Below are 57671 nucleotides of genomic sequence, written 5' to 3'. Positions count from 1 at the left end.
CGCCGGGTCGAGCAGTGCGACAGGGGTGGCCGCGCAGAAGAACGACGGCACCAGCAGCAGCCCTCGGCCGTCCAGGTGCAGCTCCCGGCTGTGCGGGTAGCTGCGGACCTCCAGCACCCCGCTCTCCCAGCGCATCGCTGGCCGGAGGCTGGTGAGCAGGCCCTCGACGCCGCCGTCGAGCAGCGCCCGCGCCCGCCGCGTGCGGTCCGCCGCGACCGCGGCCTGGATCCGGCTCCAGTACGGGCTGATCGCCAGCGACCGGTACTGCTCCATCGACTCGGCCAGGTGCTGCAGTGCCGACACCTCACCCCGAGCGAGCGCGGCCGCCGAGGAGGGCAGCTGATTCTCGGCGGCCAGCACGCTCAGGTCCCGGTGCAGCAACTCGGTCGGGGTACGGCGGAGCGCGTCCAGCCCGGCCTCGAAGCCCTCGACGCTGGCGTACGGGGTGAGGAAGTCGGGGAAGTAGCCACGCGGCGGGTTCAACGCGAAAAGCAGGCGGAGCTGCTCGGAGGCGGAGTCCTGGCGCAGATCCCGGGCCACGCTGCGCCGCCAGTTGGCCGTCAGCGGATCGCGGGTGCGGCCGCGCAGCACGTGCAGGCTGAGGACCAGCTCCCAGACCGGGTCCGCCGCCGGCGCCACCCGGGTCCGGAGGATGTCCTCCCCAGAAAAGTGGATCTTCAGCATGGAGCGCTCCTGTGTCGCCGGCAGGGGGATGCCGGATGACCGTTCGACTCTACCTGGCCGGCAGTAATCTCCATCTTTAAGCCTGGACTGAAAAACCTCGACGCCTCCGGGGCCGGTTCGGCATGCTTCCCATGCCCGAACACGGCGCCGCGCGTCAGTGACGCCCGTGCTGCCGGGGCACCGGGACCGGGGAGGCCCCGGTGATCGGACGGCACCACGAGGGTCTGCGGCCCTTGCTCCGCAGAGGTGCCGTCCGGTCATCCCGCTCCCGCGCCGGCTCAGCCGACCCAGAGCGCGACCCGATGGTCCTCGTCCGTGACGTAGAACGACAGTCCGTCCAGCTCCGCCACCCCCTCGACGTGGTGGAACGGGGCCAGGTCCGCCACGTGCTCCCCCACCAGCCGCCGCCCGTCGCCCTCCCCGCCACCGGCAAGCCGGAAGCGGACGTGCCGGGAGGTGACCTCACCCCCACCGGGATGCTCGTCGAGCAGGACCGACCCCTTGCCCAGCGCGTCGATCGAGCCGATCACGGCCGCGTACCCGCCGTCCACAGTCGGGGTGATCGCGCGGAAGCCGGTCAGCTGCCCCGGCGGGGTGACCCCGGTCAACACGTACGCGCCCAACGCCCGCGGCCACGCCCGCTCGGCGCTGAACATGCCCGGCACACCGGCCACCTCGACCAGGATCGGCTCACCGGCGTCGGTGACCGGAAAACGCAGCCCGAGCAGCACCGTCCCAGCCGGGGTGAACGCCGCCGCCTCCACGTTCAACGGCAGGTCGTCCGGGGCCAACCGGCTCACCCAGCTCTTCTCCCGGATGGTCCCCCGGGCCAGCGTCTCCACGATGAACCGTTCCCGCACCCGTTCCCCCGCCGGCAGGAGGGTCAACGGCGACGCGGCGAGAGCATCGTTCACAGCCCGGTGCAGTCGAAACGAGTTGCGCACCACGTGCACCGGCACCGGCCCGGCCGCCGCGTCGTCCTCGCGGAAGCGGGCCACGAAGGCGCGCCGAGGTCGCAGCGGGCCGGTCTTCGAGCCGAAGTGGGAGCCGAAGACGTACACCCAGCCGTCGTGGTGGGCGAGCGCCTCACCGTCCTCGGTTCGCCCGTTCTCCACACCGGCATCCGCCAGCACGTGCACTGCCGTCCACTCCCCGTCGTCGCGCTCCAGCAGCAGCGCGAGGCAGCGCTCCACCGGCCCCTCGTCCAGCACCGTCCAGAAGCCTCGCCGGGCACCGTACGCGCGCAGCAGCGCCGCCGACCGCACCGGCAACAGATCGCTGGCCTCGTTACCGGCCACCACGAATTCGACGAGTCGCAGGGTCACTGAGCCAGCGTACGGAGCACACGCTCGTACAGTGGCGGGGTGCCCGACACCGTGATCACCGGCCCGACCGCCCAGACGACCGACCCCGAGACGTACAAGGCGCTGCACGCCGACGCCACCGCGTTGCTGGAGGGCTGGCAGCCCACCAGCCCGGACGCGGCCAGCGCGCGTGACCGGACACTCGCGCTGCTCGCCGCCGGCCCGGTCGCGATGAGCCGGCAGCACCGGCCCGGGCACGTCACCGCCAGCGCGTTGGTGCTGGACTCCACCGGCTCCCGGGTGCTGCTCTGCCTGCACGTCAAGTTCGGGCGTTGGGTGCAGCTCGGCGGGCACTGCGAGCCGGTCGACCAGACCCTGGTCGCCGCCGCGCTGCGCGAGGCCACCGAGGAGTCCGGGATCGCCGGCCTGCGCATCGACCCGGTGCCGATCGACGTGGACGTGCACCAGGTGCAGTGTCAGGGCGGCTCGGCGCACCACGATGTCCGGTTCGCGGTGATCGCCCCGCCCTCGGCGGTGGAGCAGGTCAGCGACGAGGCCGAGGAGCTGGGCTGGTTCCCACCGGACCAGCTGCCCGAGCCGCTGGCCGGCGGGACCGTCCAACTGGTCGCACCGGCCCTGGCCGCCCTCAGACGTAGCCCTCTTCGCCTCGCTCCTTGAGCTCGTCGACCAGGGTCTTGACGTCCTGCGCCCGGTCGCGCGGGCAGACCAGCACCGCGTCCGGGGTGTCCACCACGATCAGGTCGCGCAGGCCGAGGACGGCCACCAACCGACCCGACTGCGGCACGACCACGAGATTGCTGCTGTCCCGCAGCAGCACGCCCGGCTTGGCCTCCGTGCCGAGCACCACGTTGCCGGCGTCGTCGGTCGGCAGCACATCGCCCAGGGTGTGGAAGTCACCGACGTCGTTCCAGCCGAAGTCGCCCGGCACCGTCGCGACCCGACCCGCCGTGGCCGCGCCCTCCATCACCGCGTAGTCGACGGAGATCTTCGGCAGGGTCGGCCAGATCGCGCCCAGGACGTCGTCCTGCTCCGGGGTGCCCCAGGCGGCGGCGATCGCGGCGACGCCGGCGTGCAGCGCCGGCTGCTGGCGGGCCAGCTCGGCGAGGAAGACGTCCACCCGCCACACGAACATGCTCGCGTTCCACAGGTGCCGGCCCGAACGGACGTACGCCTCGGCGACCTCGGCGGCCGGCTTCTCCTTGAACTCGGCCACCTGCCGCCACGGCACACCCTCGGTCGGATCGCCGGTCTCCAGGTAGCCGTAGCCGGTCTCCGCACGGGTCGGAGTGATCCCGACGGTCATCAGCAGGCCCTGCTCGGCCCCGCGGACCGCCTCCTGGACCGTGCAGACCCAGCTGTCCGTGTCGCGGATCAGGTGGTCGGCCGCGAAGCTGCCCATCACCGCGTTCGGGTCACGCGTCGCGATCACCGCGGCGGCCAACGCGATCGCCGCGCAGGAATCCCGGGGGGAGGGCTCGACCAGGATGTTCTCCTCCGGCAGCACGGTCAGCTGCCGTGCCACCGCCGCGACGTGCGCGGCACCGGTGACCACAAGGGTCCGATCCGGTGTGGTCAGCGGCGCGAGCCGTTCCACGGTCGCCTGCAGCAGCGAGGCGCTGGTGCCGGTCAGCGGGTGGAGGAACTTGGGATGGCCAGCGCGGGACAACGGCCACAACCTCGTGCCACTGCCACCGGCCGGAATGACCGCATAGAGCATCCGCACATCATGCCCGACGTACCTGCCCAAAGTGGCACGGGTCACCCGCAGTGCGTGGAGGATCAGGAACGGGCGCGGCTCCACGCCGCGATGTGCACCTCGGCGCTGGACTCCCAGGTGAACTCCTTGGCCCGGTCGAACCCCGCCTTCGCCAGCGAGAGCCGCCGCTGCTCGTCGTCGAGCAGGGCGGCCAGGTCGGTGCCGATCTGCTCCGGGTCCTCGGAGGTGTACGCGACCGCGTCGCCGCCCACCTCGGGCAGCGAGAGCCGGGGCGTGGTCAGCACCGGGGCGGCGCACGCCATCGCCTCCAGGATCGGCAGACCGAACCCCTCGCCGTAGGACGGGTACGCGGCGACCAGGGCACCGCCGAGGAAACCCGGCAGGTCGGCGTAGCGCAGGTAGCCGGGGCGCAGCAGACGCAGGTGCGACGGCACCTCGGCCACCGCCCGGTCGATGTCTTCGTCGTGCCCCTGCCCACCGGCGATCACCAGGGCCGGCGGATCGACCCGGTCAGCCACGGCCCGCGCCCACCCACGGATCAGGTTGGGCACGTTCTTGCGGGGCTCCTTGGCACCGAGGAAGGCGACGTAGCTGCTGTTGCCCAGCCCCAGACGGGCGCGTACCCGGGCCTTCTCCTCCTCGGTGGGAGCGTGGAAGGCAGCCTGGTCGACGCCGTGGTAGGCCACGTCGATCCGCGTCGGGTCGGCGTCGAGCAGCCGGATCAGCTCGTCCCGGGTGGCCTTGCTCGGCACGATCACCCGGTCGGCGCGGCGCAACGAGGTCTTGATGGCGCTGCGGAAGAACGTGCGGCGCGACTTGTCGTAATGCTCCGGCTCGGTGAAGAACGTCGCATCGTGCACGGTGACCGTGACCGGACACCCGGCCCGCAGCGGGCAGGTGTAGAAGGGCGAGTGCAGCACCTCTGCGCCCACCTGCTGGGCGAGCAGCGGCAGGCCGGTCTGCTCCCAGGCGAGCCGGGCCGGGCGGTGCGCCACGGCGGCCGGGGCCGGGATGATCTCCGCGCCGGGCAGCATGCGGGTGTAACGCTCCAGATCGGTGCGGAGACTGACCACCGCCAGTTCCACCCCCGACCCGCACACCTTGCCGAGGGCACCGAGCAGACCGTCGACGTATCGACCGACACCACCACGGTCGGTGGGGACACTCGTGGCGTCGATGAGCACGCGGGGCGGGCGACCGGCGGTCACGGGGCGACTCCTTGTACTGGCGGGCTGTGGGGAACAACACTCCGGGGGTAAAGCCTACGCCGGGGCGCGGGGCCGACGCTGACTGCGACCCGACGGTACGCCGACTTGTCATCGTCATCGAGTACGGCCCGCACTGGCGTATCGTTCGCGCCGATGGCCGACAACATTGCCCGGGTGTTCGCCGACGCGATCGCGACCGACCCGACCCGACCGCTGCTCACCTGGTACGACGACGCCACCGGCGACCGCACCGAACTTTCCGGCGTCACCTTGGCGAACTGGGTGGCGAAGACCGCCAACCTCCTGGTCGACGAGGTCGGCCTCGCGCCGGGCACCCCGGCCGGCGTGCTGCTGCCGCCACACTGGCAGACCGCTGCGGTGCTGCTGGCCTGCTGGTCGGCCAAGCTGAGCGTCGTCGACACGCCGGGCGACGTGGGGGTGCTCTTCGCCGCCGTCGACCAGTTCGACGAGGCGCAGTCCTGGTCCGCCGACGAGCGGTACGCCCTCGGGCTGGCCCCGCTCGCCGCCCCGCTTCGGCAGGTGCCGCCCGGGTTCGCCGACTACGTCGTCGAGGTACGCGCACACGGTGACCACTTCACGCCGCAATCCGGCCCTGGCCCCACCGACGCGCACCTGCTGGGTCGCGCCGAGGCCCGCGCCACCGAGTTGGGCATCCTTCCCGGCGCTCGGGTCCTCATCGACGCCGCCCGGCACCCCGACCCGGTCGACTGGCTGCTGGCCCCGCTGACCCGGGCCGCCACCGTGGTCCTCTGCGCCAATCAGGACCCCGCCCGCCTGGCCGACAGGCTGGCCACCGAGAGAGTCACGCACTCCCTCCCCTAACCACCCGCCGTTCCACCCCGCCCCACCCCGGCGATCTTGCAGTTTCGGTTGTCGAAATGGGTGGGATGCCCCTCAAGTCGGGACAGAAAGTGCAAGATCGCCGGGGAAAGGGGTCAGGACGTCGTACGGGACTGGGCCAGGGCGGCGAAGGCGGTGAGGGACTCGGGGTTGACCAGGGCACCCTTGGCCGCCGCCTGGTCGACCGGGGTGCCGGTGAGGATCTTCTTGACCGGCACCTCCAGCTTCTTCGCCGAGAGGGTGCGGGGCACCGAACGCACCTGGTGGATCTCGTCGGGCACGTGCCGGGGTGAGAGCGCCGTGCGCAGTTCACGGCAGATCTTCGCGCGCATCGGGTCGTCCAGCTCCAGGCCCTCGGCCAGCACCACGAAGAGCAGCAGCTCACCTGCGCCGCCCTCGTCGTCCTCCAGGTGCACGACGACCGAGTCGAGCACCTCGTCGAGCCCTTCCACTACCGAGTAGAACTCGGCGGTGCCGAGGCGCACCCCACCGCGGTTGAGGGTGGCGTCGGAGCGGCCGGTGATCACACAGCCACCCCGCTCGTTGATGGTGATCCAGTCACCGTGCCGCCAGACGCCCGGGTAGACGTCGAAGTACGCCTCCGCGTAACGGGTGCCGTCCGGATCGTTCCAGAAGCCCACCGGCATGCTCGGCATCGGTTCGGTGATCACCAGCTCGCCGAGCTCGCCGATGACCGGCGTGCCGTCCGCGGAACGGGCCTCCACCTTGGCGCCCAACGCCCGGCAGGCGATCTCACCGGCGTACACCGGCAGCAGCGGCACCCCGCCGACGAAACCGGTGCACACGTCGGTGCCACCGGAGAGCGACTGGAGCTGGACGTGGTCGCCGACGGTCTCGTACACCCAGCGGAAGCCCTCGGCGGGCAGTGGCGCACCGGTGGAACCCACTCCGCGCAGCGCCGACAGGTCGGCGACCTCCCGGGGGACCAACCCGGCCTTACGGCAGGCCAGCAGATACGGCGCGGAGGTACCGAAGTACGTCGTACCGGTCTCCGCCGCCAGCCGCCACAGCCCGCCGAGGTCAGGCTCAGCCGGCCGGCCGGGCTCCGCCCGGACCCCGGGGTTGCCGTCGAAGAGGACGATGGCCGCCCCCACCGCCGGGCCGGAGACCAGGAAGTTCCACATCATCCAGCCGGTGGTGGTGAACCAGAAGAACCGGTCGGCCGGGCCCAGATCGTGGTGCAGGGCGAGCATCTTCAGGTGCTCCAGCAGGATGCCGCCGTGGCCGTGCACGATCGGCTTCGGCAGCCCGGTGGTGCCCGAGGAGTACAGCACGTAGAGCGGGTGGTCGAACGGCACCGGCGTGAACGTCAACGGCTCGACGGTGGGTGCGGCCAGCTCGGCCCAGCCCAGCGCGCCCTCGGGGGCGGGTCCCGTCGGGTCGAGGTAGCCGATGCTGACGGTGTGGCGCAGCGACGGCAGGGCGGCCCGGATCGCGGCGACCTCGGCACGCCGGTCCACCGGCTTGTCGCCGTACCGGTAGCCGTCCACGGCGACCAGCACCGTCGGTTCGATCTGCTGCCAACGGTCGGTGACGCTACGGGTGCCGAACTCGGGCGCGCAGGACGAGAAGATCGCGCCCAGGCTGGCGGTGGCCAGCAGCAGGACGTACGTCTCGGCGATGTTCGGGGCGTACGCCGCCACCCGGTCACCGGCGGTGACGCCGAGCCGGCGCAGCCCGGCCGACACCCGGCGGACCTGCTCGCGCAGCTCACCGGCGGTCAACGTGACAGGCGGGCGGGTCTGCCCGTGGGAGATCACCACCGGGTCGTCGTCGGCCCGCCCCGGCATCCGCAGCACGTTCTCCGCGTAGTTGAGCGTGGCGTCGGGGAACCAACGGGCGCCGGGCATTCCCCGCTCGGCCAGGGTGGCGGTCGGCGGGGTGTGCGCGATCACCTCGAAGTGGTCCCAGATCGAGCGCCAGAACCCGTCCAGATCGGTGGTGGACCAGCGCCACAGCGCGTCGTAGTCGGCGAAGTCCAACCCGCGGTGCTCCCGCAGCCAGCGCAGGTAGGCGCCGATCCGGGACCGCTCACGTACGTCCGCCGGCGGCGTCCACAGCATGTCACCCACTGCTCCACCCTCCCCCTGGCCCGACACGACACTGTGACTGGGCCGTGGCGCCATCTTGCCCTACCTCGAAGCGCCATTCTGCGCACCGGGTAGGCCAACCGACGCGTGCCCGTCCCACACTCCAACCCGCCACCTCATGTGGGTCAGCCGGCGCGGTGGGCCTGGATGGCGCGGCGGCGGGCCAATCGGTGCGCACGGCGGATCTCCGCCTCCTTGTACCGGCGCTCGTCCTCCGCCGTCTCCGGCAGCACCGGGCGGACCGCCCGCGGCGCCCCACCCACGTCCACGCCGACGAACACCAGGTACGCGGTGGCCACCCGGACCGGTGCGTCCTCGGCCGAGTCCCACCGTTCGGCGACCACCCGCACGCCCACCTCCATGGAGGTCTGGCCGGTCCAGTTCACCTGGGCGTGCGCGTGCACCAGATCGCCGACCCGGACCGCCTCGGAGAAGACGATCTCGTCGATCGCCGCGGTCACCGCGGTCCCGCCGCTGTGTCGGGCGGCAGCGGCCCCGGCCACGTCGTCGACGAACTTCATCAGAACCCCGCCGTGCACGGTGCCGTAGAGGTTGACGTCCACCGCGGTCATGATCTTGCTGAGAGTGACGCGCGAGTACGACGTCGGCTTGCCGGTTGGAGCGGCGGAGAGGTGCTCAGTCATGTCGAAAACGGTACGGTGCGCGGATGCGACATCTCTGGAGCTTCCTCGCCGGGCTGGTGGTGGCGCCCATCACCTGGGTGCTGGTGACACTGGGGCAGGACGGGTCGAGCCGGACGGTCGACCGCTGGGTGGAGATCGGCACGTTCAACACCGCCAACCTGATCGAGCCGGCCGTGTACCTCGGTGTCGGCGGTGTCCTGCTGGGCCTGCTCGGCACGCTGCGCTTCTCACCACTGGGCCCGTTGGTGGCCGGTGCGCTGCTGGTCACCCCGTACATCGGGATGTTCGTGGCGCCCTTCTCGGTGCGGGACGCGATCCCGCACGAGTGGAAGGTGTTCGGCGATCCTCTGCCGCTGCGACTGCCCGTGGAGAACGGCACGCTCTTCCTGCTCGGCCTGCTGCTGCTGATGGCGACCTTCAGCCAACAGCGTTGGCGGCAGTGGCCGAGCCCGGCGACCGAACCGGCCGCGGCACCCACCCCCGCGTCGGACGGAGGCCCCCGCAACGACGACTTCACGCTGACCGACTGGCCGGCCCCCGCGCCCGCGGAGCGCGACGCCGCGCCCCTCACTCTGGGTTACCCGGCGGAACCGACACCGACCGAGCCGCTGCCCCGCCGGGTGGGTGGCGAATCACCCTGGTCCGCCCCACCGCGCGGCCAACCGCGCCCCGAGGACACCACCGAGATCCGCTGATCGCCGGGGCGGGCCGGGTGACCGGCCCGCCCTCCGTCTAACTCCCCGCCGCCAGGGTGGCCCGGACGGTGCCCAGCAGGGCGTCCCGGGCCGTCATCGGGAAGAAATGCCCGCCCGGCAGCACGTGCAGGGTGGACCCGGCCGACGTCTGCTCCCGCCACGGCGCGACCCGATCCGGCGGCACCTCCCGGTCCCGGTCCCCCGCGAAGGCGACGATCGGGCAGCTCAGCGGCGGCTCCGGCCGGTACTCGTAGGTCTCGCAGACCGCGAAGTCGGCGCGGATGGCGGGCAGGAGCAGGTCGAGCAGTTCGGGTTCGGCCAGGATCTCCTCGTCCAGACCGCCCAGCTCACGCAGCCGTTCGACGACCACCGCGTCCGGTTGGTCGTGAATGTTCGGCGAGGTACGCCGCAGCGTCGGCGCGAGGCAACCGGCGGCGAAGAGAACCCGGGGCGGCGGCACCGCGCGGCGGCGCAGTTCGCGGGCCAGCTCGAAGGAGACCAGCGCCCCCATGCTGTGCCCGAACAGGGCGTAGGGCACCCCGAGCTCGGGTGCCAGCGCCGGGGCGAGGGCCTCCACCAGCTGCCGCACCCCGGTGTACGCCGGCTCACGCCAGCGGGACTGCCGCCCGGGCAGCTCGACGGGGCAGACCTCGACGTCGTCGCCGAGCAGCTCCTGCCACCCGTGGTACGCCGAGGACCCACCACCGGCGTACGGCAGGCAGATCAGTCGGACGGCGGGGGTGACGCGGCGGCGCGGCCCGGCGACCAGCCAGCCCTGGGCGCGACCGGGCGGGTGGGTGGTGAGGCGGTTCACGGAACGGCTCTCCTAGTACGTCGGCTCGTCGGCCAGCAGGGCGCTGGCCTCCTCGTCGGACATCTCCTCCAGCTCACTGAGCAGGTGGTCCTCGATGGCGAACGCGGCGGCTTCCAGGGTGGGGCTGTCGAACAGCACCCGGATCGGCACCTGCACGTCGAACGCCTTGCGCAGGTGCACCACCGCCCGCATCGCCAGCAACGAGTCTCCGCCGAGGGCGAAGAAGTTGTCGTGCACCCCGATCCGGTCGACCCGCAGGATGCCGGCCCAGACCTCGGCGATGGTCTCCTCCAGGGTGGAGCGGGGTGCCACGTACGGCACGTCGTCCGCCTCGACCGCGTCGGCCAACTCCACCAGTGGTCGCCTGTCGACCTTCCCGTTGGCGGTCAGCGGCAGCTCGTCGATCTCGTGGAACGCCGCCGGCACCATGTACCCCGGCAGCTTGCCCGCGAGGAACTCGCGCACGTCCGTCGGCACGGCACCGGCGACCCGGGGGACGACGAAGGCGACGAGACGCTTCGCGCCACGCGGCTCGCCCTGCGCCACCACCACCGCGCCGCGCACCTCGGGGTGCTGGGCGAGGGCGGTCTCGATCTCGCCCAGCTCGATGCGGTAACCCTGCACCTTGACCTGGAAGTCCTCCCGGCCCAGGAACTCGATCTCCCCGCTCGGCAGGAACCGGCCGAGGTCACCGGTGCGGTACAGACGGGTTCCGGTGGCCGGGTCCGCAACGAAGCTCGCCGCCGTCCGCGCCTCGTCGTGCAGGTAGCCGCGGGCCAGGCCGACACCACCGATGTGCAGGTGCCCGGGAACCCCGGTGGGTCGGGGTCGCAACGCGTCGTCGAGGACGTGAAAGGTCTGGTTCACCATGGGCCGCCCGTACGGGATGCTCGTCCACTCCGCCGGGACCGCCCCGATCGGGTAGAGGATGGACCAGATCGACGCCTCCGTCGCGCCACCGAGGCTGACCACCTCGGGCCCGTCGAGCGTCTGCCGGATCCGGTCCGGCAGGGCGACCGGGATCCAGTCACCGCTGAGCATGACCAGTCGCAGGCCGCCGGTGGCCTCCCGGACGGTGAGGTGCTCGACGAGCAGCTCCATGAGGGCCGGCACCGAGTTCCAGATCGTCACGTTGGCCTTGGTGAGCAGGTCGAGCCAGGCGGCCGGATCGCGGTGTGCCGCCGCCTCCGGGAGCACCACCGCGCCGCCGACGGCGAGCGGACCGAAGACGTCGTACACGGACAGGTCGAAGCTCAGCGACGACAGCGCCAGGACCCGGTCGTCCTCGCCCACCCGGAAGCGCTCGTTGATGTCGACGACGGTGTTCAACGCACCCTCGTGTTCGATCATCACGCCCTTGGGCAGGCCGGTGGACCCGGAGGTGAAGATGACGTACGCGAGGTTGTGGGGCGTGGTGTCGATCGCCGGCAGCGCGCCCGCCGGGAGGACCCGCAGCTCGTCCACCCGCAACACCTCGACGTCGCCGAACCGGTGCGCCCCGGGACCGGCCAGACGCCCCTGGGTCAGCACCACACGCACCCGGCCGTGCGTCAGCAGGAAACGCACCCGCTCGTCCGGCAGGTCCGGGTCGATCGGCAGGTACGCGGCCCCGGCGGCGAGCACACCGAGGACGGCGGCGCACTGCTCCCAGCCCTTGTCCATCACCACCGCGACGAGCTCGTCGGGGCGTACCCGCAAACCGACGAGGTGGGCGGCGATCGTGCGGGCGCGGTCCGCCAGCTCGCCGTAGGTGAGCGTCCGGGTCGGCGTGATCACGGCCGGGCGCTCGGGCACCCGGGCGGCCGTGGCGAAGAACGGCTCGTGCAGCATGCCCACCGGCAACGGCGCCTCCGTGCGGTTGTACGCCGTTTGGGCGGCCAGCTCCGCGCGGGGCACCAGCGACGGCACCGGGTCGGCCCAGTGCGCCTCGTCGGCGGCGAGCCAGTGCAGCACCGACAGCGTCGCCGCGTGCATGGCAGCGACCATGCCCTCGGGGAAGAGACCCTCGACGGCGTCGATGTCCAGCACCAGGGCACCGTTCATCTCGTACACCTGGGTGTCGATCCAGATCTGCGGTGTCTGGGAGATGGAGTAGACCACCTCGCCGATCTGCGGGTGCCCGCCGATGCCCTCAAACAGGCTGGTGAACACGACGGGCATGACGGCGGCGGCGTCACCGCGTACCCGCTTCAGCTCCCGCGCGACCCGCACACCGCTGAACAGTCCGTGGTCGAGGTCGGCGAGGAGTTGGTCCCGGATCGTCCGGGCGCGGTTCTCGAACGACGCCGCACCGCCCGCGTCGATCTCCAACAGCGTCACCGAGGTGAAGTCACCCAGGATCGCGTCGACCTGCGGGTGCAGCGGCAACCGGTGCGCCATCGGCAGGTTGAGGCTGAATCGCTGGTTCTTCGACCAGGTGGCGACCACCTCGCCGTACGCGGCCAGCAGCAGCGCGGTCGGAGTGAGGCCGCGCCGGGACGCGGCGGCCTTGACGGTGTCCCACTCGTCCGCCGGCACCTGCCCGGTGAGCCGGGCGAAGCGGGGCGCGGCGATGGTGTGCGGGTCGGCCGCCAGCGGCAACTCCGGGGCGAGGGCCAGTGTCGGCACCCGCTCCTGCCAGTACGCGGCGGCGCGCTGGTACCGCTCGGTCGACTCCGCGGCCCGCGCGGCGAGCACGTAGTCGCGGAAGCTCAACTCCAGCTCGGGCAGGGTCGCGTCCGGCTCGTGGTAGAGCAGGGTCAACTCACGCATCACGATGCTCGACGCCCAGGCGTCGGTGATCAGGCCGTCGATGCTGTAGTGCACCCGCCCCCGACCCTCGTCGAGCAGTGTGGCGCGCAGTTCGAACAGCGGCCACCGGTCCGGCACGAACACCTGGTGCGACATGGCGGCGCGGGTCCGCTCGAAGCTCGCGTTCACCTCGGCGGCCGGGCGACCCCGCACGTCCTCGGTGACGACGACGTAGTCCGGTACCTCGTCGAGGACCTGCTGCTCGCCGTGCGGCAGCACGACGGTACGCAGCGACCCGTGCCGCCGGATCAGCCGGCGCAGCGCCCGCTGCAACCGCGCCACGTCCAGCTCGGGGACGTCGAACTCCTCGTAGCCGTGCATGCCGACGTTGCCCAGCTCGAACACGCCGGTGCGGCCGATCCAGTACGCCTGCTGCACATCGGTCAGCGGGAACGGCAGGTGCGCCGATGCCGGGTCCGGCACGACGGCCGGCAACGGCTCGGGGCCGCTGACGCCGACCTCGGCGCGGGCCGCGCGTACCGCCGCGGCGAGACCACGGACCGTCGGGTCGGCGACGAAGGCGCGCAGCGGGACGTCCGCCTCGCACACCCGGCCGACCTGGGCGACGAGCTGAGCGGCGAGCAGGGAGTGCCCACCCAGCTCGAAGAAGCCGACGGTGGGCGCGACGTCCCGTTCGCCGAGCAGGTCGGCGAAGATCGCCGCCACCTCGCGCTCGGTGGGGTCCTCGACCGCGTGGACCTCGGCGGGGTCCTCCGCCGCGCCGCCCTCGGTCTCGTCGAGCACGGTGACCACCACGTGCCCGGTGGAGGCCGCCGCGCCCACCACCCGGGCGGCTGTCCGTTCGACGGCCGACAGGTCCGCCACCGGCCACCCGTAGGTCACCCACTCCGCGTCGGACTCCCGGCCCAGCGCCGCTGCCTGCGCGACGAGGTGGCCGGCGAGCGGGTTGTCCGGCGTACCGCCGAGCAGGTGCACCTCGACGGCGGTGACCGGCTCCCGCGCGCCGACGCCCACGGCGGCCAGCGTGGCCAGGGCCTCGTCGGCCGACGTGCGGACGTCCACCGGCACCAGCACGGTCACCGGACCCGGCTGACCGGCAACCCCCGGGTCGTCGACGCTCGCACCGGCTGTGGTGAGGGCCCGCCGGAACGCGGCACCGACCACCGTGTCGCCGGCGAGCTGGTATCGGGCGCCGGTGTGCCGCTCGGGGGCGGCAGCCGGAGCTGCGGTGACGTGCGGCAGGAAGCGGTGCCCGCCACGCAGGGCCACCACCGGCTCGGGGTGCGCGCACCTGACCTCCCGCACCACCGAGGCGGCGAGGCGGCGGGCGGCAACCGGCGTCGTGGCCGGGAGCACGTCGAGCAGCGTCCGGGTGCCGGGCGCGCCGCCGGTCGCCCAACCGGCGAGCACGCCGCGCGGCGGCACCAGCGTCTCGGTGCCGGTCACGTCGAGCGCGCCGTCGGTGACGACGACCACCCGGGCGTACGCGTCGCCGCGCCTGGTGAGCGCGTCACCAAGGGCCGCGAGCGTAGGTGCCGGGTCGCCCTGTGGAACCGCCAGCAGCACCCCGCTGATCCGCTCCTGCGGCGACAGCGACGTGCGGAGCGCGCCGGTCGCCGGATCGAGGTCAGCGGCGACCATCCGGCTCCCCGCCGCGCGTAGCTCGTCGACGACGCCGTCCGGCAGACCGGCGTCGACGGCCAGCCAGGCACCGGTCCCGGTGGTCGCCGGCCCGGCACCGCCGGCCCGGCGGTAGCCGCGCACGACGAGCCCGTCGGCACCCGCCCGGCTCGTCACCGCGTCGCGGGGAGGATCGACCCAGCAGCGTTCCCGCTCGAACGGGTAGGCCGGCAGGACGGTCCGCCGGGGCGGCACGTCACCGTGCAGCGCCTCCCACCCGATCGCGACGCCCATCCGCCACAGCGCACCGGCGGCGGCGAGGAGCTCCGTCTCGGCGTCGGCGTCCCGACCGGCCGACGGCAGTGACGCCACCGCGCGGGCGGCCGACCCACCGGCGAGGCGGGTCAACACCCGCCCGGGGCCGATCTCCAGCACCACGGCGTCGGCGTCAGCGTCGCGCAGCGCCGCCAGGCCGTCGCCGAAGCGGACGGTCGACCGCAGTTGCCGGGACCAGTACGCGGGGCTGGTGGCCGACTCGGCGGTGATCCAGGCACCTGTCACGTTCGACACGAAGGGGATCTCCGGCGCCGAGCGCGGCACCTGGGTCACCTCCGCCTCGAACGCCGACCCGGCGGCGGCCATGGCCCGGGAGTGGAACGCGTGCGAGGTGGCCAGCCGGGTCGAGGCCACCCCCCGCTCGCGCAGCCGGGCCTCGAGAGCCGCCACGGCCTCGGGCGGCCCGGAGACGGTGCACTGCCGGGGGCCGTTGACGGCGGCGAGGTCCAGCACATCGTCGAGCAGCGGCAGCAGCTCGGCCTCGGCCAGCGGCACCGCGAGCATCACGCCCGGCTCCGCCGCCTGCATGAGCCGACCGCGTGCCGCGACCAGGCGCACCGCGTCGGGCAGCGCGAACACCCCGGCCAGGCAGGCGGCCACCAGCTCACCCACACTGTGCCCGAGCAGCCCCGCCGGTCGTACGCCCCAGTGCGCCCAGAGCTTCGCCAGCGCGTACTCGACGACGAACAGCGCCGGCTGCGCGTACCGGGTCTGCCGGAGCTGTTCCGCAGCGGTCTCCCGCTGGTCGTCGGCGGGGAACAGCAGGTCCCGGATGTCCGTGTCGAGCAACGGCGTCAGGAGGTCCGCGGCCCGGTCCACCTCGGAGCGGAACACCGGCTCAGCGACGTAGAGGGCGTGCGCCATGCCGGTGCGCTGCGCGCCCTGACCGGGGAAGGTGAACAGCACCGCGCGGTCGGTGGCGGTCTCGGCCGACCGGGCCGCCGGTCGCCGCAACGCCTCGACCACCTCGGTGGGGCTGCCGCCGACGACCGTCCGGCGGTACGGCAGGGTCCGCCGGCCGCGTTGCAGGGTGTACGCCACCTCGGCCAGCGGCGTGTCCGGGTGGGCGCTCAGGTGCGCGGCGAGTCGGTCGGCAGCCGTGTCGAGGGCGGTGGGTGTGGCGGCGGACAGGGGCAGCAGGTGCCGCCGGCGGCTCTCCTGGCCCGCCGCGCGGGTCGGGGCCTCCTCCACGACGACGTGCGCGTTGGTGCCGCCGATGCCGAACGAGCTGACCCCGGCACGGCGCACCCCGCCGGGCCATGGGGTGCGGGCCGCGACGACGTGGAAGGGACTCGCGTCCAGAGCCAGCTCGGGGTTGGCGGTGCGGAAGTGCAGCGACGGTGGGATCTCGCCGGCCCGCAGTGCCAGCACCGTCTTGATCAGACCGACGACCCCGGCGGCGGTGTCGAGGTGCCCGACGTTCGTCTTGACCGAGCCGAGCCCGATGCGGCCCGGCGGCAGGTCACCGAAGGCACTCGTCAACGCGGCCACCTCGATCGGGTCACCGAGCGGGGTGCCGGTGCCGTGCGCCTCGACGTAACCGATCGTGCCGGGGTCGACCCCGGCGACGGCGAGCGCCTCGGCGATGACGTCGGCCTGCCCGTCCACGCTCGGGGCGGTGAAGCCGACCTTGCGGTCGCCGTCGTTGTTCACGGCCGAGCCCCGGATCACGGCGTGCACCAGGTCGCCGTCCGTCATCGCGTCGGCGAGCCGCTTGAGCACGACGACGCCGGCGCCGCTGCCGGCCACCGCGCCGGTCGCCTCGGCGTCGAACGCCCGGCAGTGGCCGTCGGCGGAGAGGATGCCGCCCTGGGTGTGCCGGTAGCCACGGCGGCGGGCGATGACCGTCGCGCCGCCGGCCAGCGCGACGTCGCACTCGCCGGCCAGCAGCGCCTGCGCGGCCATGTGCACGGCGACCAGGGAGGTGGAGCAGCCGGTCTGCACGCTGATGCTGGGGCCCCGCAGGTTGACCTTGTACGACACCCGGGTCGGCAGGAAGTCCTTGTCGTTGCCGATGGAGGTCTGGAACGCCCCGACCCGGGCCACCAGGTCCGCGTTGGGCAGCAGATTGTGCAGCAGGTAGGAGCTCTCCCCCACCCCGGCGTAGACACCTGTCACGGGTGTCGTGGAGTCGAACGGGTGACCGGCGTGCTCCAACGCCTCCCAGGCGCACTCCAGGAAGATCCGGTGCTGCGGGTCGAGCAGCTGCGCCTCACGGGCCGAGAACCCGAAGAAGCGGGCGTCGAAGCCGGCCGGGTCGTCGAGGACGCCGAGGGCACGGACGTAGTCGGGGTGGTTGAACTCCTCGGGTGCGACGCCGTCGGCGATCAGGTCGGCGTCGTCGAGGGTGGTGAGAGATTCGACCCCGTCGCGCAGGTTGCTCCAGAAGGCGTCGAGGGTGGCGGCCCCGGGAACCCGGAGCGCCATTCCGACGACGGCGATGGCGGTGTCGGGCAGCGTACGTTCCTCGGTCATCATGCGTCCCCCCTGTCGTGATGCCGGCCCGGCCGACGTCGCGGTGTGCGCGCCCGTTGGATGGCGGCGCGTGTCTCGGCGCGGTGGTGCCCCGCGGACATCGCCGGCGTCCGGTCCCCGGACGCCAGGTGCCGGGCGAGTGCCCGCACGGTGGGGTGGCGGAACAGCTCCACCACCGGCACCGTGCGACCCAGCCGCTCGGACAGGTGCGTCTGCACCCGCATCACGAGCAGCGAGTGCCCACCGATGTCGAAGAAGTTGTCGTCGACGCCCACCTCGTCGACCACCAGCACGTCGCGCCAGATCGCCGCCACCGCGCGCTCCAACTCGCTGCCGGGCACACCCGCCCCGGCAGGGGTCGGGGCGGCGGGCGGCGCGAGGGCGTCCCGGTCGACCTTGCCGCGGTCGCTGCGTGGCAGCCGGTCCAGCGTGACGATCGTGGCCGGCACCATGTACCCGGGCAGCCGGTCGGCCAGGTGCGCGCGCAGCAGCGCCACGTCCACGTCGCTGGGCGTCACGTAACCGACCAGCGTGGGCCGGCCCGGCACGTCCTCGCGCAGCACCGCAGCCGCCTCTCCTACCGTTGGGTGGGCACCGAGCGCCGCCTCGATCTCGCCCAACTCGATCCGGAATCCGCGCACCTTGACCTGACCGTCCTCCCGGCCGAGGAACTCGAGCACCCCACCGACACCGAGCCGGACCCGGTCCCGGGTGCCGTACATGCGGCCGCCGGGCGGGCCCCACGGGTCGGGCAGGAAGCTGACGGCGGTGCGGGCCGGGTCCCCGACGTAGCCCTGCGCCACCCCCGGTCCGCCGAGCCACAGGTCCCCCGGGACCCCGCGCGGCACCGGCCGCAGTCCACGATCGAGGACGTACGCCCGCACGCCCGGCAGCGGCAGCCCCACCGGGACGCTGCCGGTGACCGGCTCCCGGTCGCCGCCCGGCTCGTGCACGGTGGCGGTGATGGTGGCCTCGGTCGGGCCGTACGCGTTGAGCCAGCGCACCTCCGGCGCGGTGGCGCGCCACTGGGCGAGCCGCCCCGCGTCGACCCGCTCGCTGCCGACCACGACGAGCCGCAGGTGCGGACAGGAGGCGGGCGGGTGACGGTCCAGCACCGCCACCCACTCGTGCCAGTACGACGCCGGCAGGTTGAGCACTGTGAGTCGCTCCCGGCGGATCAGCGCGGTGAACTCGTCGAGACCGGGCACCGGCCCGGCCGGCGGCAACACCACGGCCCCGCCCCGGATCAGCGTCCCGAACAGCTCCTCGGCGGCCACGTCGAAGCCGAGCGCGGCGAACTGGAGCACCCGGTCGGCGGGGGTGAGCGCGTAGTGCCCGGCGACCGCCTCCAGGGTGTGCACCAGGTTGCCGTGGCTGACGCGGACGCCCTTGGGTTGCCCGGTGGTGCCCGAGGTGTAGAGCACGTACGCCGGCGCCGACGGGTGCACCGGCGTGCCGGCGGCGGCCGGGGCGGCGAGCAACGCGTCCTCGATCGCGACGAACGGCAGGTCGGCGGCGGGCGGGTGGTTCTCGCGGGAGCCGAGCAGCAGCACCGCCGACGAGTCGGCGAGGATGTGCGCCAACCGCTTCGGCGGGATCGCCGGGTCCAGTGGCACGTACGCGGCCCCGGCGCGCAGGATGCCGAGCAGCGCCGCCGGCCAGTCAGGGCTGCGCTCCAGCAGGACGGCGACGGTGTCACCGGGGCGTACGCCCCGGGCGGTCAGGTGGGCGTGCACCGCGGCGGCGCGGCTGTCCAGCTCGGCGTGGCTGACCTGCCGGTCGCCCTGCACCAGCGCCGGGCGCTGCTGCCAGCGCGCCGCGGCGGCGGCGACCAGGCCGTGCAGAGTCGACGCGGTCGGCGCGTCGGTCGCCTCGCCGGCCGGCGGGACCAGCTCGGGGCCGGGCAGCAGGTCCAGTGTGGACACCGGGGCGTCCGGGGTGCTCAGCGCCGACTCCAGCAGGGTGCGGTAACTGTGCGCCAGCCGCTCGGCGGTGTCCCTGTCGAACAGGTCGACGTCGTACTCCACGGTGCCGCGCAGCTCGCCCGTGGCGCTGGGCACCTCGTCCCAGGCCACCGTGAGGTCGAACTTCGCCACCCGGCCGGGTGACTCGGTCACCCCGACCGACAGACCGGGCACCGCGTCGGTCCGCTCGGGCAGGTTCTGTGCCGACAGCATGACCTGGAACAGCGGGGTACGACTGGGGTCGCGTGGTGGCCGGACCGCCTCGACGACCTGCTCGAACGGAACGTCCTGGTGCTCGTACGCGCCGAGCACCGCGTCCCGCACCCGGGCCAGCACGTCGACGAACGTCTCGGTGTCCTGCCAACGGGTCCGCAGCACGACGGTGTTGACGAAGAAACCCACCAGGTCGTCGAACTCGGAGCGGGTGCGCCCGGACACCGGGCTGCCGACACTGACGTCGCGGACGTCCGCGTACCGGCCCAGCACCAACTGGAACACGGCGAGCAGCACCATGAACCGGGTGACGCCGTGCCGCCGTCCCACCGCGTCGAGGCGTTCGACCAGGGCGGCGGGCAGCCGTACGTCGAACGTCTCCCCCCGGTGCCGGGCGGTGGCCGGGCGGGGACGGTCGGTCGGGAGGTCCAGTGCCGCGGGCGCACCCGCGAGCCGGTCCACCCAGTACGCGAGCTGGGTCGTCCGCGCGTCGCCGGCCAGCAGCGCGCGCTGCCACAGGGTGTAGTCGACGTACTCGACGGTGAGCGGGACCGGTGCGGGCGTGCCGATGGTCCGGGCGGCGTAGAACGCGCCGAGGTCACGGATCAACACACCGATCGACCAGCCGTCACAGACCGCGTGGTGCAACGTCATCAGGAGCATCGCGTGCTCGTCGGTCAGCCGGATCAGATGCCAGCGAGCCAGCGGCCCGGTGGCGAGGTCGAAGGGTCGGGCGGCGGCGTGGCGCAGCAGGGCGTCGGCCTGCTCGTCACGGTCGGCCCGGTCGCGCAGGTCGTCCACGGTGAGGGCGACCAGTGGCTCGTCGTCCACTACCTGCCGGGGCTCGCCGTCGATCGTCACCAGCCGGGTCCGCAGCGCCGCGTGCCGCGTCACCAGCCCCCGCAGGCCGGCGTCGAGGGCGTCGACGTCGAGCGGGCCGTCCACGGTCAGCACCAGCGGCACCGAGTAGACCGCCTGACCAGCGTCGAGCTGGTCGAGGAACCACAGCCGCTGCTGGGCGTACGACAGGGGGTGCGGCCCGGGGCCGGCGGCCGGCACCGCCGGGCGGGCGTCGTCCGGGCCGGCGTCGGCGACGCGTGCCGCGAGCGCGGCGACGGTGGGCGCCTCGAAGGCGGCGCGGACACCCAGCCGCACGCCGGCGGCGGCGGCGATCCGCGCCACCATCTGCGCCGCGAGCAACGAGTGGCCGCCGAGGGCGAAGAAGTCATCGGCTGCGGACACCACCGGCACGCCGAGCAGGTCCTGCCAGGTCCGTGCGACAAGTTCCTCGATCGGGCCGCTGGGCGGCACGCCGTCGGCGGCCCGGACCCCGTGGTGCGCGTCGGGCGCGGGCAGCGCTCGGCGGTCCACCTTGCCGTTGGGGGTGACCGGCAACGCCGCCAGCGGCACGTACCAGGTCGGCACCATCGCCTCGGGCAGCCGGGCCGCGAGGTGGGCGCGCAGCTCACCCGCCGGGACCGGGGCGTCGTCCGTGACTACGTAGGCGACGAGCCGACGTTCGTCGCCGTCCCCGTGCACCGTGACGGCGGCGGCCCGGACGCCCGGGCAGGTGGTGAGGGTGCTGGCGATCTCGTCCGGCTCGATCCGGACACCGCGGATCTTGACCTGCTGGTCGGCCCGGCCCAGGCACTCCAGTTGACCGTCCTCGCGCCACCGCACCACGTCACCCGTGCGGTAGACGCGGGCGCCGGGCTCGAAGGGGCTCGGCACGAACCGCTCGGCGGTCAGGTCGGGCCTGCCGACGTACCCGTGCGCGAGACCGGCGCCGCCGATGAACAGCTCCCCCGGAGCGCCGATGCCGGTCAGCCGGCCGTGGTCGTCGAGGACGTAGAGCAGCTCCCCACCGATCGGTCGACCGATCGGGGTCCGCGCCGCGTCGCCGGGCAGATCGGTCACGTCCCAGGTGCTGGAGAACGTGGTGCACTCGGTCGGGCCGTACCCGTTGACGAGGCGCAACCCCGGCAGGGCGGCGGCCAGCGTGGCGACCCGGCGGGCGTCGGCCGGCTCGCCGCCGAAGTAGAGGGCGCGCAGCGGGGCGAACATCGCCGGGTCGGCGTCCACGCACCTGTGGAACAGGGCGGTGGTGAGCATCAGCACCGTGACGCCGTGCTCGGCGAGTCGGTGACCCAGCCGGGACGGCGTGAGCACGTCGTCCTTGGGGATGCCCACCAGGCGCGCGCCGTTGAGCAGCGCACCCCACACCTCGAAGCTCGCCGCGTCGAACGACACGTTGGCCGCCTGTGCGACCGCGTCGGCGGGCCCGACGGGGAAGTAGTCGGCGCGGTGAACCAGCCGGACGATCCCGCCGTGGGTGGTCTCGACCCCCTTCGGCCGCCCTGTCGACCCGGAGGTGTACAGGACGCAGGCCCGCTGCGTCGGGTACGTCAGCGGCCACGTCGGCGCGGACCGTCCCGAGGGCAGCACCAGCCGGTCGAGCCGCAGCACCGGCAGGTCGTCGACGACGGCCACCGGACCGTCGGCGAGCAGCAGCCGCGCCCCGCTGTCGCGCAGCATGAACTCCCGCCGCGCCTCGGGGTAGGACGGGTCCAGGGGCAGGTACGCCGCCCCGGTGGCGAGCACCGCGAGCATCGCCACGACGAACTGGGCGGACGAGCCCATCGCCAGGCCGACGACGCTGCCCGGGGTGACCCCGTGTCCGGTCAGGACCGTCGCCAGGGCGTCGGCCCGGGCGCGCACCTCGGCGTACGTGAGGGTGGTGCCGTCGTACTCCAGAGCGACGGCGTCCGGTGTCGCCTCGGCCTGGGCGAGGAACGCCGCCGGCACACTCGGCGGACCTGCCGTACCGCCGCCGGTGCCCCATTGGACGATCAGCGCGCGCTCCTGCGCCGACGTGTGCGCGAGGGTGGAGATCGGCGCCTCGGGGTCGGTCAGGGCGTTGTCGAGCAACGTCAGGTAGTGGTCGGCGAACCGGCGCACCGTCGCGCTGTCGAACAGGTCCGGGTCGTAGGCGAGGACGCCGAACGCCCCGTCGGGCCGCGGCTCGTCCCAGAGCACGCTCAGGTCGGGCGGCACCGCCCCGGTGGTGGCGGGGGCCGCTCCCACCCCCAGCACGACCGGGCAGAGCGCGGCACGACTCGGGTCGTGGGGTAGGCCGAGCGCCTCGGCCACCCGGTGCAGCGGGACGCCGGTGTACGGCGAGGCCGCCCGCAACCCGGCGTCGACCCGCGCGAACAGGTCGGCGGCCGACGGGTCGTCGTCCCACCTGCCGCGCAACGGCACCAGGGCGCCGTCCAGCGGCGTCGCGGTGGCCAGGTCCCGGGTGCCGGCGTGCCGGCCCAGCACCACCTGCCCCACGGCGAGCAACGGCACGGAGGGTGCGACGCCCAACGCCGCGCTCACCGCGTGCAGCCGTCGGGTGGTGTCCGGGCCGACGGTGAGCGTCACCCGGTCGGTGTGCTGGCGACGACGGGCCGGGCGGACCCGGTCGGTGACCAGGTCCAGGGTGGGTACGCCGGCCAGCCCGGCCCGCCAGTGGACGAGCGCGTCCATCTCCTGGGCCACCGCACGCGATCCGGTCACTGGACCGGCTCCCCGAGACTCGGCTCGCCGGCACGCTGCCCGACCGGGTTCGTCGCCCCGGCCAGCACCCCGGCCGGATCGCGGTCGGTCACCCGGGCCACCAGCCCACCGTCGAGCGTCACCACCCGGTCGGCGCCGGCCAGGGTCTCCCGGCGGTGGGCGATGGTGAGCACCGTCGCGCCGGCGAGGTCCACCGCCAGCAGCCGCTGGATGCGGGCGTCGGTCTCGGCGTCGAGGCTCGACGTGGCCTCGTCGATGAGGACCAGCTTCGCGTCCCGCAGCAACGCCCGGGCCAGGCAGAGCAGCTGCCGTTCACCGGCGCTGAGCTGCCCGCCGTCGGCGGACAGGGCCGCGTCGAGACCGCCACCGCCCACGCCGAGCAGCCGGTCGGCGAGGCCCACCTTGGTGAGGACGGCGGTGACCGCCGCGTCGGGGTACGCACCGGTCGGGTCGATGTTGTCCCGCAGGGTGCCGGGCAGCAGCACCGGATCCTGCGGTACCACCTCGACGGCGGCCCGCAGGTCGGCCAGCCGCAGCGTGGCGGTGTCCACCCCGTCGACGAGGATGCGCCCCTGCTCGGCCGGCACGAACCGCAGCAGCGCGGTGAACAGGCTGGACTTGCCGCTGCCGGTCCGGCCGACGATGCCGATCTTGCTGCCCGCCGGGGCGTCGAACGACACGCCGTTCAGCGCGGCCGGGCCGCCCTCGGCATAGCGCAGGGTGACGTTCTCGAAGTGGACCTCGCCGGCGGTGGGCCAGCCGGCCGGGGCCGGTCGCCCGTCGGTCGGCTCGACCGGCAGCCGGGTGTAGTCGTCGACACGTTCGAAACTCGCCAGCGACAGGTCCATCATCTGCACCGTCATCAGGCTCATGGCCAGCGCCTCCATCAGCGCGTACACGAAACTGACCCCGACACCGGCCAACCCGGCGCCGATCCCGCCCACGGCGACGATCAGCACCCCGTACGTCAGCAGGACGACCGCGCCGAGCATGTCGAGCTTCAGGTTGAAGTGCCGCGACAGCGCGTTGACCGTGTAGTCGGCGTGGTGCGCGACGCGGACCCGCTCACCGAACGCAGCCTGGTAGCCGCGCACCCGGCTGTTCCGGCCCTCGATCGAGGTCACCCCGTCGACCGCCTCGTTGAGCAGTGCGAGCATCGGCTCGTTCGCGTGCTTCGACAGCCGGGACGCCTCGACCGTGCTGGCCCTGGTGAGCCGCTGCCAGCGGAGGTAGACCACCAGCAGCAGCGGGGCCGCCACCAGCATCAGTGGACTGGTGAAGGCCAGCGCCGCCAACGGCACGACCAGGCCGACGGCGACCCGGAGGGTGTCCATGGTGGTCTCCGGCAACTCCAGGTCGATGGTCTCCATGTCACCGGAGAACCGCGCCAGAACACGTCCGGAGGAGTTGCGGTCGAAGAACGACAGCGGGGCCCGGAAGACCCGGTGCAACATCGACGCGTGCAGGTTCTGGCCGGCGGACACACCCCGGGCGAAGGCGAAGCTGAACAGCCCGCGATCCAGCACGAGCGCCAACAGACCGATGGCGGCGAACACCCCCGCGTAGTACAGCGTGTCCTGCCCGGCGTGCTCGGTCCAGTGGCCGAGCCAGAACGACGAGCCGCCCAGGACGGCCTGCCCGCCGACGGCCAGGCCGAGCAGAACGACAGCGAGGAGGCCCGGGGTCAGCACCTGCAGGTAACGGCGGTAGGTGGCGGAGCCGACCTGACCGGCGCGGACCGTCTCCTCCTCCTCGGCGGCCACCTCCTCGGCCACCTCGTCCAGCCCGGCGCCGTCCGGGTCGGACGGCGTCGCGGCCTCGGCGGCCACGGCCGGCAGCAGGTCGGGCATCTGCGCGGCGACGTCGGCGAACCGGCCCGCCGCGACCACCCGGCCGCCGTCGAGGACCACCACCCGGTCGGCCCGCCGGGCCACGTCGAGGCGGTGGGTGGCAACGATCCGGGTACGCCCGGCGAGCACCCCGTCGAACAGCGCCTCCAGGATGGTGCCGGCGACCGCGTCGTCGACGGCGCTGGTCGGGTCGTCGAAGAGGTAGACGTCGGCGTCCTCGTAGGCGGCGCGGGCCAACGCGATGCGCTGCCGTTGCCCACCGGAGAGGTTCACGCCCCGCTCGCCGATGGCCGTGCCGTCGCGGGCCGGCATCGCCGCCAGGTCCGCCTCCAGGGCCGTGGCGCGGACGACCGCCGCGTACCGGTCCGGATCGTCGGGCGAGAAGCAGCGGATGTTGTCGACGACGCTGCCCTGCATGATCCAGGGGCGCTGCGGCAGGTAGACGGCGCTGCCGCCGACCCGTGCGGTACCCGCGACCGTCGGCAGCGCCCTGGCCAGCGCCGCGAGCAGCGCCGACTTGCCGCTGCCGACCCGACCCAGCACGCAGATCAACTCACCGGGCGCGACCCGCAGGTCGACGCCGGTCAGGACCGGCCGGGCGTCCGCGTCGGCCCCGGGCCAGGTGAACGACGCGCCGTCGAGGTCGACCGCCCCGGCCGGCGCGTCGCCGTCGGTCGACGCCTCGGCGGTGTCCGGGGCCCGCAGGAAGGTCGTCACCTTCCCGAACGCCACCCGCCACTCGTTGCGCATGTCCAGGTAGCGCACCAGCTCGGGCAGTTGGGACCGGAGGACGGTCAGCACGGCGATCGCCGCGAACACGTCCGCCGCCTTCAGTTCGTTGCCCAGCGCCGCGTACGTGACCAGGGTGGCCATCACCATCAGCACCGGCGCGGCGGCGTTCACCAGGTAGAGCGTGGCGAGCCGCTTCTGCCGGCGGACCAGCAACGCGTTGAGCGTCGCGCGTTCCCGGCCGACAGCCCGCTCGGCGACGTCCTCCCAGCCGTGGGTGCGCAGCGTCCGCATGGCCCCCAGATACTCGCCGACCAGCCCGATCCGGACGCCGTTCGCGTCCCGGATCGCCGGCACCAGCGCGAAGACCCTCTCGTTGGCCACGTGCGACAGCCACAGACCGGCGATGAGGATGACGATGCCCACCAGCGCCGCCCAGCCCAGCAGCACCCAGAGGACCACGCAGGAGCCGGCGATGCCCAGCGGGACCGCCCACGCCATGTGCGTGAAAGCGACCCGCCCGACCCTCCGGGCGTCGGACGAGGCGAGGGTGATGACCTCCCCGGAGGGGTGGGCCAGTCGGGCACCGCGATCCATCCGCAGGTACTTGCGCAGAATCTCGGTCCGCAGCAGCGCGGTGATCGAGTGCGCGGTCTTCCACACCTCGGACCACTGGTGCTTGTGGCTCAACGCGTCCAACACGTAGAAGCCGGCCAGGCCGGCGGCGATCAGCAGACCCTCCACCACCGGGCCCCGGCCGTCGCCCTCGAACCAGGCGATCAGCTCCCGCACCAGCAGCGGCCCGACGGTCGCGCAGGTCTGGTAGGCCAGGAAGATCAGGCCCGCCCACCAGAACCGTCGACGGTAGGTCTGGTAGAGGGCCCGCCGCAGCCCGTCCGGATGGTCCCGCCGGGCGGCCCAGGCACGCTCGAAGACCGGGGTCACCCGCTCCAGGTGGTCGTACCGGGGCGGCGTCAGGCTGTCCGACAGCTTCAGTGGTCGGCGCAGGGACGCCTTCACCAGGATCGAGGGCCATTGGACGAAGAGTCGGGACAGCACTCCCGCGTCCTGTTCGGCACTCGGGCGGACCGGTGTGGTGGTTGTCGACACGGTGCGTCTACTCGTTTCCAGCGAGGGCGAGCGGAGCGAACCCGTAGGCGCGCTCCAGGGCGGTACGGACACTGTCCGGCAGATAGCGGCGCATGGCGTCGAACTCGCGGGCGCGGCTGAACTTGCTGGACTCGGCGAACCGGGGACGTTGCTCCAGCCAGTTCGCCACCGTCAGGGCGGCGAGGTCGGCGTACTGGCCGGCGCTGACACCGACGCAACCGCCTGAGCGGTCCTCGAGCAGGAACGGCGGGCCGTCGAAGGCGGCGTCGAAGAGGGCGCTGCGGGTGACGGTGCCGAACAGGTACGCCAGCGTCTCCGCCTCCGCACCGATCAGCTCCCGCACAGCGGGCCGCAGCTCGTGCGGGATCGCGCCGGTCGGGAAGATCTCCGTGCCGTACACCGAGTGGAACAACCCCGCGTCGCACAGCTCCTGCCGCGACCCCCACTGGGCCAGCAGGTCGTGCACGCCGCGCAGGTGCGCCAGCAGGTTGGCCTCCGAGTGCGCCAACTCGGCCACCCCGTGCGACTCCAGGAAGGCGATCTTCTCGGCGAGCCCGCTCACGCCGCCTCCCGACTGCCGTACGACCCGGTCATCGCCACCAACGTCTTGCGCGGCCCGGTGAAGCTGGACCGGCCGTGCGCCATCGCCATGTTGTCGACAACCAGCAGGTCACCCTGCTGCCAGGGGAAGGCCAGGGACTCCGCGTCGAACGCGGCGCGGATGGCCGCGAGGTCGGCGTCGGTGATCGGGCTGCCGTCGCCGAGGTACGCGTTACGCGGCAGGTCCTCCTCGGCCAGCAGTTCCAGCAGCGCCTCCCGGGTTGCCTCGGGCAGGTTGGAGACGTGGAACAGGTGGGCCTGGTTCATCCAGACCGTCCGCCCGGACACCGGGTGCACGGTGACGGCCTGGCAGGTCTCGGTGGTCCGCAGCGCGCCGTCGTCGAACCACTCGTAGGTGATGCCCCGCTCGCGGCAAAACTCCTGCACGGCCTCCCGGTCCATCCCGGGGAACGTCTCCTGCCAGGACACCCCGAGACCGACCCGGTAGTTGCGCACGTACCGCACACCGTGCCGCTCGAAGCGCTCGCGCACCTCGGCGGGGATGCGCTGCCAGACGGCGTGGCTGTCGGCGAGCGGGGTCTCCCCGCCGGTCTGGGCCGGGATGTTCGAGTAGAAGAACAACCGCCGGGGCCACACGCTGGTGTACGCCATCTCGTTGTGCAGCGGGATGACCTCGCTGGCCGGGTACTCGGTCGAGGTGTACACGTCGCCGACCTTGCTGCGCGGCGTGGACCGGTAGGTGTACTCGGCCATCTCCTCGCCGAAGACCTTGACGAAGGCGGAGAAGGCCGGCGCGTCCGGGGCGTCGAACCCGCGCAGCAGGACAGCGCCGTGGCTGTCCAGTCGGTCGTTGATCAGGTCGAGGTGCTCGGTGGCCCATTCCGCCGGCGAGATGCCGGGCGAGGTGGCCTCGATGCAGGCCACCCGGTTGCGCTCCGGGAACAGGCAGCTCTCTTTCACGTGGTCCATGTCGGAGGTCCTTCCGCGTACGTCGGGTCGTGGTCCGGGTCAGTCGGCGTCCGGCCGGACGAACGACCGGAGGGCGGCCAGGGTCAGGGCGGCGAGCCGCTCGATGCTCTTCCGCTCGTTGAGGTTGCTGCTGTACTTCAGGTGCAGGCTGAGCTCACCGTCGGCGAACCGCGCGAACACCTGGAGCCGGTGCATGCGTTGCAGCTGCGGCATCGGCCAGGAGTCGTCCATGGCCGGCCCGAGCAGCGGCGACTCCTCGGGCTCGTGGGCGAACTCGCCCCAGTTGTTGAGCAGGATGTCCGGCTTGCCGAGCGGGGCGAGCGCGTCCGCCACCTCCGGATGCCCGCCCAGGTAGCGCAGCAGGCCGAAGGCGAGGCCGCGCCGGGGCACCGCCTCGATCTGCTCGCGGACCGACTCCAGCAGCGCCCTCGGGCCGGGCTTCTCGGGTCGGCGGACGAGCCGGGGTGAGGTCATCGAGAACCGGCCGATGGCACGGGACAGGTCGAGGTCCTGACCGCCCATCTCCCGACCCCGGGCGACGAGGTCGACCAGGATCGACGACTGACCGGACCAGTCGGTGAAGCCCTGGAGGGTGGCGGCCAGCAGCGCGTCGTTGAGGCTCAGGCCGTACTCCTGCGGCACCAGCCGGCGCAGCGCGGCGGTTTCCTCCGCGTCGAGCCCGACCACCACCGTCTCCTCCGACGACATGCAGTCGTCTCCGTCGGGGTGGTCCAGCGGCCAGGTCGGGACAGGTTCCTTGGCCAGCGCCGTCCAGTACGCGATGTCCTCGGTCAACTCCGTGCCACGGGCGAGCGCGTCCAGGTTGCGGGACCATTCGGCGAACGACGCCGTCGGCAGCGGCAGGCGCGGCTCCTCGCCGGCCTCCACCGCCTGGTACGCGGTCTGGAGATCCGCCATCAGGACGTCCCAGGAGCTGTTGTCCATCAACTGGTGGTGGACGATCACCACGAGCAGCTCGGGACGGTCCGCCCCGAAGCGGACCAGGGCGACCTGGAGCAGCGGCCCGTTCTCGATGTCGAGCTTGCGGTGCAGGGTGCGATCGAGGCGCCGGAAGGCGACCTCCTGGTCCGCCGGGTCGAGGGCGGACAGGTCCACGCTGGTGAACGGCGTGGGCTGGTACAGCTCGTTGACCCGGACCGACAACCGGCCCCCGGCCCGGGGGAAGCTGATCCGCAGCGAGTCGTGATGGGTGATCACCGCCGCCACGGCCCGCTCCAGCAGCGCCGGGTCGAGTGACCGCATCGCCTCGAACATGAAGATGTGCGTGTACTTGTGCGGGTCGGCGAAGTTCCGCTCGGCGAAGGCCACGTGCGACGCGACGAGCGGCACCACACCGGGGTCCGTACGCCGGCTTCCGTCACCACCCGCACCGGCGGTCGTCGACCCACCGGCCACGGACGCGAGGCCGCCGATGGTGGGGTGCGCGATGAACTGCGCGGGGGTGATCACCACACCCGCCTTACGGGCCCGGTCCACCACCCGGATCACGTGCAGCGAGTCCCCACCCAGGGCGAAGAAGTTGTCCTCCGGACCCACCGACGGCACCCGCAGCACCTCCCGCCAGATCCCGGCCAGGACCTCCCGCGCCTTGTCGGCCGGTGTCTGCGCGTCGGTCGCGACCGAGGCGAGCGCGGCGATGGTCGGGTACGCGATGAACTGCGCGGGCGTGATCACCACACCCGCCTTACGGGCCCGGTCCACCACCCGGATCACGTGCAGCGAGTCCCCACCCAGGGCGAAGAAGTTGTCCTCCGGACCCACCGACGGCACCCGCAGCACCTCCCGCCAGATCCCGGTCAGGATCCCCTCCACCGGTCCACGCCGGGTCTCCTCGGTGGCGGTGGCAGCGGCGGTGGCCGGAGCCACGGTGGGGGTCGGTGCCGTCAACGCGGCCCGGTCGACCTTCCCGTTGGGCAGCCGGGGCAGGTGGTCGACGAGCGCCACCGTCGGCACCATGTAATCCGGCAGCCGCTCCCGCAGCGCCGCGCGCAGGTCGTCGGTGGAGAGCGCGGCACCCGGCCGCAGCGCCACGTGGGCCACCAACCGCCGGTCGTCCGCCCCGTCGTCGTCGCAGAGCACCACGCACTCGCCCACGCCGTCCAGGGCGGACAGCGCCGAGGCGACCTCGTCCGGCTCGACCCGGTGACCCCGGATCTTGACCTGGTCGCCGATCCGGCCCAGGAACTCCACGGTGCCGTCCGGCAGCAGCCGCCCCCGGTCACCGGTGCGGTACAGCCGGTCGCCCGGCGCGCCCAGCGGATCGGGCACGAACCGCTCGGCGGTCAACGCGGCGTCCCCCAGGTAGCCGCGGGCCAGGCCCGCACCACCGACGACGATCTCGCCGGGCAGGCCGGTCGGCACCGGCCGCAGCCTCTCGTCGAGTACGTACAGCCGTGCGCCCGGGATCGGCCGACCGAGCGGCACCACCGCCTCGCGGCCCGCCCGGTCGATGCGGACCTCCGCCACGGCGACGATGCCCGTCGTCTCGGTCTGGCCGTACATGTTGACCAGCCGGGGCGCGGTCCCCGGCGCATTGCGGATGGCCTCGGGAAGTTCGTAGCGCAGCGGCTCGCTGGCGGTGAGCACCACCCGTGGCCGCCACCCGCCGGGCGAGGTGAGCGCCGGCAGCAGGACCCGCAGGTACGACGGCACCAGGTCCAGCACCTGCACGCCGTGCGCGGTGACGAAGGTGAGCAGCGCCAACGGGTCGGCCAGGTGCGCGCGCCCGGCGACGACCACGTGGCCGCCCAGCGCCAGCGGAACGGCGAACTGCCGCACCGACGACGAGAACGCGAACGACGCGGTGTGCAGGAACACCGGCTCGTCGGGCAGGGCCAGCGCGGCCGGCAGCCCCTCCAGGTACGCGGACAGTCCGCCGTGGGTCACCACCACACCCTTGGGGAGCCCCTTGGTGCCGGAGGTGTAGACCACGTAGGCCGGGTGCTCCGGTCGCAGCGCCGGTGTCGGCCGGGGGCCCACCGGGGCCGGCAGGTTCTCGATCGTCACCACCTCGCCCGCGCCCTGGGGCGTACGACCCGCCAGGTCGCGCGTGGTGAGCGTCATCGTCGGCCGGGCGTCCGCCACGATCGCGGCCAACCGCTGCGCGGGGTACGCGGGGTCCAGCGGCACGTACGCGGCACCCGTTTCCAGGACCGCCAACGCAGCCACGACGACGTCGACGCCCCGGTCGAGGTGCAGGGCGATCGTCGTTCCCGGGCCCGCGCCGCGTTCGGCGAGCACCCGGGCCAGGTCACCGCTGCGACGGTGCAGGTCGCCGTAGGAGAGGGTCGTCTCGCCGCTGGTGACCGCCGGAGCGTCGGGTCGGCATCGCGCCTGCTCGCCCACCCGGGCGGTGAGCGTGCGGTGCGCGGCGCCAACCGGCAGCGCCGGACCGTGCGCGAGCGCATCGAGACGCTCCCGCTCACCCGGCAGGAGGGGATCCACGTCGAAGACGCGCTGGTCGGGGTCACCGACCAACCGGTCCATCAGCACCCCGAGGCGGCTCATCATCGCCTCGACGGTGCCCGCGTCGAACAGGTCGGTGCTGTACTCGGCGTGCCCTTCGATGCCGTCCCCGTTCTCCCAGAGGTCGATCAGCAGGTCGAAGCGGGCTGTGCACTGCTCGTTGTCGATCGACGTGAGGGTGAGGCCGGGGCCCGGGTCGGGCAGGCCGCCCGGGGCGTTCTGCAACGCGAAGCGCACCTGGAACAGCGGTGAGTGGCTGAGGCTGCGGGTGGGCGCCACCGCGTCGACGACCATCTCGAAGGGGACGTCCTGGTGGGCGTACGCGCCGTGCGCCGTGCTGCGGACCCGCCGCAGCACCTCGCGGAAGGTGGGGTCGCCGGAGAGGTCGACCCGCAGCGCCAGGGTGTTGGCGAAGAACCCGACGAGCTTCTCCAACTCGGTGCTGGTGCGGTTGGCGACGGGCGTACCGACGGTGATGTCCCGTTGGCCACTGAGCTGGGCCATGAGCACGTCGAAGCCGGCCAGCAACGCCATGAACAGCGAGACCTTCTCCCGCCGGGCCAGGTCGGCCACCGCCCGGGATCGCTCGGCCGACCAGCTGATGTCGTGGCGCGCTCCGCGGAAGGTCTGCACCGCCGGTCGCGGCCGATCGGTCGGCAGGTCCAGCGTGGGTACGCCGTCGAGCTGCCGCTTCCACCAGTCGAGCTGGTCGTCCAGCTCGGCGCCGGTCAGCCAGGACCGCTGCCAGAACGTGTAGTCCACATAGGTGTGTGTCAGCTCGGGCAACGACGACGGCTGCCCCTGGGCGATCTCCCGGTAGAGCGTCACCAGGTCGTTCAACACGATGTTCAGGGACCAGCCGTCGGAGACGGTGTGGTGCAGCGTCAGCAGCAGCACGTGCGAGTCGGGGCGTACCCGCACCAGGGTGCCGCGCAGCAGCGGCCCGGCGGCCAGGTCGAACGGAGTGCGCCCCTCGGCGTCGAAGAGGGCGGCCAGCCGACCCTCCGGGTCGGCGTCGCCCCGCACGTCCACCTCGGCGTACGCCACGGCGTCGACGGGCAAGAACTCCTGCACCGGTTCGCCGTCCACGGACGGGAACCGGGTGCGCAGGCCCTCGTGCCGGGCCCACAGCGCGCCGAAGGCCACCCGCAGCGCGTCCGCGCGCAGATCACCGTCGAAGCGCAGCGCGAGGGGCACGTTGTAGAACGCGCTGTCCTCGGCGAGCCGGTTGAGGAAGTACAGGCGTCCTTGCGCGTGCGACAACGGCACCGGGCCGGTTCTCGGGACGGCGACGAGACCGGGCCGGGGTGCCCGCCCGCCGAGCGCCTCGATCCGGACGCCCAGGTCGGCCAGCGAGGTGGACTCCAGGAACACCGCCAGCGGCAGCTCGATGTCGAGCTTCTTGCGCAGCCGGGCCATGGCCCGGACCGCGAGCAGGGAGTGCCCACCCAGGTCGAGGAAGTTCGCGTCCCGCCCGATCGACTCGACCGGCCGCCCCAGCACGTCGGCCCAGACCTCGGCGATGGCCTCCTCCAGCCGGCTCTCCGGAGCGGCCAGGGTGGGCGCCGGCTCGGCCGCCGTGGGCGCGGGCAGGGCCGCCCGGTCCACCTTGCCGTTGGCGGCCAGCGGCAGCGCGTCGAGTGTGACGACGACCTCCGGCACCATGTAGTCCGGCAGTTCCGCGCGCAGCGCGTCACGCGGGTCGTAGGCCACGGAGTCCCCGGCCGCTGTGACGTACGCGACCAACCGCTCCTCACCAGGCCGGTCGGTTCGCAGCAGGACAACCGCCTCGCGGACCTGCCGCAGCCGGGTCAGGGTGGCCTCGATCTCCGCCAACTCGACCCGGTACCCCCGGATCTTCACCTGGGTGTCGATCCGGCCCAGGCAGTCGAGCTCGCCGTCGGGTCGCACCCGGACGAGGTCGCCGGTGCGGTACATGCGCTCCCCCGGCGTCGGGGCGAACGGGTCGGGCAGGAAGCGCCCGGCGGTCAGGTCCGGCCGACCGTGGTAGCCACGGGCCACACCAGCACCCGCCACATACAGCTCACCGACCGTGCCGGGCGGCACCGGCAGCAGGTTGCCGTCCAGCACGTAGAGCCGCGTGTTGGCGATCGGACGACCGATCGGCACCACACCGGACAGGTCGGTGCCGTCGTGCACCTCGTGCACGCAGCAGCCGACGACGGTCTCGGTGGGCCCGTACTCGTTGACGATGCGCAGGCCCGGAGCCCGGCGTCGCCAGGCGGCGGCGGTGGCGCCGTGCAGCGACTCGCCACCGACGATCAGATAGCCGTCCGCAGCGATGGTCCGGCTCGGAACGGCCCGGTCCAGCGCCTCCAGGTGGGCCGGGGTGAGCTTGACCAGCCCGAGGTCCAGGTCGCTGCCGAGCAGTTCGGTGAGGGTCTCCAGCTCGGTGCCGTCGGCGACGAGCACCACCGGACGCCCGGCGAGCAGCGGACAGAACAGCGTCGTCACCGACAGGTCGAACCGCAACGGCGAGACCAGTGGCGCGCCCCCGCCCTCGGCCACCCGGTACGCCCGCAGGCTCCACGCCAGGTAGTTGGTCAGGCCGCGGTGGGTGACCACCACACCCTTCGGTCGCCCCGTCGAGCCCGAGGTGTAGATGACGTAGCAGGCGCTGTCCGGGTGCGGACGCGGCAGCGGCGGCAGGTCGGTGGTGGCGTCCTCGTCGCCGTCGGGCAGCAGCACCGACACGTCGGTGTCCGGTAGGTCCGCGACCCGGCCCGCGCTGGTGACGACCACCCGCACCTCGGCGTCGGTGAGCATGAACCGCACCCGCTCGGCGGGCTCGCCCACGTCCAGCGGCACGTACGCGCCGCCGGCCCGGAGGGTGGCCAGCACGGCCGTGACGAGGTCGACACCACGGTCCAGGAAGAGGCCGACGCGGGTCTCCGGTCCCACCCCGTGCCGGCGCAGCCGCGCGGCGAGGGCGTCGGCCCGGCGGTCCAGCTCTCCGAACGTGACAGTCAGGTCACCGACCAGGAGCGCGGGCGCGTCAGGGGTACGGGCGGCCTGCCGAGCGAACAGCTCGTGCGCGCGCACGTCACCGAGGAGCGGGTCCTCGGTGCGGTTGCCGTCCACGACCGCCGCCCGGGTCTCCTCATCGGACAGGAGGCGGGCCAACCCGACCGGGGCGTCCGGCGCGGCGGTCAGACCGACCAGCAGAACGCCGAGGTGAGCGGCCATCCGCGCCACGGTGCGCTCGTCGAGGATGTCGGTCGCGTACTCGGCCACCCCCCGCAGCCGGCCGTCGGCGTCCGGCCACACCTCGACCGTCAGGTCGTGCTTGCTGATCGGCAGGTGGTGTTCGACGGCCGTGACCCGCAACCCCGCCGCCTCGGCCTCCAACGCCTGGTCCTCGACGAGGGCGAACATCACCTGCGCGAGGGGCGTGTGGCCGAGGTCGCGCTCCGGGTCGACCGCCTCCACCACAGTGTCGAAGGGCACCTCGCCGTGCGCCATGCCCTGCTGCACGAGATCGCGGACCCGTCCCACCAGGGCCCGGAAGGTGGGCGCGCCGGAGGTGTCGACCCGTACGACGATCGAGTTGACGAAGGAGCCGACCATCGTCTCCAGCTCGACCCGGGGGCGGTTCGCCACCGGGGTCACCACCGAGACTTCGTCCTGGGCCGCGTACCGCGACATCAGCGCGGCGAACCCGGCGAGCAGCACCATGAACGGCGTGGCCCGCTCATCCTGGGCCAGGCGGGTCACCGTCTGCCACAGGCCGTCGGGCAGGGCGAAGCGGTGCCGCTCGCCCCGGAAGGACTGCACGGGCGGGCGGGGACGGTCCAACGGCAGGTCGATGACGGGTACCGCGCCCGCCAGCGCGCGCTTCCAGTAGTCGAGGCCCTCGGCCAGCTCGGCGGCCCGGTCGGGACGGCTCTCCCAGGCGGCGTAGTCCGCGTACTGCACGGTGAGGGGCGCGAGCGTGGGAGCCCGGTCCTGTGCTCCGGCGCGGTACAGCTCCAGCAGCTCATCGATGAGCAGGCTGACCGACCAACCGTCGCAGATGCTGTGGTGCAGGGTCAGCACCAGCACGTGCGCGGTGGGGGTCTGCCGGAACAGCGCGGCGCGAGCCAGTGGCCCGTCGGAGAGGGAGAACGGACGACTCGCCTCGTCGCGTACGGCGGCCAGCACCGCCGCGTCGTCGACGGGCAGTGGGCGCGGGGTGAGGTCCACCTCGATGTCGGGCAGGATGCGCTGCACCGGGTCGCCCTCGTTCGCCGCGAACACGGTCCGCAGCGCCTCGTGCCTGTCGACGAGGGCGCGCACCGCGTCGGTGAGCACGTCGAGCCGGAGTGCGCCGGTCAGGCGTAGGGCGGTCGGCACGTTGAACATCGCCGAGCCGGGGACGAGCTGGTCCATGAACCACAGCCGGCGCTGTGCCGGGGAGACGGGCAGGTCGCCACCGCGCGGCACCCGGGCGAGCGCCTCGGCCGGCCGGGGGCGCCGGCCGCCGAGACGCTTCTCGAACAGGGCCCGCTTCGAGGGCGACATCGAGTCGAGGCGTGACCGGCCGGGCGAGAGCCCCGCGCCGTGCGGCGCGGGGCGGCTGGCACTCGCGTCGGTGGTCATCAGGCCACCTCCCGAGCGGCGCTCTCCAGGTGCGTCACGAGGCTGCGCGGCCGCATGTCCGTCCACTCGGTGGTGACGTGGTCCAGGCAGGAGGCGCGGTCGGCGGGCCCGTGGGTCACCGTCCACCCGGCCGGCAGGCTGAGCGACTCGGGCCACAGCGAGTGCTGCCCCTCGTCGTTCACCACTACGAAGAAGCATCCGTCGGGGTTGTCGAGAATGTTCACGTCTTCCTCACTCTGCGCCTGGTCCCAGGACCCGACGGGGAAGCGCTGAACCGGCACGGCGGCCAGGCAGGGACCACGGCGGTCAGACCTGCCAGCGTCGAAGTCGGGACGCGCGTCCCCAGGTCGGGCGTCGTCAACTGTCGTTTGCGGAGACTTTTGCTATGCGTCACTCAGAGGACGTGCGGGGTTTCACCGCCGCGTGTCTCGCTATCGGATTCCACCACGGCCACGGCCGGCCACCTGCACGTTAATCGGCTATCCGACCCGAAGCCGAGGGCCCTTTGCGGACACAACCCGGTCGATGTCAAGCGGATTCCGGCAAGCCATGCTGAACCCACGTCGCGCTCCCCCCCGAAGTTTGCGACCCAACAGCGTTCATGAATGTGAACGCAAGCGAGGCACAGAAAACCATCAGACACGGAGCGTGTCAAGACCCTCGCCTGCCGCTGAAGTCCACCATGCCAACCGGGACGTATTTATGACAAATACTCCGCAGGTGGTTGGTCGACCGGGCACGTCGCCAGGCCCGCCGGCGCTCCGTCGGGCGGGGCTGCGGGCGGTCGGGCGGGACGACCGGAATCGGCCCGAAATGCGTTGCCGGCAACGCATCTGCGCAGGACAGGGGCATTGCCGCCTACTCCGTGCGGCGTGCGGACCGATCAACGACGACGCCACCGTCCAGGCTGGACGCGGCGCGTCGGAAAAATGACTTGCCCGGACGGAGAGAATCATTTATCGCGGAACTCGTGGTCAGAATCCGACATGGAGACGAGTTTCACACGACAGTCGGAAAGAACGACCGATCATCCATTGGCCAAGCATCCGATTGGTTGGACGACAGTCAATGTAATGGTTGTTAACGTGCCCAATGCGAGGCACGACAGAGAGCGCCACCGTCGCCGGATCGCAGCTCCCGCGAAGCCGTCGACCATCCGGGCCGACAAGCCGACGCGTGGGCCGCCCGACGATTGCGTCCGATTGCCGGATCCGGTCAGGCCGAGACGTCGCGTCGGGCGCGGGACCTCTTCGCCGCACGGGCCCGCCACCACGCGTACGTGGCGCGGGGGGTAGGCGCCCGGCGTACCCGAAGGCACCCGCACGCCGGGCACCCAGCAGGCCATCGACACCCGAATTCGGGCGGACGCGTGCGCCGGGGCCATCGACGAAGACCAGTGTGCGTACGCGCCGAATCAGGCCCGGTCCGTCGCGGCCCCGCCTTTACCCGAGCGCCGGGATGCCGTGCGCCGGCACCGGCGATTGCCGGCACCGGACGCTCGTGCCACGGGGTTCGGAAAACACCTCGGTCAGCCCTGCAATAGCTGCCGAGCCATCACGATCCGCTGCACCTGGTTGGTGCCCTCGTAGATCTGAGTGATCTTGGCGTCCCGCATCATCCGCTCGACCGGGTAGTCCCTCGTGTAGCCGTAACCACCGAGCAACTGCACCGCGTCGGTGGTGATCTCCATGGCGGCGTCGGAGGCGAAGCACTTCGCCGCCGCGCCGAAGTAGGTGAGATCCGCGTCGCCACGCTCCGACTTGCCGGCAGCCGCGTACGTGAGCTGACGGGCCGCCTCGAGCTTCATGCCCATGTCGGCCAGCATGAACTGGATCCCCTGGAACTCGGCGACGGCCTTGCCGAACTGGCGACGCTCGGCCACGTACCCCTTGGCGTAGTCGAGCGCGCCCTGCGCGATCCCGACGGCCTGCGCGGCGATGGTGACCCGGGTGTGGTCCAGGGTCTTCATCGCGGTCGCGAAGCCGGTGCCCTCCGCGCCGATCATCCGGTCGGCCGGGATCCGCACGTTGTCGAGGTAGACCTCGCGGGTGGGCGAGCCCTTGATGCCGAGCTTCTTCTCCGGCGCGCCGAAGCTCACCCCGGCATCGGACTTCTCGACCACGAAGGCCGAGATGCCCCGGGACCGGGCGGACGGGTCGGTGACGGCGAAGACGGTGTAGAACTCGGACACCCCGGCGTTGGTGATCCAGCGCTTCACACCGTTGAGCACCCAGTGATCCCCGTCACGTACCGCCCTGGTGGTCATCGAGGCCGCGTCACTGCCCGCCTCCGGTTCGGAGAGGCAGTACGAGAACATCGCGTCACCGGCCGCGACCGGCGTCAGGTAACGAGTCTTGAGATCGGCGGAACCGGACAACAACAGCGGCATGGTGCCGAGTTTGTTCACCGCCGGGATCAGCGAGGAGGACGCGCAGGCGCGGGCCACCTCCTCGATCACGATGGCGGTGGCCAGCGCGTCCGCGCCCGCGCCGCCGTACTCCTCGGGAATGTGCGGTGCGTGGAAGTCGGCCGCTCGCAGCGCGTCGTAGGACGCCTTGGGGAACTCCCCCGTCTCGTCGGCCTCCGCGGCGTGCGGAGCCACCTTCGCGGCGCAGACCTCCCGCACGGCTTCCCGGATCGCCTGGTGCTCCTCAGGCAACCGGTAGACGTCGAACGACTCCCCTGCGGCCATCTCGGCCCTCCCCTTCACCACTATCATGCGCAGTCTGTGACGACTCCTGACCGCCGACCGCGCAGACTGAAGACTAGCGACTGCAGTTCAGGTGATGTTACCGGCGCGTAGGTATGGGCAGGACGGTGCACCTAACGCGCTCAGCGATGATGGAGAATTGAGACAGTGAGCCACCCTCCGGTGCCCCGCCCAGGCGCCGCAGCAGAATGCGACGCGACGACGCGACGCCAGCGCGAGCGGAGAAGACAGGCGTGACGATCCCCTACCCCACCATCCAGCCGACCCCCGCCATCGCCGCGGTGACCCCGCCCTCGGGCGCACCCCGGCCGCGGGTGACGTTCCTAGGGACTGGTTACCTCGGTGCGACGTACGCCATCTGCTACGCCGAGCTGGGCTACGAGGTTCTCGGGTTCGACGTCGACGCCGACAAGATCGCGATGCTGAACGCCGGTCAGGTGCCGATCCACGAGCCCGGCCTGGACGAGCTGCTCCGGCGCAACCTCGCCGCCGGCCGCCTCCGGTTCAGCACTGACATCGCCGAGACCGCCGAGTTCGGTGACGTGCACTTCATCTGCGTCGGCACCCCGCAGCGGGCCGACGGCATGGGCGCCGACCTGTCGTACGTCGAGGCGTCGGTCACCAGCCTCGCTCAGCACCTGACCCGCAAGGCGTTGATCGTCGGCAAGTCCACCGTGCCGGTCGGCACCGCCGAGTGGGTCGAGCAGCTCGTCGGGAAGCACACCCCGAACGACCTGGACGTCGAGGTGGCGTGGAGCCCCGAGTTCCTCCAGGAGGGCTTCGCCGTCGACGACGTCCTGCGGCCCAACCGGATCGTGGTCGGCGTCAAGAGCGAGTGGGCCAACGGCATGCTCTACGCCGCGCACAAGGGCGTGTTCGACCTGGCCGCCACGGAGGACCGCGAGGTGCCCCTGGTGGTCACCGACTTCTCCACCGCCGAGCTGGTCAAGGTCGCCGCGAACGCCTTCCTGGCCACCAAGATCTCCTTCATCAACGCGATGGCCGAGGTCTGCGAGGCCTCCGGTGGCGACGTCACCCAGCTGGCCCGCGCGATCGGCTACGACCCGCGGATCGGCAACCGGTTCCTCCAGGCCGGCCTCGGCTTCGGAGGCGCCTGCCTGCCCAAGGACATCCGGGCCTTCCAGGCCCGCGCCCAGGAGCTGGGCGCCGGCGAGGCGCTGCGCTTCCTTCACGAGGTCGACCTGATCAACCTGCGCCGGCGTACCCGGGTGCTCCAGCTCGCCGCGGACCTGCTCGGCCGCCGCTCCGGGCCGGCCGGCCCGGACTTCTCCGGCACCCGGATCGCCGTGCTCGGTGCCACCTTCAAGCCCAACACCGACGACGTCCGCGACGCCCCGGCGCTCGCCGTCGCCGCGCTGCTGCACAAGGCCGGCGCCGACGTGCACGTGTACGACCCGCAGGGCACCGAGAACGCCCGCCGCGCGGTTCCCGAGTTGACCTACGAGAGCAGCATCAACGAGGCGGTAAACGACGCCGACCTGGTCTGCGTCCTCACCGAGTGGGCCGACTTCCGCAACGCCGATCCGGTCGCCCTCGGCGAGTTGGTCAAGGGTCGCAAGGTCGTCGACGGCCGCAACTGCCTCGACCCGGCGCTGTGGACCCAGGCGGGCTGGGAGTACCGGGGCATGGGCCGCCCCTGACCCAACCGACGCACCACCGGCCGGCCATCGAGCATCTCGGTGGCCGGCCGGTGTCGTTGTTTGCCCCGGACCCGCCGACAAGAGTCGAAATCCGCGCCAGCTTTGGGCATGCTGCGACAGTGGGAGTCCACAGTGCGGGTGGAGGGGTGTCGTGGCGACCTTTCAATGCTCCTCGTGCGGCCGGGAGATCAAGCCGGCCGTCCGATGCCCGCACTGTGGGGCAGATCAACCACAGTGGGTCGAGCACCTGGCCGACATTGAGCGTTCAATCGCGGAGATGAAGGCGCGCGACGCCGCCATCGCCCGCGAGCAGCGGCAGATCGCCGCCAAGATGCAGGCCGCGCTCTTCCAGCGGGACATCCTCGCCCACGCCGGCGAGGAGCGGATCAAGCAGGCCACCCGGCCGCGCCGGGTGCTGCGCCGCCGCCCCGGCCGGCGGCCCCCGACGGCCACCATGGGAACGCCGCCCCGGGTGCCCCGCCAGGGCACTCCGTCCGCCCCGGAGGATCCGCCGCCGCCCCCGCCCCGGGCCGCCTGGCTGGACGCGGACGACCCGGAGCACCCGCCGGAGGCGTCCTCGCGCGAGGTGCAGAACATCCCGCTCGGGCTGGGCGCGCTGCTGCTCGGCGTCGCCGCGGTGGTCTTCGCCGCGGTGGCCACCAGCTCGATGGACGCGTTGGCCCGACTCGGCATCCTGCTCCTGGCCACCGTGCTGATGCTGCTCGCCCCACCGGCACTGGCCCGGCGCGGGCTCACCTCGACCGCCGAGACCATCGCCGCGGTCGGCCTGCTGCTGGTGCCGCTCGCCGGCAACGCCCTGTGGGCGGTGGACCGGATCGGCGCCGGCGGCGGCTCCGGCACGGTCTTCGCCGGGGTGATCTTCGCGGTCACCGCCGCGGTCGCATTCGGGTACGCCGGTTGGACCGGTCTGCGCGCGCCCCGCTTCGCCACAGTGCTCGCCGCGCAGCCGGTGCTGCCTCTGCTGGCGTACGACCAGATCACCGGCCCGGGCGGCTGGGCGCTGGTGCTGGCCCTGGTCGCCCTCGTCAATCTCGGCCTGGCCCGCTCCGGCGTGACCGTCGAACGCCCCGTCCGGCAGGACCTGCCGTCGCCCGGCATGCCGTCCGCGCCCCGCCAACGCGACGCCGAGAGCCGACCGGAGGGCGACCCGGAGGAGGCCGCCGAGCTGATCGACGTCAGCGGGGGCGCCACCGACCCGCGGCCGACCCGACCGGTGCCCGGCCTGCGTGAGCTGACCTGGTTGCTGCACGCCCTGGCGGTCGCCGTCTCGCTGGCGTACGCGGTCACCGCCCTGCTGCGGGCACAGACCGTGCCGACGGCGACCGGCGCCGGGGTGGTGCTGCTGCTGGCCGCCATGATCGGGCTGGCCGGCGCGTTGGTGCTGCGTCGCCCGCCACTGCCGGACGTCGCGGCCGGCATCGTCACCCTGGCGGTGATCGGCTCGCTCAGCCGAATCGCCTCGGTGGCACTCCCCGGCCGGGCGCTGCTGCTGATCGCGGCGGTCATCACGGTGACCGGGCTGGCGGTGCGCGCGGTCCCGGAGGCGGCCCGACGTGGCCCACAGTTGGCCTCCGCGGTGGCGCTGACAGTCAGTGGTCTGGTGGTCGCCGGCGGCGCGCTACGCGCCGGGGTGGCACCGGTCCGGGCGGCACTGCCCGCCTGGAACCCCGACCTCAGCCGGTACCCGGGCGAGTTGGCCGCCGCCGTCGGGCCGACCACCTGGCAGCTCGCGGGTGCCGCGTTCCTGCTGACCATCGCGGCGGTGCTGGCCCTGCCCACCGAGATCCGCCGGGAGTTCGCGGTCGCCGGCGCGGCGCTGACCGCGCTCGCCGTCCCTGCCTCGTTCGGTCTCGGCTGGGCGACGGCACCCTGGCCAATGGTGATCACCGCGATCGGCATCGGGGTCATCGGGCTCTCCGCCCGCACCGACCGAGCCGCGGTGGCGCACGCCATCGGGGCGGCCGTGGTCGGCCTGTTCGGTGCGGGTGCCAGCCTGGCCAGCCCCACCCTCACCGCCGCGGTCCTGATCACCCTGTTCGTGGCCGGCACGCTGGTCACGCTGGCGCCCCGGATCCGGATCGCCTCGGCCGCCTCTGACACGGTCACCGCCTGGGCCGCCGGTGGCGCCGCGTTCGCGCTGCCCGGGGCAGTGGCGGCGTTCGTGGCCGCGACCATGCCGAGCGACCCGACCCCCACCCCGGCGAGCCTCCGCGAGGTGACCGTCCCGATCCTGGCGGCCAGCTTCCTGGCGGTCTGCGTGACCCTGGGCTACGCCGCCGTCGTGCAGGTCTCCCAGCGCCACATCCCCGCGCCGCTGTCGGTCGGCACCGGGCTGGGCGCGCTGATGGTCACCGCCGCCGCGTTCGGGGCGCCCGGCGCGACCGTCGCGGACGCGTGGGTGGGCGCGCTCCTGCTGGTCGCGGCGGTGCTTCTCTTCCTGGCCCCCTCGATCGACGCCGGCCGTCGAGCCGACCTCACCCTCGACGGCTCGGACCTGGCCGCCGCGGCGGTCACCACCGCCCTGATCGCCACGCTGGTACGGATCGGGGCGGTGCTCGCCCCGGGTGGGCAGCTGGCGGTGGCCGCCGCCCTGCTCCTGGTGGTCGCCGTGGGCGCCCGCAGCATGCCGGAGGAGTGGCGACGCGGCCCGATCCTCGGCCTCACCGTCGGCGGTGCCCTGATCGGCGTCCTCGCCGGCTGGTCGGCGGTGCGCGGTGGGGTCGGCGTGCTGGCCACCCCCGGCCCGATCTGGAGGGGCGATCTGAGCGACTGGCCGGCCGCCCCCGTCGGCGGTGCCACCTGGCAGGCGCCGGTCGCGCTGGCGCTGCTGGCCCTCGCCGCCGGCATCCTGCTCCCGCCGCCGTGGCGCTGGGACGTGTCCGGGGTGGCGGTGGTGCTCGCCACGATCGGCGCGCCGGCCGCATTCGATCTGGCCTGGTGGTCGCCGGTCCTGGTCGGCGGAATGGTCGCCACCGTGTTCGGCCTGGCCGCGGTGGCCACGGAGGAGGCGCGCGCCGGGCTGTCCCGGGCCACCGTGGCCGGGGTTGTCGCGCTGCACGCCGCCGGAGCCGGACTGGTCCGCCCGTGGACCACGGCCCTGGCGCTGGGCAGCATCGCGCTGATCGGCGTGGTGGTGGCCGCGCTGGCCCGCGTCCTCGCCGATCCACAGGTCGTCGACATCGAAACCGAGGGGATGCCGCCGCACCTGGCGCAGATCGGTGGCGCGGCGATCGGTGCCGCCCTGCTGGCCCTCCCCGGCGCGGTGGCGGCACTGTCCGCCGAGTTCGAACACTCGGCGCAGGTGGTGCTGACCGCCGCGCTGGCCGCGACCAGCCTCGGTCTGGCCGCCGTGGCCGCGGTCCGCCGGCTGGTGCCGCAATATCTGCCCTGGGTCAGCGTGGCGGTGGTCGGCGGGGCCACCATCAGCGCCCTGGCCGCCATCCCCACCGGCCTCGCCGCGGGCGTCTACGCGGCCGCCGCCGCCCTGCTCGGCGTACTGGCCGAGCTGATCCGCGCGGCCACCGTGCCGCCCACCGGCGCGGCCCAGCCGGTCCGGCGCTGGGCGGTACGACTGGACGGCGCCCTACGGCGGTTGCCGGACGACCCGGAGCGACGACGCTGGCGGGTCAACCCGGCCGCGGGTGCATTGGCCGCGGCGGCGCTGCCGACCGCCCTGGCACTCGCCTCGATCGCACCCGCGCTGGTCACCGCCCTGGTCGAGCCGCACCGCACACTGACCCGGATCTGGCAGGGCCCACCGCCGGAGCTGCTCACCCCACCGTCGGACGTGGTGAACCCGACCCACGTGCTGACGGCGTTGCTGCTCACCGCGACCGCCGCGCTGGCCGCCACCGGGTTCAGCGGTGGGCGGCGGTCCCGGGCCGTGCCGGTGGTGCTGCCCGGAGCAGCCGTCACGCTGCTGATCGCGCCCATCGCGCTGGGTCAGGGCTGGCCCGCCAGCACCGTCGCCGCGCTCTCCGTCTTCACCATCGCGATGCTCGGTCTCGCACTGACCCCACCGCCGCCGCTGGTCGAGCGGGCCCGGTCGCTGCGGCTGGCCCGGGTGCTGGTGTTCGCCATCGGTCTGGCCGGTGGCAGCGCCGGGCTCGCCGGCAGCCTGGCCGACCGGCAGATGACCCTGTTCACCCTCGGCAGCGCGGTCGGCGTGGGCGCGGTGGCGGCGCTGTTCGGCACCACCCAGCGGGCGCGCATCCTCGGCTGGCTCTTCGCATCACTCATGGCGCAGCTCTTCGTGCTCACCGCCGGCCTGGTCGCCGGGCTGGCGGCGGTCTGGTCCGCGTTCGGGGTGCTCGCCGTCGGCGCGGTCCTGCAGGTGCTCGCCGCGACCCTGCCCCGGCTGCGCCGCCCCGAGGCGCAGCGGGAGGCCTCCACCGTGGAGTGGACCGGGTACGCTGCCGCGCTGATCGCGTTGGCCCTCGCCTTCGACTCGCCCCGCCACATCGCCGCCCTGCTGGCCGCCTGGGGCGCTGTCCTCGGGGTGGCGGCGACCCGACCCGGTCGCCGGCCGGTGGAACGCCGGATCCTGTTCTGGGCCGTGGTGGTGTGTGAGATCACCGCGTGGTGGATCCTGATGCGAGTCGCCGACGTGGCGTTGCCCGAGGCGTACACGCTGCCGTTCGCCGTGTTGGCACTCCTCGTCGGAGTCCTGGAGCTGCGCCACCGACCCGACATGAGCAGCTGGGTGGCGTACGGGCCGGCGCTGGTCGCGGCCTTCGTCCCGACGCTGGCGATCGTGCTGGCCACCGAGTCCAGCACGATGCGGCAGATGCTGCTGCTGCTCGGCGCGGTCGCGGTACTGATCTTCGGCTCGTCCAGCCAACAACAGGCCCCGGTGATCGTCGGCGCGTCGGTCACCGCGATCACGGCGATCCACGCCCTGTTCAGCCTGGGCCCGTGGCTGGCGCTGATCCCGGTGGGCATCCTGCTGCTGGTGCTCGGCGCGAGCAACGAACGCCGCCGCCGCGCCCAGGAACGCCTACAGACCGCCCTGCGCGGCATGAGATAAAACGGAGGGTCCCTGCGGCGTGGCTGAGTGGGGGCGGTGAGTGGGCCCGGTTCGCGTCACCCGCGTCCACCGCGCGCGATCTTGCACTTTCTGTTGCGGCATAGGGGGTGAAGGCCGCGAAGCAGCGACCGGAAGTGCAAGATCGCGGGTGTGGCGGGGTGGGGCGGCGTGCGGGGGTTAGCGCAGGGTGGCTTGGAGGGCGGCTTCCTTGGTTGCTACCAGCTTCTCCAGATCCTGCTGGTAGGTCGTCATCTTGGCGCGCAGGGCCTCGTCGCTCGCACCGAGGATCCGTACGGCGAGCAGGCCGGCGTTGCGGGCGTTGCCGATCGACACGGTGGCGACCGGGATCCCGGCCGGCATCTGCACGATGGACAGCAGCGAGTCCATGCCGTCAAGGTGCTTCAGCGGCACCGGCACACCGATCACCGGCAGCGGCGTCACCGAGGCCACCATGCCGGGCAGCGCGGCGGCACCCCCGGCCCCCGCGATGATCACCTTGAGGCCGCGGTCGGCGGCGTCGCGCCCGTACTCGATCATTGCGACCGGAGTCCGGTGCGCCGAGATCACCCGGACCTCGTACGCCACGCCGAAGTCGTCCAACACCTCGGCCGCAGCCCGCATGGTCGGCCAGTCCGAGTCGCTGCCCATGATCAAGCCAACCGTGCTCACTGCGGCCCTCTCCTCGTTCCCGAAACCGTGACTCACTCGTGGCCCTCGCGCAGCCAGCGCACGGCCCGCGCGGCCCGCGCCCGCAGGTCGTCCAGGTCGTCACCGAGCACCGTGACGTGCCCGATCTTGCGGCCAGGTCGCACCTGCTTGCCGTACAAGTGCACCTTGGCACCCGGCTCGGCGGCGAAGAGGTGGTGCAACCGCTCGTCGATCGACATCCCGCCCGGCTCACCGCCGAGCACGTTCGCCGACACCACCACCGGGGCGGTCAGCGCCGTGTCACCCATCGGGTAGTCCAGCACGGCCCGCAGGTGCTGCTCGAACTGCGAGGTCCGGGCACCCTCGATGGTCCAGTGCCCGGAGTTGTGCGGGCGCATCGCCAGCTCGTTGACCACGATCGCGGGCCGGCCGGCGTCGTCGCGCACCTCGAACAGCTCCACGGCCAGCAGGCCGATCACACCGAGCGCGGTGGCCAGGTCGATGGCGAGCTGCTGAGCGGCGACCGCCAGCTCCTCGTCCAGGCCGGGCGCCGGGGCCAGCACCTCCACGTTGATGCCGTCGCGCTGCACGGTCTCGACCACCGGGTACGCGGCCACCTGACCGAACGGCGAACGGGCCACCTGCACTGCCAACTCCCGCCGCAGCGGCACCCGCTCCTCGACGATCAGCCGGGTGCCGCCGGCGAGCAGCGTGGTCGCCAACTCGTTCGCCTGGGCGGCGTCGTCGACCATCCAGACGCCCCGGCCGTCATACCCACCCTGGGCCGCCTTGAGCACCACCGGCCAGCCGACCTGCTCGCCGAAGCCCACGAGGTCGGTGGGCTCCCCGACCGGCCGCCAGGCCGGGTTGGGCGCACCCAGCTCGGTCAGGCGTTCCCGCATGACCTGCTTGTCCTGGGCGTGCAGAAGCGCGTCCGCCGGCGGGTAGAGGGGCACCCCTTCGGCCGCCAGCGTGCGGATGTGCTCGGAGGGCACGTGCTCGTGGTCGAAGGTGACGACGTCGCAGCCCTTGGCGAAGGTGCGCAGCGCGGCCAGGTCGGTGTGGTCGCCGTACTGGACGTCGGCGGCGACCAGCGCCGCGCCGTCGTCGGGGGCGGTCGCGAGCACACGCAGTGACTGGCCGAGGGCGATCGCGGCCTGGTGGGTCATCCGGGCCAACTGGCCGCCACCCACCATGCCGACAACTGGCAGACCGGTACGGGAATCCATAGCGCGGCCAGCCTATCCGGGCCGTCGACGGGCCCACCGGGAGGGCTGGCGACCCGCCTCGGAAGCGCCGGCGGGACCACCCGGCGGACGACGCGGGCGACTACCGGGCGTGGCCGTACGCTCAGCCCAGCTCGGCGACCAGGTCCTCGACCGAGGTGACCGGCCGCTGGCAGACGAAGCCCCGGCAGACGTACGCGGCGGACTGCCCCTCGACCAGCGGACGGTCGGCGAGCAGCGGCACACCCGGCTGGTCCGGACGCCCGGCGACGACCACAGCTCCGGGCGGCGCGTGCCGGCGGGCGGCGGCCACCAGGGGGTCGCCGGCCGGGTCGTCGGTGACCACTGCGATCTCGTACGGCCCGGAGAGCAATGCCTCGCCGACCATGGCCGCGTACCCGGTGAACCGGGGGTGCTTGCCGACGATCGGCGCGACAGTGCCGAGGGCCGCTTCGGCGGCCTCCCGGTAGCGCGTCTCCCCGGTCAGCGCCGAGTACGCCACCAGCCCGGCGATCAACGCCGACCGGCCGGACGGGGTGGCGTTGTCGGTCGGGTCGGCCGGCCGGGCGACGAGCCGCTCCGCGTCGTCGGCGGTGTCGTAGAAGGCGCCACCGGGCGCGGCGAAGTGCGCGAGTGCGGTGTCCAGCAACTCGCCAGCCAGGGTCAGCCAGCGGCCCTCGCCGGTGAGCTGGTGCAGCGCGCAGAAGGCCTCGGCCACACAGCCGTAGTCCTCCAGGACACCGGCCGGCTCGCCGACCTTGCCGTCCCGGGAGACCCGGCGCAGCCGGCCGTCCACCAGGTGCACGGTGGCGAGATGCTCGGCGGCCTGGCGCATCGCCCCGTCGGCGACGATGGTGACGCCGTCCATCAGGTTGGCGTCCTCGTCCTGCGGGGACGCGTACACGGCGGCGACCTGCTGGAACTCGGCGATGGCGGTGATCGCCAGACCGTTCCAGGCGGCCACCACCTTGTCGTCGAGGGCCGGCTGGGGGCGGGTGTCCCGGGCGGCGAGCAGCCGCCCGACCACCTGCTGCCAGCGGGCGCGCACCTCGGGGGCGGCATCGTCCACGTCCCGGGCGAGCTTGAGCACGCTCATGCCGTGCTCGAAGGTGCCCTCGTCCGTGACGGTGAACAGGTCGGCGGCGAACCGGCCGTCCTCCTCGCCCAACGCCTCCACGAGTTGGGCGGGCGTCCAGACGTAGGTGAGCCCCTCGACGCCCTCGGTGTCGGCGTCCAGTGCGGACGCGAACCCCTGCCCCGGCCGGTGCAGCTCGTCGGCGAGGAACCGGGCGGTGTCCCGGGCCACCCGGCGGGCCAGCGGGTCGCCGGTGAGTCGCCACAGCTGGGTGTAGACCCGCAGCAGCAGCGCGTTGTCGTAGAGCATCTTCTCGAAGTGCGGCACCGTCCAGTGCGCGTCCACCGAATAGCGGGCGAAGCCCCCCGCGAGCTGGTCGTAGATGCCGCCCCGGGCCATCGCCTCGGCCGTGTGCCGGGTGATCTCCAGGCTGCGCGGGTCGCCGGTGCGCTGGTGGTGGCGCAGCAGGAAGAGCAGGTTCATGTGCGGCGGAAACTTCGGGGCGCCACCGAACCCGCCGTTCGTGGCGTCGTACTCGCTGGCCAGCCTTGCGGCCGCCGCGTCGAGCAGCGGGGCGTCCAGCGGCGCGGTGGGGCCGCCCACGGCCTGCGCGCCACCGATCGCCTCGACCACGGCGGCGCCCTGGCCCAGCACCGCCTCGCGCTGCTCCCGCCAGGCGGTGGCGACCGACTGGAGCAACTGGACGAAGTTGGGTCGCGGGAAGTAGGTGCCGCAGAAGAACGGAGTGCCGTCCGGGGTGGCGAAGACGGTCATCGGCCAACCGCCCTGGCCGGTCATCGCCTGGGTGGCGGTCATGTAGACCGCGTCTACGTCCGGACGTTCCTCGCGATCCACCTTGATCGACACGAAGTTGTCGTTCATCAGGGCGCCGACCTGCTCCTTCTCGAACGACTCGTGCGCCATGACGTGGCACCAGTGGCAGGCCGCGTAGCCCACCGAGATGAGCACCGGAACGTCCCGCCGCTTCGCCTCGGCGAACGCCTCGTCCGACCACGGCCACCAGTCGACCGGGTTGTCCTTGTGCTGGAGCAGGTACGGACTGGTGGCGTCGGCAAGTCGGTTCACCTGACGACCATAGCCAGCCTCGGCGCGGACCGCGCGGGGTCCACCCGGACGATCAGGACGCGCCGTCGGCGCGGAGCCGGAACACGTTCGACTCCGCCGAGTCGCGCAGTGACCCCAGCACCGCGCTGATCTTGTCCGCCGGCATCGGCTTGAAGAAGTGGTAGCCCTGCGCGGAGGTGCAACCCAACTCGGCCAGGGCCATCCGCTGCTCGGCGGTCTCCACCCCTTCGGCGACCACCCGCAGCCCCAGCTCATGAGCGAGGCCGACGGTCGTCCGGACGATCGCGGCGGCCTCCGGCGAGTCGGCCATCCGGATGACGAAGGAGCGGTCCACCTTCAACTCGTCCACCGCGATCCGGGTGAGGAAGGTCAGCGACGAGAAGCCGGTGCCGAAGTCGTCGACAGCGAGCTGCACGCCCATCGACCGGAGCGTCGCCAGCACCTCGTCGATGACCTCCAGCTCGCTCATCACCACCGTCTCGGTGATCTCCAGAACGAGCCGGTGCGGCGGCACCTGGTGGCGGCGCAACGCCTCGGCGATCTCCGCCGGCAACCGGGGGTCGAGCAGGCTGCGCGCCGACAGGTTGACCGAGATCGGGACATCCAACCCCTCCCGGGCCCAACCGGCGGCCACACTGAGCGCCTTGTTCAGCACGTAGCGGGTGAAGGTGCCGAGCTGCTCGCTGTTTTCCACCGGCCGGATGAAGTCGGCCGGGTTCAGCCACCCACGCCGGGGGTGCTGCCAACGGATCAGCGCCTCCACCCCGGTGGGCGCACCGGTGGCCAGGTCGACCGCCGGCTGCAACGCCAGCACCAGCTGATCGTCGACCTTCAACGCCTCACGCAGCTCGGCCAGCAGGGCGAGCTGGTCGGTGCTGGCCGCGTCACGCGCGCCGTCGTACGCGGCGACGTTGCCGCCGCCCTCCTTGGCCTGGTACATCGCGATGTCGGCCCGACGCAGCAGCTCGGTCAGGTCCGCGGTGCCCGCGGCGGCCACCACCACCCCGACCGAGACCTCGATGGACATCCGTACGCCGGCCACCTCGGTCGGTGCGGCCAGCCGTTCGGCGATCTCGCGGGCCTGACGCAACGCGTGGGCCATCGGGGCGGTCCGGTCACCGAGCACCGGCACCGCAGTGAGCAGCAGCGCGAACTCGTCGCCACCGAGTCGACCGAGCAGGTCACCGGCGCGGACCAGCGCGTTGAGTCGGTTCGCGGTCAGTCGCAGCAGCTGGTCACCCGCCGCATGGCCGAGGGTGTCGTTGACCTCCTTGAACTGGTTGATGTCCAGCAGCAGCAACGCCACCGGGTGGTCGTGGCTGAGCTGTCGCAGCGACTGGTCGCCCTTGCTCAGCATCGCCGCCCGGTTGGCGAGCCCGGTGAGCGGGTCGTGCACCGCCTCGTACGACGAACGGGCGGTCACCAGCCGCAGCTCGCGGTGGGTCGCGGCGTCGTGCAGCGCGGCGGCGAGGGCGTCGCCGAACGCGGCCACCGCGTCACGTTCGCGGGCCGTGGGCGGGGCCGAGCGGGGGAACCGCACCCGCAACCGACCGACCGGCGTGGCGCCGACCGACAGCGCCCGGCTCAGCTCGTGCTCGTCCGGCTCCGACTGGTCCGGTGAGCCGGTCTCCCGGTCGACCAGCTGACCGCCGGCGTCGCCCCGGTAGCGGTGCCACCGCCCGTCGGCCCGGGCCACGTCGACGTCCACCAGTTCGGCGTTGAACAGCGTCAGCGCCCCGGTGACCGCCGCACTCGCCACGCCCCGCTCGTCGAGCTGGTTGAGGGCCGCGGTGGCCTCGGCGAAGGCACGCCAGGTGCGCCGCTCCTGATCGGAGCGCAGCCGGTAACGGTAGGTCTGCTGCAACAGCCACAGCAGCGGCGGCAGCAACAGCAACCAGCGTGGGTCGAGTTCCAGCAGGGCGACCACCACGAGGCCGACAGCCACGTTGCCGACGAACATCAGCAGCTTGCCGCGCAGCGCGGCGAGCAGCGGCGGCCCGATTGGCAACCCGTGCCGCAGACCCAGCGTCACGCCCCCCAGCCAGGCGGTCACCAGGAGGTACGTCACCGAACCGGCGATCACGGCCAGCGCCAGGATCGGGGTGGGTGGCGAGAGCAGGGGCTGCCCGAGCGCGGTGGTCACGGAGACGGCCAGTGCCGACGCGGCGGCCAGCGACGCAGCGATCCGGACGATCTCCAGGGCCGGACGGCGGTCGTTGTGCAGTGACAGCAACGTCCAGGCCAGCCCGGTGCCGAGCAGCGTGGCGGACGGGAGCCAGCCGGCTGGAGTCAGGTAGAGGCAGACGATCAGGGCGGCCTCGCCCCAGGTGATGCTGACCATGCCGGCGGCCGAGCGGAATCGCAGCCGGGCGAGCTGGGCGAGGGCCAGGACGGCGACGGCGATGCCGAAGCGGGCCGGACCGCCGAGAGGATCGTCGGCCGGCAGCCGGACCGGGAGGGTCAACCCGACCGCGGCGGCGGCCAGGGCGGTCAGCGTGACGGCGGCGGTGAGCACGAGCAGCCGGCCCGGTGTGCCACGCACCCCGAGCCGATCGAACGGGTCGTCGGCCGAACCGGAGGTCATCGACCTCCCCCGTCAGCCGACCGACCGACGTCGCGGTGGGCGGCCGGTGCTGTGCTGGTCATCGGCGCCCCCTCCCGCACACGGCTCGGAGACTTTTGGTCCCCCCGGCGGAAGGCTAAGCCAAACCGGGTGGCCGCAACAGGGGGCGACCACCCGGTTCAGCGTGATTCACGCGCGGACTACCCGTTCAGGTGCTGCTGGTGCCCGTTGGGAGCGGGCGTGGATGAATCACGCCCCCCGGTCCCGTCTGTCGGATCGACGACTGCCGCATCGGCCCTGGTCGGGTCGGTCGGCGCGGACTGCTGGGGGAAACGGTCCGGCAGGCGGCGCAGCCGAGCGTTCATGTTGCGGATCAGCAGGATGGTCGCGGTGGCCAGCAGCAGGATGAGGAACAGGCCCATCGGCCCGGCCAGACCACCCGTGCGGGTGTCCCCGAAGTTGTTCTCCGCGAGCACCTGGGCAGCGGTCAGCATGGCGTTCCTCCGATGTGCGGTTGGTAACCAGAGTAGCCCCGCCGGGAATCAGCGCGCGTGCGCCGTCTCCCGCACCCCGGCGAAGAGATCGGACTCGGGCAGTGGGCTGTCGACCATCGAGCGGGCCAGCTCGTAATCCTCGGTCGGCCAGGCCCGCTGCTGGAGCTCCATCGGCACGTGGAACCAGAAGCCGTCCGGGTCGACCTGGGTGGCGTGGGCGCGCAGCGCGTCATCGCGGACCGGGAAGTATTCGGCGCACTCGACCCGGGTGGTGATCCGCGGGCCCTTGTCGGGGCGATCCTCCCACCGCTTGAGCCACTCCTCGTAGGGCGACTCCAGACCGGCGGCCAGCATGCCCTCGTGCAAGGCCATGATCTTGCCCTTGGAGAAACCGATGTCGTAGTAGAGCTTCAGCGGCTGCCAGGGCGCGCCCAGCTCGGGGTAACGCTCCGGGTCACCGGCGGCCTCGAACGCGGCCACGCTCACCTTGTGGCACATGATGTGGTCCGGGTGCGGGTAGCCACCCTCCTCGTCGTACGTGGTCACCACGTGCGGACGGAACTCGCGCATCAGCCGCACCAGCGGGCCCGCGGCGACCTCGACGTCCTGGAGGGCGAAACAGCCCCCGGGCAGGGGCGGCAGCGGATCGCCCTCGGGCAGACCCGAGTCGACGAAGCCCAGCCATGCCTGGTCGACGCCGAGGATCGCCCGCGCGGCGTCCATCTCGGCACGCCGGATCTCGCCGATGTTGGCCCACACATCGGGTCGGTCGAGCTTGGGGTTGAGCACGCTCCCGCGCTCGCCACCGGTGCACGTCACGACCAGGACGTCCACCCCCTGAGCGACATATTTCGCCGTCGTCGCCGCGCCCTTGCTCGACTCGTCGTCCGGGTGCGCGTGCACGGCCATGAGACGCAGTTGCTCTGCCAACTTCGGCGCTCCTCGTCTGTGCCGGACGGTGGACCCGACCGGGCTCGACCGGCTGACCTGCCGGGATCTTTCCTCACCGCACCCTGTCACCGGCCACCAGCGCCGGGCATGACCTGCCATTCCTGCCGCTGGACCGGGTGGGAAGATGGTGCTCTGTCATTCTTGCCGATGCCGCCGACAACAACGCCAGGAGATACCCGCCGGTGACCGAGACGCACGCCACAATTTCACCAGGCGCGCCGGTATTCCCGGCCGGGCGCTACGGCCGCCGTCGGGCACCGGGCGGAAAGCGCCGCCGTACGCTGCTGGCCGCGCTGGCGCTGTTGGCGCTCGTGGCGACGCTGACCGTGATCTCGGTCCGGCTCTACCGCCAGTACGGCGACCCGGTCTACGACGCCCAGGTGATCACCTACACCGACATCACGGACAAGCAGGTGCTTGTCGACTTTCGGGTGACAGTCCCGCCGGGTGGGTCAGCGGTCTGTGTGCTGCGCGCCCGGGACCGTGCCGGCGCCGAGGTCGGCCGCGAACAGGTCACCGTGACCGCCGATCCCGGGGATCGGCACGTCACGACGCAGCACCGCCTGGCCACCACCGCGCGGCCGTTCATCGGTGAGGTCCTGCGCTGCCGACCACCGTCCTGAGCTGCTCGAACAGCACCAAGAGCGGGGCTGACGGGGCGCCTACCGCCGGTGTCGGATCCGGACACCGGCGGTGATGGCCGACACGCTGTGTCGTACCGCACTGGTAACTTGGTAGTTCACCTGTCAGCCAGCCACGCACATCTGAGGAGAACGCCTGTGTCCACTGGCAACGAGGCGCCCGCCACCTGGCTGTCCCAGGACGCGTACGACCGCCTCCAGGCCGAGCTCGACGAGCACATCGCCAACCGTCCGGCGATCGCAGCTGAGATCAACGCTCGGCGCGAGGAGGGCGACCTGCGGGAGAACGGCGGCTACCACGCCGCCCGCGAGGAGCAGGGCAAGGCCGAGGGTCGTATCCGCTACCTGCAGGAGCTGCTGCGCACCGCGAAGGTCGGCGAGGCCCCGACCGCCGATGCGGTGTCGCCGGGCATGGTGGTGACGATCTACTTCGACGACGACACCAACGACACCGAGACCTTCCTGCTCGGTTCCCGGGAGATCGCGGCCACGACCGACCTGACCGTCTACAGCCCCGAGTCCGCGCTGGGCAAGGCGATCCTGGGCGGTCGGGCCGGGCAGACCTGCACCTACACGGCGCCCAGCGGCGCCGACATCAAGGTGACAGTGGTCAGCTTCGAGCCGTTCTCCGGCTGACCGTCGCCGGTCGCGTCACCCGCTGCCGGCCGGCTCGACCGGCTCCGGCACCCGCTGTCGAAACACCGCGCATCCGAGGCGTGGCACCCACCGGTGTCACGCCTCGGCCGCGAAGACCACCTGGTAGCCGCTGGCCCGTAGGGCGCTGATCAGGGTGTCCGAGTGTTCGACGCCCCGGGTCTCCACCGACAGCGCCACCTCCACCTCGCCGAGGCTGAGGTGCGGATTGGCCCGCTGGTGCTCCACGTCCACCACGTTGGCCCGGTGCTCGGCGATCTGGCTGAGCAGCGACGCGAGCTGCCCCGGCCGGTCCGAACAGCGGACGGTCACCCGCAGGTAGCGACCTGCCGCGGCCAACCCGTGCTCGATCACCCGCAGCATCAGCAACGGGTCGATGTTGCCGCCGGAGAGCACCGCGACCACCGGCGTCTCCACCTCGACCACGCCGGCCAGCAGGGCGGCCACACCCACCGCCCCGGCCGGCTCGACCACCTGCTTGCCCCGCTCCAGCAGCATCAGCAGGGCCCGGGAGATGTCCTCCTCGGAGACCGTGACGATCTCGTCGACCAGCTTGCGCACGTGGTTGAAGGTGATCTCGCCCGGCCGGCCGACCGCGATGCCGTCGGCGATGGTGGAGAAGACGGGCAGCCGGACCGGTTCCCCGGCCACCAGTGAGGGCGGGAACGCCGCCGCCCCGGCCGCCTGGACGCCGATGATCCGGACGTCCGGGCGCAACGCCTTCGCGGCCACCGCCATGCCCGAGATCAGACCACCGCCACCCACCCCGGTGATGATCGTCTTCACCTCCGGGCACTGTTCGAGGATCTCCAGCGCCACAGTGCCCTGCCCGGCGATCACATCGGGGTGGTCGAACGGGTGGATCAGCACCGCGCCGGTGCGCTCGGCGTACGTGTGCGCCGCTACCAGCGACTCGTCGACGGTGTTCCCGGCCAATTCGACCTGCGCGCCGTATCCCTTGGTGGCTGCCACCTTCGGCAGCGGCGCGTTGACCGGCATGAAGACGGTGGCGTGCGTGCCGACCAGGCCGGCGGCGAGAGCCACTCCCTGCGCGTGGTTGCCCGCGCTCGCCGCGACCACGCCGCGCTCCCGCTCCGCCGCCGACAACCGGGAGATCCGCACGTACGCGCCCCGCACCTTGTACGAGCCGGCGCGCTGCACGTTCTCGCACTTGAGCCACGTCGGCCCGCCCAGCGCCGCGCTGAGCGGCCGGGAGGGCTCCAGTGGGGTGGTGCGGGTGACGCCGGCGAGCAACTCCCGTGCGGCCCGCACATCGTCGAGACCGACCAGTTCCGTCATGCCCCGATCGTGCCACCCGACTCCGGAGCCCTCGGCGGCGACACCGGAGTGCCCGACAGCGCGCACACAGTCGGACGGTCAGGCGGTTGCCGGCGACTCCGTGCCGACCCGGGGGTAGCCGGGAGCGTGGCGCGTCCACGGGGCGGCCATCTCGAACTGACCGGCCACACCGAGCAGCAGCAGCTCCGAGCCGGGCGGACCGACCAGCTGCACGGCAACCGGCAGGCCGTCCGGGCGGCGGCCGACCGGCACGACGACCGCAGGCAGGCCGGCGATGTTCCAGGGCGCGGCGTACGGGGCGTACCGGATGTTGGCTGTCATGTTCGCCCGCCAGGACCGCTCCGACCAGCGGGCCGCCTCCGGTGGCGCGCCGGCCAGCGCAGGGGTGAGCAGCAGGTCGACCGAGTGGTCGGTGAAGAAGTCAACCGACCGTTGCCGCCAGGCGGCCCGGTCCGCCTCCCGCACGTAGCCGCGACGCTGCGCCCACTCGCCCAGCGCGACGTGCCGCCGGGTACGCCGTTGCAGGCCACGCCGGTCCAGACCGGAGGCCCGGACGTCGGTGGCGGCTGCCGCGAACCAGGTGGCGATGCCCTGCAGGCCGAGCGCGGTCGGGTAGACCGGATCGGCCGGCACCGTGTCGTGCCCGGCGGCGGCGAGGAGCCGACCGGCGGCGGCGACCGCGTCCCGGTTGGGCGCGTCCGGTGCGACACCGCGCACCGGGGAGCGCAGCGAGACACCCACCCGCAGCCGCTGCGGGGGGACCAGCTTCTCGGGACGCCGGCCGGCGAGCACCGAGAAGCCGACCGCCGCGTCGGCGACAGTGCTGGTCAGCATGCCGTGCTCGGTGAGGCCGAACCAGTCGTCCGCCCCGAGCTGGCAGGGGACCACGCCCCGGCCGGGCTTGAGCCCGACAAGTCCGCAACAGGCAGCGGGAATCCGGATCGAGCCGAGACCGTCGTTGGCGTGCGCGATCGGCACCAGCCCGGCGGCGACCGCGGCGGCGGCACCACCCGAGGACCCACCGGGGGTACGCGTGCTGTCCCACGGGTTACGGGTCACCGCGCTGTCATCGTCGGTCAGCGCCCACAGCCCCAGCTCCGGCATCCGGGTCACGCCGAGGATCACCGCACCGGCGCCGCGCAGCCGACGCACCACCTCGTGGTCGGCCTCTGCCACGTCGGTGCGGGCGGCGGCCGACCCGTTCCAGGTGGGGAGGCCGGCGACCGGGGTGTTCTCCTTGACCGCCACCGGAACCCCGGCCAGCGGCAGGTTGGCCAGGTCCTCCTGCTCGTCGACCTTCTCCGCCTCGGTGATCGCCTCACCGCCGCGAACG

At 72.9% G+C, this 57671-nt stretch carries 30 protein-coding genes (2 of these 30 running past the window's edge); 7 read left to right on the top strand and 23 right to left on the bottom strand.

Annotated elements, in window-relative coordinates; all coding sequences use genetic code 11:
* Both GUI43_RS08340 and GUI43_RS08335 read right to left on the bottom strand, forming a co-directional pair.
* On the bottom strand, positions 1-684 hold the 5' portion of the coding sequence (locus GUI43_RS08340; protein ID WP_112582433.1) for a winged helix-turn-helix domain-containing protein. Its footprint begins 309 nt before the window's first position; 684 of the gene's 993 nt are visible here — the first part of the coding sequence; its start codon is at positions 682-684; the stop codon falls past the left edge of the window.
* A 278-nt stretch (positions 685-962) separates the two neighbouring features.
* The gene (locus GUI43_RS08335) at positions 963-2009 is read right to left on the bottom strand and encodes a hypothetical protein (protein ID WP_112698493.1); all 1047 of its coding nucleotides are present in this window, start codon (positions 2007-2009) and stop codon (positions 963-965) included.
* Positions 2010-2048: 39 nt separating this feature from the next.
* On the opposite strand from GUI43_RS08335, the gene GUI43_RS08330 reads away from it, so the two are divergent.
* A complete protein-coding gene (locus tag GUI43_RS08330) occupies positions 2049-2666 on the top strand; it encodes an NUDIX hydrolase (RefSeq protein WP_181518483.1) in 618 nt (205 codons plus the stop codon).
* On the opposite strand, the gene GUI43_RS08325 is transcribed toward GUI43_RS08330, so the two are convergent.
* Positions 2635-3726 carry a mannose-1-phosphate guanylyltransferase gene (locus GUI43_RS08325; protein ID WP_112582507.1) on the bottom strand — a complete coding sequence of 364 codons (1092 nt, stop codon included), beginning with the start codon at positions 3724-3726 and terminating at the stop codon, positions 2635-2637. The two genes, GUI43_RS08330 and GUI43_RS08325, sit on opposite strands and share 32 nt — an antisense overlap.
* A 62-nt stretch (positions 3727-3788) precedes the next feature.
* On the bottom strand, positions 3789-4934 hold the full coding sequence (locus tag GUI43_RS08320; protein WP_112582435.1) for a glycosyltransferase family 4 protein: 1146 nt from the start codon (positions 4932-4934) through the stop codon (positions 3789-3791).
* 153 nt (positions 4935-5087) lie between these two features.
* Between GUI43_RS08320 and GUI43_RS08315 the strand changes: the two genes are divergently transcribed.
* The gene (locus GUI43_RS08315) at positions 5088-5777 is read left to right on the top strand and encodes a TIGR03089 family protein (protein ID WP_112698492.1); all 690 of its coding nucleotides are present in this window, start codon (positions 5088-5090) and stop codon (positions 5775-5777) included.
* Between the two features lie 113 nt (positions 5778-5890).
* On the opposite strand, the gene GUI43_RS08310 is transcribed toward GUI43_RS08315, so the two are convergent.
* Complete coding sequence (locus GUI43_RS08310) at positions 5891-7888, bottom strand: acetoacetate--CoA ligase (protein ID WP_112698491.1); 1998 nt, start codon at positions 7886-7888, stop codon at positions 5891-5893.
* Positions 7889-8031: 143 nt separating this feature from the next.
* A complete protein-coding gene (locus GUI43_RS08305) occupies positions 8032-8550 on the bottom strand; it encodes an acyl-CoA thioesterase (RefSeq protein WP_091394150.1) in 519 nt (172 codons plus the stop codon).
* Positions 8551-8573: 23 nt separating this feature from the next.
* Here GUI43_RS08305 and GUI43_RS08300 point away from each other — a divergent pair, with 23 nt between their 5' ends.
* Positions 8574-9245, top strand: a complete 672-nt coding sequence (locus GUI43_RS08300; protein ID WP_112582438.1) for a hypothetical protein — start codon at positions 8574-8576, stop codon at positions 9243-9245.
* Positions 9246-9282: 37 nt separating this feature from the next.
* On the opposite strand, the gene GUI43_RS08295 is transcribed toward GUI43_RS08300, so the two are convergent.
* From GUI43_RS08295 to GUI43_RS08255, 9 genes are all read right to left on the bottom strand, one after another.
* Positions 9283-10059, bottom strand: coding sequence for a thioesterase II family protein (locus GUI43_RS08295; protein WP_112582439.1), 777 nt, complete (start codon positions 10057-10059; stop codon positions 9283-9285).
* A gap of 12 nt (positions 10060-10071) precedes the next feature.
* Positions 10072-17241 (bottom strand): hybrid non-ribosomal peptide synthetase/type I polyketide synthase, encoded by a 7170-nt coding sequence (locus tag GUI43_RS08290; RefSeq protein ID WP_170158697.1) that lies wholly within the window; start codon positions 17239-17241, stop codon positions 10072-10074.
* On the bottom strand, positions 17241-22979 hold the full coding sequence (locus tag GUI43_RS08285; RefSeq protein WP_112698489.1) for a non-ribosomal peptide synthetase: 5739 nt from the start codon (positions 22977-22979) through the stop codon (positions 17241-17243). Before GUI43_RS08285 ends, GUI43_RS08290 begins: the two co-directional genes overlap by 1 nt.
* Positions 22976-26668 (bottom strand): ATP-binding cassette domain-containing protein, encoded by a 3693-nt coding sequence (locus GUI43_RS08280; RefSeq protein ID WP_146765875.1) that lies wholly within the window; start codon positions 26666-26668, stop codon positions 22976-22978. The genes GUI43_RS08285 and GUI43_RS08280 overlap by 4 nt, the downstream gene beginning before the upstream one ends.
* A gap of 7 nt (positions 26669-26675) precedes the next feature.
* On the bottom strand, positions 26676-27230 hold the full coding sequence (locus GUI43_RS08275; RefSeq protein WP_112582443.1) for a DUF6817 domain-containing protein: 555 nt from the start codon (positions 27228-27230) through the stop codon (positions 26676-26678).
* Positions 27227-28198 (bottom strand): TauD/TfdA family dioxygenase, encoded by a 972-nt coding sequence (locus tag GUI43_RS08270; protein ID WP_112582444.1) that lies wholly within the window; start codon positions 28196-28198, stop codon positions 27227-27229. The genes GUI43_RS08275 and GUI43_RS08270 overlap by 4 nt, the downstream gene beginning before the upstream one ends.
* Positions 28199-28237: 39 nt before the next feature.
* On the bottom strand, positions 28238-36283 hold the full coding sequence (locus GUI43_RS08265; RefSeq protein WP_112698487.1) for a non-ribosomal peptide synthetase: 8046 nt from the start codon (positions 36281-36283) through the stop codon (positions 28238-28240).
* Positions 36283-36507, bottom strand: coding sequence for an MbtH family protein (locus GUI43_RS08260; RefSeq protein ID WP_112582509.1), 225 nt, complete (start codon positions 36505-36507; stop codon positions 36283-36285). The genes GUI43_RS08265 and GUI43_RS08260 overlap by 1 nt, the downstream gene beginning before the upstream one ends.
* 1304 nt (positions 36508-37811) lie before the next feature.
* On the bottom strand, positions 37812-38975 hold the full coding sequence (locus GUI43_RS08255; RefSeq protein ID WP_112582446.1) for an acyl-CoA dehydrogenase family protein: 1164 nt from the start codon (positions 38973-38975) through the stop codon (positions 37812-37814).
* Positions 38976-39226: 251 nt separating this feature from the next.
* On the opposite strand from GUI43_RS08255, the gene GUI43_RS08250 reads away from it, so the two are divergent.
* Together GUI43_RS08250 and GUI43_RS08245 are read left to right on the top strand one after the other, a co-directional pair.
* Positions 39227-40654, top strand: a complete 1428-nt coding sequence (locus tag GUI43_RS08250; RefSeq protein WP_112698486.1) for a UDP-glucose dehydrogenase family protein — start codon at positions 39227-39229, stop codon at positions 40652-40654.
* 151 nt (positions 40655-40805) lie between these two features.
* On the top strand, positions 40806-45701 hold the full coding sequence (locus GUI43_RS08245; protein ID WP_112698485.1) for an SCO7613 C-terminal domain-containing membrane protein: 4896 nt from the start codon (positions 40806-40808) through the stop codon (positions 45699-45701).
* A 177-nt stretch (positions 45702-45878) separates the two neighbouring features.
* On the opposite strand, the gene purE is transcribed toward GUI43_RS08245, so the two are convergent.
* The 6 genes from purE to mca form a co-directional block, all read right to left on the bottom strand.
* Positions 45879-46370: a 5-(carboxyamino)imidazole ribonucleotide mutase gene (purE, locus tag GUI43_RS08240; protein ID WP_112582449.1), complete on the bottom strand. Its 492-nt coding sequence runs from the start codon at positions 46368-46370 to the stop codon at positions 45879-45881.
* Between the two features lie 32 nt (positions 46371-46402).
* Positions 46403-47578: a 5-(carboxyamino)imidazole ribonucleotide synthase gene (locus tag GUI43_RS08235; RefSeq protein WP_112698484.1), complete on the bottom strand. Its 1176-nt coding sequence runs from the start codon at positions 47576-47578 to the stop codon at positions 46403-46405.
* 121 nt (positions 47579-47699) lie between these two features.
* Complete coding sequence (locus GUI43_RS08230) at positions 47700-49736, bottom strand: thioredoxin domain-containing protein (RefSeq protein ID WP_112698483.1); 2037 nt, start codon at positions 49734-49736, stop codon at positions 47700-47702.
* Positions 49737-49788: 52 nt separating this feature from the next.
* Positions 49789-52320, bottom strand: a complete 2532-nt coding sequence (locus GUI43_RS08225) for a putative bifunctional diguanylate cyclase/phosphodiesterase (protein WP_112582452.1) — start codon at positions 52318-52320, stop codon at positions 49789-49791.
* A 179-nt stretch (positions 52321-52499) separates the two neighbouring features.
* A complete protein-coding gene (locus tag GUI43_RS08220) occupies positions 52500-52793 on the bottom strand; it encodes a hypothetical protein (RefSeq protein WP_112698482.1) in 294 nt (97 codons plus the stop codon).
* A gap of 48 nt (positions 52794-52841) precedes the next feature.
* Entirely contained in the window at positions 52842-53723 is an 882-nt protein-coding gene (gene mca / locus GUI43_RS08215) for a mycothiol conjugate amidase Mca (RefSeq protein WP_112582454.1), read from the bottom strand.
* A gap of 203 nt (positions 53724-53926) precedes the next feature.
* Between mca and GUI43_RS08210 the strand changes: the two genes are divergently transcribed.
* Complete coding sequence (locus tag GUI43_RS08210; protein ID WP_112601904.1) at positions 53927-54367, top strand: DUF4307 domain-containing protein; 441 nt, start codon at positions 53927-53929, stop codon at positions 54365-54367.
* Positions 54368-54523: 156 nt separating this feature from the next.
* Positions 54524-55021: a transcription elongation factor GreA gene (gene greA, locus GUI43_RS08205; protein WP_091394193.1), complete on the top strand. Its 498-nt coding sequence runs from the start codon at positions 54524-54526 to the stop codon at positions 55019-55021.
* A 96-nt stretch (positions 55022-55117) separates the two neighbouring features.
* On the opposite strand, the gene ilvA is transcribed toward greA, so the two are convergent.
* A complete protein-coding gene (ilvA, locus tag GUI43_RS08200) occupies positions 55118-56338 on the bottom strand; it encodes a threonine ammonia-lyase (protein ID WP_091397178.1) in 1221 nt (406 codons plus the stop codon).
* A 78-nt stretch (positions 56339-56416) separates the two neighbouring features.
* Positions 56417-57671: the 3' portion of an amidase gene (locus tag GUI43_RS08195; RefSeq protein ID WP_112582456.1), read on the bottom strand. Its footprint extends 155 nt past the window's final position; the window shows 1255 of its 1410 coding nt (coding positions 156-1410); its start codon lies off the right edge, out of view; the stop codon is at positions 56417-56419.

The organism is Micromonospora noduli (genome assembly GCF_003264365.1).
GTDB lineage: Bacteria > Actinomycetota > Actinomycetes > Mycobacteriales > Micromonosporaceae > Micromonospora > Micromonospora noduli.
This window is presented reverse-complemented; position numbering and strand designations above follow the sequence as displayed.

What these genes read in the sequence shown, in the direction of transcription:
- GUI43_RS08225 (WP_112582452.1), bottom strand. Translation starts at nt 52,320, where the DNA reads ATGACCTCCGGTTCGGCCGACGACCCGTTCGATCGGCTCGGGGTGCGT.
- GUI43_RS08255 (WP_112582446.1), bottom strand. Translation starts at nt 38,975, where the DNA reads ATGGCCGCAGGGGAGTCGTTCGACGTCTACCGGTTGCCTGAGGAGCAC.
- ilvA (WP_091397178.1), bottom strand. Translation starts at nt 56,338, where the DNA reads ATGACGGAACTGGTCGGTCTCGACGATGTGCGGGCCGCACGGGAGTTG.
- GUI43_RS08235 (WP_112698484.1), bottom strand. Translation starts at nt 47,578, where the DNA reads ATGGATTCCCGTACCGGTCTGCCAGTTGTCGGCATGGTGGGTGGCGGC.
- GUI43_RS08290 (WP_170158697.1), bottom strand. Translation starts at nt 17,241, where the DNA reads ATGACCGAGGAACGTACGCTGCCCGACACCGCCATCGCCGTCGTCGGA.
- GUI43_RS08265 (WP_112698487.1), bottom strand. Translation starts at nt 36,283, where the DNA reads ATGACCACCGACGCGAGTGCCAGCCGCCCCGCGCCGCACGGCGCGGGG.
- GUI43_RS08325 (WP_112582507.1), bottom strand. Translation starts at nt 3,726, where the DNA reads ATGCTCTATGCGGTCATTCCGGCCGGTGGCAGTGGCACGAGGTTGTGG.
- GUI43_RS08315 (WP_112698492.1), top strand. Translation starts at nt 5,088, where the DNA reads ATGGCCGACAACATTGCCCGGGTGTTCGCCGACGCGATCGCGACCGAC.
- GUI43_RS08270 (WP_112582444.1), bottom strand. Translation starts at nt 28,198, where the DNA reads ATGGACCACGTGAAAGAGAGCTGCCTGTTCCCGGAGCGCAACCGGGTG.
- GUI43_RS08220 (WP_112698482.1), bottom strand. Translation starts at nt 52,793, where the DNA reads ATGCTGACCGCTGCCCAGGTGCTCGCGGAGAACAACTTCGGGGACACC.
- GUI43_RS08300 (WP_112582438.1), top strand. Translation starts at nt 8,574, where the DNA reads ATGCGACATCTCTGGAGCTTCCTCGCCGGGCTGGTGGTGGCGCCCATC.
- GUI43_RS08305 (WP_091394150.1), bottom strand. Translation starts at nt 8,550, where the DNA reads ATGACTGAGCACCTCTCCGCCGCTCCAACCGGCAAGCCGACGTCGTAC.